Annotated in this window: 42 protein-coding genes and 1 tRNA gene (2 of these 43 only partly in view); 21 read left to right on the forward strand and 22 right to left on the reverse strand. The window is 65.2% G+C overall.

Annotation, left to right across the window (positions count from 1 at the left end; genetic code table 11):
- Positions 1 to 4 carry the 3' portion of a rhamnogalacturonan acetylesterase gene (locus tag IG178_RS20555; protein ID WP_226895637.1) on the forward strand. The gene continues 833 nt to the left of window position 1, outside the view, so 4 of the gene's 837 nt are visible here — the last part of the coding sequence; its start codon lies off the left edge, out of view; it ends in the stop codon at positions 2 to 4.
- Between the two features lies 1 nt (position 5).
- On the opposite strand, the gene IG178_RS20560 is transcribed toward IG178_RS20555, so the two are convergent.
- Positions 6 to 953 carry a DUF6528 family protein gene (locus IG178_RS20560; RefSeq protein WP_193214467.1) on the reverse strand — a complete coding sequence of 316 codons (948 nt, stop codon included), beginning with the start codon at positions 951 to 953 and terminating at the stop codon, positions 6 to 8.
- On the opposite strand from IG178_RS20560, the gene IG178_RS20565 reads away from it, so the two are divergent.
- The gene (locus tag IG178_RS20565) at positions 952 to 1,518 is read left to right on the forward strand and encodes a DUF1287 domain-containing protein (RefSeq protein ID WP_193214468.1); all 567 of its coding nucleotides are present in this window, start codon (positions 952 to 954) and stop codon (positions 1,516 to 1,518) included. The genes IG178_RS20560 and IG178_RS20565 overlap by 2 nt on opposite strands.
- Here IG178_RS20565 and IG178_RS25665 read toward each other — a convergent pair.
- Positions 1,481 to 2,062 (reverse strand): hypothetical protein, encoded by a 582-nt coding sequence (locus IG178_RS25665; protein ID WP_226895638.1) that lies wholly within the window; start codon positions 2,060 to 2,062, stop codon positions 1,481 to 1,483. The genes IG178_RS20565 and IG178_RS25665 overlap by 38 nt on opposite strands.
- Positions 2,063 to 2,148: 86 nt before the next feature.
- On the reverse strand, positions 2,149 to 2,430 hold the full coding sequence (locus IG178_RS20575; RefSeq protein WP_193214470.1) for a hypothetical protein: 282 nt from the start codon (positions 2,428 to 2,430) through the stop codon (positions 2,149 to 2,151).
- Between the two features lie 227 nt (positions 2,431 to 2,657).
- Between IG178_RS20575 and IG178_RS20580 the strand changes: the two genes are divergently transcribed.
- From IG178_RS20580 to IG178_RS20595, 4 genes are all read left to right on the forward strand, one after another.
- The gene (locus IG178_RS20580) at positions 2,658 to 8,231 is read left to right on the forward strand and encodes a hypothetical protein (protein ID WP_193214471.1); all 5,574 of its coding nucleotides are present in this window, start codon (positions 2,658 to 2,660) and stop codon (positions 8,229 to 8,231) included.
- A gap of 13 nt (positions 8,232 to 8,244) precedes the next feature.
- On the forward strand, positions 8,245 to 11,667 hold the full coding sequence (locus tag IG178_RS20585; protein WP_193214472.1) for a fibronectin type III domain-containing protein: 3,423 nt from the start codon (positions 8,245 to 8,247) through the stop codon (positions 11,665 to 11,667).
- A gap of 22 nt (positions 11,668 to 11,689) precedes the next feature.
- Entirely contained in the window at positions 11,690 to 15,070 is a 3,381-nt protein-coding gene (locus IG178_RS20590; RefSeq protein ID WP_193214473.1) for a thrombospondin type 3 repeat-containing protein, read from the forward strand.
- Positions 15,071 to 15,151: 81 nt separating this feature from the next.
- Complete coding sequence (locus tag IG178_RS20595) at positions 15,152 to 16,105, forward strand: DnaJ C-terminal domain-containing protein (protein WP_193214474.1); 954 nt, start codon at positions 15,152 to 15,154, stop codon at positions 16,103 to 16,105.
- A gap of 6 nt (positions 16,106 to 16,111) precedes the next feature.
- On the opposite strand, the gene IG178_RS20600 is transcribed toward IG178_RS20595, so the two are convergent.
- The 4 genes from IG178_RS20600 to hemL form a co-directional block, all read right to left on the reverse strand.
- The gene (locus tag IG178_RS20600; protein WP_193214475.1) at positions 16,112 to 20,224 is read right to left on the reverse strand and encodes an FG-GAP repeat protein; all 4,113 of its coding nucleotides are present in this window, start codon (positions 20,222 to 20,224) and stop codon (positions 16,112 to 16,114) included.
- Between the two features lie 23 nt (positions 20,225 to 20,247).
- Positions 20,248 to 25,905, reverse strand: a complete 5,658-nt coding sequence (locus tag IG178_RS20605) for a LamG-like jellyroll fold domain-containing protein (RefSeq protein ID WP_193214476.1) — start codon at positions 25,903 to 25,905, stop codon at positions 20,248 to 20,250.
- A 294-nt stretch (positions 25,906 to 26,199) separates the two neighbouring features.
- Positions 26,200 to 27,327, reverse strand: coding sequence for a hypothetical protein (locus tag IG178_RS20610; RefSeq protein ID WP_193214477.1), 1,128 nt, complete (start codon positions 27,325 to 27,327; stop codon positions 26,200 to 26,202).
- 3 nt (positions 27,328 to 27,330) lie between these two features.
- Positions 27,331 to 28,614, reverse strand: a complete 1,284-nt coding sequence (gene hemL / locus IG178_RS20615; protein ID WP_193214478.1) for a glutamate-1-semialdehyde 2,1-aminomutase — start codon at positions 28,612 to 28,614, stop codon at positions 27,331 to 27,333.
- 160 nt (positions 28,615 to 28,774) lie between these two features.
- On the opposite strand from hemL, the gene IG178_RS20620 reads away from it, so the two are divergent.
- On the forward strand, positions 28,775 to 29,494 hold the full coding sequence (locus IG178_RS20620) for a hypothetical protein (RefSeq protein WP_193214479.1): 720 nt from the start codon (positions 28,775 to 28,777) through the stop codon (positions 29,492 to 29,494).
- 149 nt (positions 29,495 to 29,643) lie between these two features.
- Entirely contained in the window at positions 29,644 to 30,294 is a 651-nt protein-coding gene (locus tag IG178_RS20625) for a type II secretion system protein (RefSeq protein ID WP_193214480.1), read from the forward strand.
- A 16-nt stretch (positions 30,295 to 30,310) separates the two neighbouring features.
- On the opposite strand, the gene tmk is transcribed toward IG178_RS20625, so the two are convergent.
- Positions 30,311 to 30,970 carry a dTMP kinase gene (tmk, locus tag IG178_RS20630; protein WP_193214481.1) on the reverse strand — a complete coding sequence of 220 codons (660 nt, stop codon included), beginning with the start codon at positions 30,968 to 30,970 and terminating at the stop codon, positions 30,311 to 30,313.
- A 186-nt stretch (positions 30,971 to 31,156) separates the two neighbouring features.
- Between tmk and IG178_RS20635 the strand changes: the two genes are divergently transcribed.
- A complete protein-coding gene (locus IG178_RS20635; protein ID WP_193214482.1) occupies positions 31,157 to 32,101 on the forward strand; it encodes a pepsin/retropepsin-like aspartic protease family protein in 945 nt (314 codons plus the stop codon).
- A 215-nt stretch (positions 32,102 to 32,316) separates the two neighbouring features.
- The gene (locus IG178_RS20640) at positions 32,317 to 35,829 is read left to right on the forward strand and encodes a beta strand repeat-containing protein (RefSeq protein ID WP_193214483.1); all 3,513 of its coding nucleotides are present in this window, start codon (positions 32,317 to 32,319) and stop codon (positions 35,827 to 35,829) included.
- A gap of 191 nt (positions 35,830 to 36,020) precedes the next feature.
- Here the strand turns inward: IG178_RS20640 and IG178_RS20645 are convergent.
- Positions 36,021 to 36,097, reverse strand: a tRNA-Arg gene (locus IG178_RS20645).
- Between the two features lie 284 nt (positions 36,098 to 36,381).
- Here IG178_RS20645 and IG178_RS20650 point away from each other — a divergent pair.
- From IG178_RS20650 to IG178_RS20660, 3 genes are all read left to right on the forward strand, one after another.
- Complete coding sequence (locus IG178_RS20650) at positions 36,382 to 36,591, forward strand: hypothetical protein (protein ID WP_193211451.1); 210 nt, start codon at positions 36,382 to 36,384, stop codon at positions 36,589 to 36,591.
- Between the two features lie 151 nt (positions 36,592 to 36,742).
- On the forward strand, positions 36,743 to 37,246 hold the full coding sequence (locus IG178_RS20655; protein WP_193214484.1) for a hypothetical protein: 504 nt from the start codon (positions 36,743 to 36,745) through the stop codon (positions 37,244 to 37,246).
- A 141-nt stretch (positions 37,247 to 37,387) separates the two neighbouring features.
- Positions 37,388 to 38,110: a hypothetical protein gene (locus IG178_RS20660; protein WP_193214485.1), complete on the forward strand. Its 723-nt coding sequence runs from the start codon at positions 37,388 to 37,390 to the stop codon at positions 38,108 to 38,110.
- A 296-nt stretch (positions 38,111 to 38,406) separates the two neighbouring features.
- On the opposite strand, the gene IG178_RS20665 is transcribed toward IG178_RS20660, so the two are convergent.
- A complete protein-coding gene (locus IG178_RS20665; protein WP_193214486.1) occupies positions 38,407 to 38,694 on the reverse strand; it encodes a hypothetical protein in 288 nt (95 codons plus the stop codon).
- A 336-nt stretch (positions 38,695 to 39,030) separates the two neighbouring features.
- On the opposite strand from IG178_RS20665, the gene IG178_RS20670 reads away from it, so the two are divergent.
- Positions 39,031 to 39,573 (forward strand): hypothetical protein, encoded by a 543-nt coding sequence (locus IG178_RS20670; protein ID WP_226895639.1) that lies wholly within the window; start codon positions 39,031 to 39,033, stop codon positions 39,571 to 39,573.
- Between the two features lie 1,125 nt (positions 39,574 to 40,698).
- Here IG178_RS20670 and IG178_RS20675 read toward each other — a convergent pair.
- Entirely contained in the window at positions 40,699 to 41,052 is a 354-nt protein-coding gene (locus IG178_RS20675; RefSeq protein WP_193214488.1) for a hypothetical protein, read from the reverse strand.
- Between the two features lie 90 nt (positions 41,053 to 41,142).
- Positions 41,143 to 41,400 (reverse strand): hypothetical protein, encoded by a 258-nt coding sequence (locus IG178_RS20680; RefSeq protein WP_193214489.1) that lies wholly within the window; start codon positions 41,398 to 41,400, stop codon positions 41,143 to 41,145.
- 372 nt (positions 41,401 to 41,772) lie between these two features.
- On the opposite strand from IG178_RS20680, the gene IG178_RS20685 reads away from it, so the two are divergent.
- Positions 41,773 to 42,189 (forward strand): hypothetical protein, encoded by a 417-nt coding sequence (locus IG178_RS20685; protein WP_193214490.1) that lies wholly within the window; start codon positions 41,773 to 41,775, stop codon positions 42,187 to 42,189.
- On the opposite strand, the gene IG178_RS20690 is transcribed toward IG178_RS20685, so the two are convergent.
- Together IG178_RS20690 and IG178_RS20695 are read right to left on the reverse strand one after the other, a co-directional pair.
- The gene (locus IG178_RS20690; protein WP_226895640.1) at positions 42,174 to 42,908 is read right to left on the reverse strand and encodes a L,D-transpeptidase family protein; all 735 of its coding nucleotides are present in this window, start codon (positions 42,906 to 42,908) and stop codon (positions 42,174 to 42,176) included. The genes IG178_RS20685 and IG178_RS20690 overlap by 16 nt on opposite strands.
- Complete coding sequence (locus IG178_RS20695) at positions 42,893 to 44,665, reverse strand: VanW family protein (protein ID WP_193214491.1); 1,773 nt, start codon at positions 44,663 to 44,665, stop codon at positions 42,893 to 42,895. The genes IG178_RS20690 and IG178_RS20695 overlap by 16 nt, the downstream gene beginning before the upstream one ends.
- Before the next feature lie 130 nt (positions 44,666 to 44,795).
- Between IG178_RS20695 and mtnP the strand changes: the two genes are divergently transcribed.
- The 3 genes from mtnP to IG178_RS20710 all read left to right on the forward strand — a co-directional run bounded on the left by mtnP (position 44,796) and on the right by IG178_RS20710 (position 48,401).
- Entirely contained in the window at positions 44,796 to 45,656 is an 861-nt protein-coding gene (gene mtnP, locus IG178_RS20700; protein ID WP_193214492.1) for an S-methyl-5'-thioadenosine phosphorylase, read from the forward strand.
- Positions 45,657 to 45,737: 81 nt separating this feature from the next.
- On the forward strand, positions 45,738 to 46,676 hold the full coding sequence (locus IG178_RS20705) for a polysaccharide deacetylase family protein (protein ID WP_226895641.1): 939 nt from the start codon (positions 45,738 to 45,740) through the stop codon (positions 46,674 to 46,676).
- 24 nt (positions 46,677 to 46,700) lie between these two features.
- On the forward strand, positions 46,701 to 48,401 hold the full coding sequence (locus tag IG178_RS20710) for a dynamin family protein (protein WP_193214493.1): 1,701 nt from the start codon (positions 46,701 to 46,703) through the stop codon (positions 48,399 to 48,401).
- Positions 48,402 to 48,468: 67 nt separating this feature from the next.
- Here IG178_RS20710 and IG178_RS20715 read toward each other — a convergent pair whose 3' ends face one another.
- The 5 genes from IG178_RS20715 to hisI all read right to left on the reverse strand — a co-directional run bounded on the left by IG178_RS20715 (position 48,469) and on the right by hisI (position 52,402).
- Entirely contained in the window at positions 48,469 to 49,623 is a 1,155-nt protein-coding gene (locus IG178_RS20715) for a prenyltransferase/squalene oxidase repeat-containing protein (RefSeq protein ID WP_193214494.1), read from the reverse strand.
- Positions 49,620 to 50,387, reverse strand: coding sequence for a YdjY domain-containing protein (locus tag IG178_RS20720; protein WP_193214495.1), 768 nt, complete (start codon positions 50,385 to 50,387; stop codon positions 49,620 to 49,622). The genes IG178_RS20715 and IG178_RS20720 overlap by 4 nt, the downstream gene beginning before the upstream one ends.
- Before the next feature lie 43 nt (positions 50,388 to 50,430).
- The gene (locus tag IG178_RS20725) at positions 50,431 to 51,354 is read right to left on the reverse strand and encodes a hypothetical protein (RefSeq protein WP_193214496.1); all 924 of its coding nucleotides are present in this window, start codon (positions 51,352 to 51,354) and stop codon (positions 50,431 to 50,433) included.
- A 119-nt stretch (positions 51,355 to 51,473) separates the two neighbouring features.
- Complete coding sequence (rplS, locus tag IG178_RS20730; protein WP_193214497.1) at positions 51,474 to 51,824, reverse strand: 50S ribosomal protein L19; 351 nt, start codon at positions 51,822 to 51,824, stop codon at positions 51,474 to 51,476.
- Positions 51,825 to 51,952: 128 nt separating this feature from the next.
- The gene (hisI, locus tag IG178_RS20735; RefSeq protein ID WP_193214498.1) at positions 51,953 to 52,402 is read right to left on the reverse strand and encodes a phosphoribosyl-AMP cyclohydrolase; all 450 of its coding nucleotides are present in this window, start codon (positions 52,400 to 52,402) and stop codon (positions 51,953 to 51,955) included.
- A gap of 108 nt (positions 52,403 to 52,510) precedes the next feature.
- Here hisI and proB point away from each other — a divergent pair, with 108 nt between their 5' ends.
- The 3 genes from proB (at position 52,511) to IG178_RS20750 (ending at position 55,879) form a co-directional block, all read left to right on the forward strand.
- Entirely contained in the window at positions 52,511 to 53,296 is a 786-nt protein-coding gene (proB, locus tag IG178_RS20740) for a glutamate 5-kinase (protein ID WP_193214499.1), read from the forward strand.
- 16 nt (positions 53,297 to 53,312) lie between these two features.
- Positions 53,313 to 54,575, forward strand: a complete 1,263-nt coding sequence (locus IG178_RS20745; protein WP_193214500.1) for a glutamate-5-semialdehyde dehydrogenase — start codon at positions 53,313 to 53,315, stop codon at positions 54,573 to 54,575.
- A gap of 71 nt (positions 54,576 to 54,646) precedes the next feature.
- Entirely contained in the window at positions 54,647 to 55,879 is a 1,233-nt protein-coding gene (locus tag IG178_RS20750) for an MFS transporter (RefSeq protein ID WP_193214501.1), read from the forward strand.
- On the opposite strand, the gene IG178_RS20755 is transcribed toward IG178_RS20750, so the two are convergent.
- The 3 genes in view from IG178_RS20755 to IG178_RS20765 are tightly spaced (at most 48 nt apart) and all read right to left on the reverse strand, a layout consistent with a single transcriptional unit that may run on beyond the window.
- Positions 55,843 to 56,727, reverse strand: a complete 885-nt coding sequence (locus tag IG178_RS20755; protein WP_193214502.1) for a hypothetical protein — start codon at positions 56,725 to 56,727, stop codon at positions 55,843 to 55,845. The two genes, IG178_RS20750 and IG178_RS20755, sit on opposite strands and share 37 nt — an antisense overlap.
- A gap of 47 nt (positions 56,728 to 56,774) precedes the next feature.
- Complete coding sequence (locus IG178_RS20760; protein ID WP_193214503.1) at positions 56,775 to 57,497, reverse strand: L,D-transpeptidase family protein; 723 nt, start codon at positions 57,495 to 57,497, stop codon at positions 56,775 to 56,777.
- Between the two features lie 48 nt (positions 57,498 to 57,545).
- Positions 57,546 to 57,671: the 3' end of an SAM-dependent methyltransferase gene (locus IG178_RS20765; protein WP_193214504.1), read on the reverse strand. 831 nt of this gene lie beyond the right edge of the window; 126 of the gene's 957 nt are visible here — the last part of the coding sequence; its start codon lies off the right edge, out of view; its stop codon occupies positions 57,546 to 57,548.

A 57,671-nucleotide genomic window follows, 5' to 3' on the forward strand; every position in this document is an offset into this window, starting at 1 on the left:
GTGATTCAATCGGATCCGGTTAGCCAGCGAGCCTTGTAGAGCCGTTCGTCCGGGAGTTGGAGCGTTGCGTCCGGACGGAGAAACCCGATGGTGTCGGTCCACCAGTTTCCTCCGGAGGCCTGCACGGTCACCGTTCTTCCGGACACCGGATGGACGTCGATGGATTTGATTTCGAGCCGATCCTTCAGCAAAGGATCGGCACGGAAGCCAGGCTTGTCGCGGTCAAAGCGCCAGACGCCGGCATGGGTGGACAGCACCAGTTCCGAGGACCCGGGGATGGCGCGGAGATCGTGACCGTCCTTATCCGGCAGGGCGTGCCGCGATTTCACCTCGAGGCGGTTTTCTTCCAGCGTGCAGGCGATCAATTCCTCGAAGCCCAGTGCCCACAGGCACTTCCGCTGGTCATCCCAAACCAGGCCGTGGGCCGACGGCAGCATGACTTCCGAGAGCGGTTTGCCGGGAGTCCTTCGATCGAAAAGCAGCACCTTGTTTCCGGCATTACCCACCGAGGAAGCGACCGCGATCAATCCGTCCGGAAGGGCTTCGATCGAGTGGGCATTCGGAACGCGGGCCCACCAGAGGGCCTTGCCGGCGGGGAGCTCGAGCAGGATGCAGCCGCCTCCTGATGAAGTCACGAGCAGCCGCTTGCCTCCGTCGACGGGTTTGCACTCGTCGGTGGTGTTGAAGGCGTTTGCGAGCTCCGCGGGCAGTTCTTCGCAGTTCTTCGCGGTCCATGACCAGCGCTTGGCCGGGGGATCTACGGAGGAGTCGAGTTGAAACACCTCGGCGCCGCCGCAAACCAAAAGGAAGTCTCCGGCGAGCGTGGGGCTGACCAGAAGCAGGGCGGACAGGCAGAGTTGGAGCATCTGCCGCGGATACGCCGGACTCCGGGTGTCGTCTTTCCATGGATCTTCTTGATAGGCCGTCGCAATCCGGCCGAGTATGAGCGGCATGCGTTGGTTGATCGGACTCGCGATGTTGGTGTTGCCCCTGGCGGCCGGGGATGAAGGCGGGAAGATCGTCGAGGCCGCCCGCAAGCAGGTGGGGGTCACCGTTTGGTACGATCCTGACTACGTGATTCTCGACTATCCCGGGGGTGACGTTCCGAGGGCGCTCGGAGTTTGCACCGACGTGATCATCCGCGCACTGCGCGACGGCATCGGGCAGGATTTGCAGAAGTTGGTCCACGAGGACATGAAGGCCAATTTCAAGGCTTATCCGAAGAACTGGGGACTGAGCCGGCCGGACAAGAACATCGACCACCGGCGCGTTCCGAACCTGCAGACCTTCTTCAAACGGCGCGGTTTCTCCCTGAAGCTTTCCAAGGAGCCGGACGACTTCAAGGCGGGGGATCTGGTGACATGCACCGTCCCGCCGCATCTCCCTCACGTGATGATCGTGAGTGACAAGAAGAACGCGGAAGGAGTTCCGCTGGTGATCCACAACATCGGCGGAGGCGCTCGTGAAGAGGACGTGCTCTTCACCTACCCGCTGACCGGACACTACCGCTGGAAGTAGACCGGCTTCCAGGAATTGCCGGCAGTTTGCCGGACTTGATGCGTGGAGGGGACGATGGAACCCCGAGAAGCTGGCGGGTCCAACGTTCCAGCGAGCTTTGCATCCGGACCGGCAGATGCCGCGATTTCCAACCCCGGGCGAGCAGGTCGCCGATGTGTTTCAATTCCTGGCCGGTTGTCCCGACGAAGGCCACGCCGGATTCGCCCCGCATCCATCGGGCAAAGGGCGTGTTTTTCGCTGCGGCAACAGCTGCAAAATTCCGGATCATGAAGTCGCGGGGAATCACCAGGATCTCGGCTTCATGATGGCCCGGAAAGCGGGTCCACTTCCAATCCTCGCCCTCCACGCCGCCGAAGTAACCGGACAGTTCGGGCCTCAGGAAGATCCGGTGTTCCTTCCCCCAAACGACGCCGTCGCCGGAAACATTGATCCACAGCCAGAGTTCGTCGGAAAGACGATGCTGCCAACGCCTTGACGCGCCCCGCAGGTCACCCCGCAAGTGCCAGGCTTCGAAGCCATCATTTTGCCACCAGCATTCAAACATGGCGGCAATTTATTGAGAATCGTTCGCAATAGCAAGCCCGGGATTTTACGGTGTCGGAAAGCAGTCCGAGGGCTCACCGCGGCGAGTTACTCGGACGGAAGGCCGACGAAGCTGCCTTTGACGTATTTGCAGCGGAAGGGCGGCAGGCGCTTCAGCGGGTCCCAGCCGTTGGCGCGGGCGTAGTCGATCGCCTTCGGCACCATCTCGTGATTCACCACCCTGGGCAGCTCGGCGATCACGAATTGACCGGCGGCCGAGGCGGTCATTTCGATCCACAGCTCATTCTTGCCGGCGCGGTTGCGGACAATCCAGCGGTAGTGGGTGTCGCGGTGGTTGATGGCCTTCAGGCCGCGGGATGGAAAAAGCATGAGAGAGGGAAGGTGCAGCGCAACCGGAGGCTGCCGCGGATTCTCAAGGAAAGTCGATGGGAATTTCACCGGTCGTGATGGGCTTGTTATCAATGACCGCGGACTTTCCTCCGGAGTTGCTGACATTTTGAACTCGACGCTTATCAAGACTACAATTTAGTCAACACTCGCCGTTTGTTTTACCGGTCCTGCCGGTAAGCAGCGTTCATTCCGCCCCCCTCCAGGATATGAAAACTCCACTCACCCGTTCCCGGGGGTTGCTGCGGATCTGTCTCCGCGTCGCCCGTAATCTGTTCACGGTCTGCTTGTTGGCAGCGTCCGCGAACGCCCAGAGCATCCTCGCGGAGATCCAATCGATCACGGCTCCAACCGGATCCGCCGCGAGCCCACGCTATGTGATCGACTCCGATGCGAACAACGGCGGTCTGGGCTATGAGCGCGATGCCATGACGGTCAGCGCCTCGGTGCAATTCACCAAGAACACGGCGGACTTTTCAACCTCCGGGGAATTCCGGCTCAGCGCCCAGCTCATCGACACCGCCACGGGGACTGCCGTCACGCTTGAGAGCGGTTCGACCTCAAGCACCGGTGCCAGTCAGACCGTTGCCCTCAACTCCTTGTCGCCGACAACAACCCTGTCGCTATCGGCCGTGGTGGACCCGGGGGTCGATCTCGGCGCGGGGAAAACCTATCGCATGCGGGTGACGGTGCAGCGGCTTGGCACGATCACCTTTCCCGGCGGCGGGACCTTTCCGGCTTGGTTGACCGCGGACGGGCCGGAAGACAGCGCTTCGTTCACGGTCGTGCATTTTGCCGATGGCACCCCGGGCAGCGAATACTGGGTCCGGGGATATCCGACGGGTGGCGCGACCTGGACCCGCAGCTACCGGGTGCAAACCGACGGGGCCAAGGACGAGTTCACCGCGACCCTGCCCTATTTCGTCAGCCGCTACGACGTCGGCGGTGCCACGGCGATCATTCCATTCCGGATCACGGCGATCCTTACCGACGACACCGGTGCCGACGTGCCGCTGGTCAATGGCGGGGTGACCACGAGCTACTTCTTCCTGAACTCCTCCCAGTTCGGGATTCCCTACCAGCCATCGACTGCGACGGGTACCTTGACCGCCTCGTTCCAGCCGGTGGCCCAGCTTGATTCTCCGGCGCGGACCTACAAGCTGCGCCTCAAGCTCGACCACCTCGAGAATTCTCCCTCGACCTACCACGAGGATGGCGAGACGCCGGACACAACCTTGCGGCGCTTGCTCGACTTCAACGGCAAGCTGCTCTTCGGCGGGGTCACGGCACAGATCGATGCGCTTTCCAACAACCCGGTGGCGGGCTCCGTTGGTGCCGGTTACGTCAACAGCACCCTGCAGGTCGACAGTGGCTCGATTCCCGGGGAACCCTATACCTTCGGCAGTGCGGCCGCGCTCGGGGTGCGGCTTCAGACCAACGGCGACGCCCTGGTCGTGTCTGGCAGCGAGGCGGTGCTGGAAAACGTCGAGGCGACCTATGGTGGCGTCACCGTGCGCTACCCGAGCACCACGCTATCATCCTCCGGGGCGGCGGCCGGCGATGCTGTTGTTTATTTGCCCCAGGGACTTGGCTTCACCGAGGACCGCGCCGCGGCGAGGGGACGCTACAAGTCGGGGATCGCGATGGGCTACCCGGTCTCGATGCAGCCCGACTTCACCCACGCCGGCGTGCTGACGACGGCATTCGGTGCCGATGCCTGGGTCTTCGACGAGGCGCGGCCGCTGCAGTATCAGGTGACGGACTTCACCTTTCTCACCAACGGCGAGATGCACTTTTCGGCGCAGGATGCCGAATGGATCCACGACGCGGCCTTTGCCCAGTTGGAGACCAACCAGTCGACCGGGCTCCATGAGTCGCCGTCCATGTCGTATCGCATGACCAACGACGGCTATCTGCGCTTCGTTGGAATGGATTCGCCGCGGGACGTGACGTTCGCCAAATCGGCGGATGGCAGCGTGCGGACCCGCGAGGCGGAGGTCGACTTCAAGCCGGGGACCTTCATCGCCCACCTGCCGCTGGAAACCGACCTCGCCTGGGAGGGGCAGGGGGTCGGGCGGATCATCGACGGTGAATTCGACGAAAATAGCGTCCTGTCCGCTGCCAAGCCGCTCAAGGTGACCTATGACGGGTCTTGTGCCGACGATCCCTGCGGCCCTGCCGGCGGTGCCCCGGACGAAGTGGAGGGGCAGTCACTCACCGGCGATTTCCGGATTACCCCCGAAGGCGGCCTGTTTGCCCCGGTTGCCATTCCCTCCAAGCAACTGCAGTGGGGGATCAAGGGTGACGGGGGTGGAGGGATCGGCTCCTACACCCATCGTACTGACATCTTCGACGACGGCGAGTTCTTCATGCCCGGTTTCCAGGTTTATGCGGCGCGAAATCCCCTGGTTTCCCATCCGGTGTTCAAGGAGAAGGCCGGCCTGCTCGCCCCGCCCGTGCTCCTGCTCGCCGGTTTCGAAGAAAACTCGAGCCAGCTGGTTTATCCGGAAACCGGGGACTACCGGGACGGGCTCGGTGCCTATGGCGGGATCACGGTGGATGTCGGCCCGTCGAACCAGGATGGCGCGAGCCGGATCGCCGACCTGGCTTCCGATTACGACTACCGCCTGCAGCAGGAAGTTTCGAAGTACTATGTTCGCAAGAGCGGGCTCTCGGGTCGCCATGTGGCGGAGAAGGATGGCTTCAATTCCTCGGTGGCCCTATATGGCTATCCCTTCGAGTTGACCAGGTTCCAGCTGACATTCCTGTCCAACGAGAACGAGGAATCCTGGATCAACGGCGCGGTCTCGGTGCCCTATCCCTCGGACTTCGGGCTCAAGTTCAGCAACCTGATGCTGTCCTGCACCGGGGCCCTCGAGGGTGCCGAACTTGATCCCGAGGACACCTCGACCAAGCCGCTGGCGTACTGGAACGGCTCCTTCGACCCGATGGCGATGGAGTTCCGGCCCGAAGCCGGTGCGAGCTGCTATGCCGACCGATTCCTGACCCTCGGGCTGGTTTCCGGCGCCGCCAACATTTCCACCCCGCTGGCCGGGACCCTCGCCTTCCGGCCGAACGGCAACATCGCCACGCTCAACGACAACATCGAGGGCGCCGACGGGCGGCTGGGCCTTCCGGCGACCCTCCTGATGGACGGTCCGGGCGACGAGTCCTACCCGCTCTATCCGGTCAACAAGCTCTACTTCAACAATCCCTTCGCCAGCGGCGCGCCGGGCAGCGGCAACGTCAACTTCGCGGCGACCTGCAACATTCCCTTCTTCGAGGACCTGAAGGTGCATTGCATGACCAGTGCCCAGGCGGGCATTCCGGCTGCGCTTTACCTCGCCGCCGGCTGGACCGCCAGCGGGAACACCTTCTTCTCGAACGGCAACTTCGACGGCGATCACCGCGGTTTCCCGACCTCAGGCGTCACCGTCGCTGACTACCAGAACCCGTCGGCGGAGAATGCCTTCGTGGTCCACGCGACCCAGTCGATCTTCGGCCTTGTGCCGCTCGACTACCCGCTGAAGTGGAACCCGACCTCGCGCTTTTTCACCTCCTGGGAGGCGGAAAAAAACGACCTGCTGGTGCTCAACGTCGAACACCAGGTCGACTACCTCAGTGCCGAGAACGCCGAGCTTTCCTTCGGCGCGCAGTACGAGGGCTTGCCCCAGATCAACCTGGTCAGCACCGCCTATGACGCCGTCGAGGAGCGCCTCGGCGCCGCCCGCGCGCTGACGGAGGCGGCCAGCCAGTTCGTCACCGACACCCTCAACAAAGGCGTCGACGAGATCGGGGATCTGGCCTCGGACAACATCGAGAAGCTGCTCGACGAGGCGCTGGACGGGATCGAGGACGAGGTCATCGACCCGCTCTACGGCGCGGTGGTCACTTCCTACAATGACGCGATCGCCGCCAACGAAGCCTACGGCGACTGGGTCGACGGCAGCACCGGGGATCTCAAGGTGGTCTTCGACCGCTACCTCGACGGCACGATCGGGACGCCGGCCGACAGCGTGAAGGGTCGTCTTGACGACCTCGCGGATGCCGCCAGCTCGGCGGCCAACCTGGTGACCCGGGTCGACGACGCGCTGCGGCGCGGGATCCTGGCGATCGATGCGGTGACCGGGGAAATCCAGACCTTCCGCGATGGCGACGATGTGATCGTCGATCTAACCGCACCGCCCGGCTACTCGCCGGACGTGGTGATCAACGGCATCCTCCGCGAGGTGCCGGCCGCGGGCGGCGGGACCGAGCGGCAGATCGTCCAAGCGCTGGTACGCTCGTTGATCGCGGAACTTGCACCGCAAGATCTGGCCGCAGTGCTCGATCCCTTGCTCAGCAACTTGAGCTCCGAGCTGAACAGCCAGCTCAACGAACTGCTGACGGAGTTCGACCCGACGCTGGACCGGGTGACCGAGACCCTCGAGGAAGCCCGGGGCTACCTGGTCGGGATGCGGACCAAGCTGCAGGCCGGTCAGGAGCTGATCACCAACTTCCAGCAGATCATCGCCAACGCCTCGGCCGAGATCGACGCGATCGTGACGGGGATCCGCGCGACCGCCTACGACTTCATCGACCAGATGGCGGATGCCGCGACCTACGTGCCGGGGACGGTGCTCGGCACGGCGGGCAACCTGATCGCGGAATTCGACAAGGAGGAGTTCGTCGCGATGATCCGCGCCGACCTGCGCGACCGACTGTTGGGGGCCGGCTTCATCCAGCAGATCCAGTACACCCTGCGGCAGTACATTTCGGAACTCGACCTGGCGATGAAGTCGGCGATCGATTCGGCCTTCGGCGAGGTCAACCGCCTGTGCAAGGAGTTGATCAAGGAGGCGCTGGGACCGATCGACGAGGCGATCAATGGCCTGATCGGTGACGTCAACGACTACCTCGGCGCGGGTTCGGTGGACGGCTACGCGCACATTCAGAACGACACCCTGCGCAAGCTGCGGCTGGATGCCGAGGTGCAGTTCAAGATTCCGGAGGAAATGACGCTGCACGCGTACTTCGAGATGAACTGCTACGACTCGGAGAGCGATGTCGGAGGCTGCGTCGGGCCCGGCCAAGTGGCGGTCGAGGTGAAGGTCGGGGCACTTGACGTGCCGCTCGACTGGATCAGCCCGGACGTGCGCGCGGACCTCGAGGTAAAGTTCACGATGCAAACGGCGCCGACCGTCAAGCCGCTCGGCGTCGGTGGCTCGCTGGTGATGACCTCGGGCGAGGTCGACTTCCAAAGCCTCAAGATCACCGGCTTCGGTGCGGCGGTCGGGGTCGGCTTGCAGGAGTGCTACCTGGCCGCGACCGCGCGGGTCGTGGTTTCCAGCTACGAGGCTGCCGGCGGGATCTTCTTCGGCCGGACCTGCACCATCGACCCGCTGATGATGGTCGATCCCGAGGTCGGCGACCTGCTCGGCACGCCACCGTTCACCGGCGCCTACGTTTATGGCGAGGTGTGGATCCCGATTTCCGAGGTGCTGCTCGGCATCCCGTCGAGCTGCCTGTTCCGGATCTCCGCCGGGGTGGGGGCGGGGGCCTTCTACTTCGTCGAAGGACCGACCTTCGGCGGCAAGATGTTGCTGGGTGTCAGCGGCGAGGCGCTGTGCGTGGTGTCGATCCGGGGCGAGCTCTCGATGATCGGCGTCATGAACGGCGGTAGCCTGCGCTTCAAGGGCAAGGGGACGCTGACCGGCAAGGCCGGGTGGTGCCCCTTCTGTCTCAAGTTCAAGGAAAGTGCCTCGGTCACCTATCAGGACGGCTCGTGGTCGGTCGATTTCTAACCATTTCCATCCAATGATCCGGAAACTCTTCATCGCGCTGGCAGTCGCCGGCTTTGCATTTGCCGGCCGGCTGCCGGCCCAGGGCAGCGACCAGCTCCTGACCACGGTCGGGACCACGGTCGACTCGGACGGCAGGAACTTCGCCTACATCCTGTGGCAACCCGGGGAAGCCGGTAGCACCCTCGGCAAACGCTTTGCCATCTACTCGCGGGCCGGGGCGATCGGGGCCGCGGGTTCCTTCAGCCGGCTGGGCATCCAGACCTTGCAAACCTCGCCCACGACCATCCGCGCCCTGCTGGCGCTCGGGGCGAAAGTCGATGTCAGCGGGGAACACGCACCGGAGCGGATCGACGGCATCTACCGCGAGGTCACCCTCGATCCCGCCGCGGCGCCGGCGGTGGCGGAGGACCCGACGCTCGACGCGGCCGGCAAGTTGTTCCAGTTGATCCAGTCGGCGGTCGACGATCCGCGCTTGATGAGCCGCCTGTTCTTCCTCGGCCGCGCTCATCCCGGGGTGATGATGTGCCTCGGGCATGCCTTCTGCATCGAGGTGCCGGCCGGAGTGGCGACCTACGAGATCCGTGAGATCGACGGCACCGACAACGACCTGCAGGTGATCGGCCGGGTGGAGCTGGATCCGGCGTCCCCGGTGGTACTCGATGCCCCGGCCTCCCCGGTCCAGGTGCCCCACGAGGTGGCAGCCGGCTCGCAATTCCCGATCAACCCGAAGGATCACCTGAACGCCCGTTTCCGCTGGGGCGTTGGTCCCGGGCTCAAGGCCAAGATGCCCTATTCCTTCGGCTTCGACGTGTTCCGCGTGAAGGAATCGGTTGCGGTGAATCTCGGTTGGGATGCCGCGGCTCCCTCGGGGCACGACCTGCTGACCGCGGTGGAGGCCGAGTCGGAGGACGATCCCGATCCGGACTTCGGGCGGGTCAACCAACTGCCCTTGCTGGTCGGCGACCTGCTCGATCCCGCCGCAGCGGCGGATCTCTTGGACAAGAAGAGGTTCGACGTCGCCGACGATGGCGTGTGGTACCGCGGTGCCGACGGCAAACCGGTGCGCCGGCCCTTCGTCGACGGCGAGTCGTTCTACTACTTCGTGGCCGCCCGCGGGATCACCGGGATGCCCGGCCAGGTGTCGCCGGGGACCCTGGTCCAGATGTGCGACCGCTTGCCGCCGGCGCCGCCGTCGATCATTTCGGTGACGAGCACCTTCACGCCGCCCGCCAATCCGGCAGACTGGGCGGACCAGGGCGGGAAGCAGTTCCTGCGGGTGAAGTTCCGCCAGGCGCCAAGCGACGACAGCAGCGAGACGGCGACCGGCTACTATATTTATCGTTGGGCGGCCTCGCAGGACTACCTGGGAAGCGTCGGCAACCCGGTGGTCGGCCGCGTCGGCTACGTGGCGCATGTTCCCGGCGAGGCTTTCGGGACCTTCGATGACAATGGCTCGGGAGCGCCGTCGGTGACGACCCACCTCGACAAGACGGTGTGGTACACGCTCCGTGCGGTCGGGGAATCCGCCTGTGCCGGCGAAACCCTGAGCGGGCATGGGGCCCCGGGATCGGGCGTGTTGCGGGACTTCAAGGCGCCGGATGCACCGGGCGGCAGCTTCCTGGTTTGCCGGACCATCCCTTCGCTCGAGTTCATCCAGCGGGTGACCACCAAGCCGAAGGACGGCGAGGTGCCGCTCGACTACAACGGGATCACGGTGGAGGTGCAGCGTGACCATCCGGGCGTGATTGCGGCTAGCGTGCAGGTGTATTCCGGCAAGTCGGAAGCGGCCCTGACCACCCTGTATACACAACGGATCTATTTCCAGCAGGGCGACACGCTGCGGGTGAACTTGCCCTTCCAGGAGCCTTTCGGGACTTCCGAGCAACTCTTCATCCGGGTCCGAGCGGTGGGCGTGAGCGGACGGGTTTCGGCCCCCGCCCAGACCGCCTCGCCGCAGGGTGAAGGGGCTCCCTACGCCCGTTACCAGTTCCGGGCCTTCGCCGGGCGCGATTGCCGGCCGATCGAGTCGGTGACGGACAACCCGCCCATGCACGAGGCGCGCAATCCGGACGGCTCGGTGAATGTCATCCAGGGAGTGATCGAGGTTCCTCCGGCCCAAGGCGTGCACGAATGGCGGATTTACCGCCGGGTTGGGCCCGAGGGGACGCTGTCGCTGATTGCCAAGCAGGAGGGCGTTATCCCGGCGTCCTCGGTTTGGGAAGACGACGCGCTGCCGGCAGCCAACGGTACGTCAGTCTGCTACTTTGCGCAGGTCTTCGACCAGAACGCCAACCCGAGCCCCCTGTATCCGCTCGGTTGCGTGATGCTGGTGAATCCCGACCTGCCGACCCCGATGTTGGCGCCGGTGGAACTGCTCGAGGAGTCGGGCGGCGTCGCCCAGGGGCGGCTCGAGTGGTTCTGTGATCCGGTCGGGGTCGATCGCTTCGAGATCCTGGTGGCGCAGGATGGTGGTGGCATTCCCGAGATCGAAGGGCTTTCCGAGGTGCTCGGCGAGTCGCCGGTCGCCGGGGTGGCCGGGGACGATCCGGATCTTTCGTTCTATCCCTTCCAGACGCCGCGGGTGACCAGCATCTTCGGTCCGGGACCCGGGTTCGCGCTCCAGGTCGGGCTGCCGGCCGACAAGGTGCTCCATTTCGCCGTGCGGGCCTGCGGGCCGGGGCCCTTCCCGCGGACCGGCGGTTCGGCCAGCAACGTGGTTTCCGCCCGCTGGCAGTTGCCGCCGGACGAGAGCCAGCCGGTAATCCCGTGGCCGGCGCGGCCGCTGCCCGGAAGCTACGACATGCGTCGTACGATTGAAACCTACGCCCCGGGCGAGGGTCCGCTGTGGACGCTCAAGATGCCGATCGAATACGACATCCCGACGACCTTCCTGGTCGGCCTGGTGACCGGTCAGATCGAGGCATCGGGCCAGGGGAAGGGCTCGCAGATCCAGGGCGACATCCCGCCGGAGGAACTGCTGTTCAAGCTCCGCACCTCGGCGGAGGACCCGGGTTCGGTCGAGGCGCTGATGCCCTTCATGATCTACCGCTACCAGATGCCGAGCACCCTGTTCCCGGATGCCCGGCCCAACCTGGTCCAGTGCACACCCTTGCTCGACCGCATGTCCTGGGTGCGAGCGCCCTTCGGCAAGGATCCCGGCTTCCAGCTCAGCGATCCCTTCTTCCGGGTGCGGCCCTTCGACGGGACCCTGCCGATCCCGCTGAGCGGTGACTGGACCGACGCGGTGCTGCCGGTGACGGGCAATCCTGCCTCGGCTGCGACCAAGCCGCCATACCTGGGCTCGGCGACCGGGATGATCCTGGTCGAGGACCCGCTGCCGGTGATCAAGGGCGCCAAGTACCGCCACCTCTTCGTCCGCTACACGGAACGGGGGGAGATCCGCCACGTCATTCCGCTCGAACCCGTCCAGCACTGAACTTCAACCGGAACCTGAAGCCATGAGAATGAAGATCATCCTGACCGCCGCCTGCCTTGTGATCGGGCGGGCGGGTGCTGAACCGGTATCGCGGCTGGCCGCCGAGTGGTTCGTGCCGGGCGCGGCTTCGCCCAAGGAATTCGCCCTCGTCGACCGGGTCAGCGGCACCATCCGCCTCGGCTCGATGGATTCGTCGGGCGCGGCGGTTTTCCGGCCCCCCTTGAGTTCGGGCATTTCCGCGGTGAGCGACGTCGCGGGAGGACTCGATTCCGGCAGTGAGGTGCTGGCCATTGCCGGTCCGGACGCCAACCGGATCGCCCTGCTGGAGCCCGGTGACCCGGTTCCGGTGGCGAGGACCCTGACGGGCTCATCCGGCATCGGTCCGGCGGCTATCGGGGAGTTTGACAGCGGAGCGGGCACCGAATGGATGTTGGGTTCGATTTACAACGGTGGATCCTCCGGCGGCGGCAACGAAGTGATGGATCAACTGGCCGGAACGCCGGGAGTCCTGGCGGCGGGCAATGCGACCACGCTGATGACGCGGATCGAGCCCTTCCATGACGATTCCACCGGCCAGACCGCGGCCTTGTTCGCAGGGCCCAGCGGGGTGAACACCGCGATGGGCCTGGTGGCACGGAGTGGTGGCAGCGTCGTGAGGTCGACCCGGATGGTGTTCGCGGGCACGGGACATCCGGTGGCGGATGTGAGCACCTCGGCGGCCGAGAAGATCCTGGTGGTTTACCGCGAAAATTCGGTGCAGGCGCACTTGGTGAGGATTGCGACGCCGATCATCGTGACCTCGATCTTTTCAAACACGACGGTCAGCCTGCCCTATCAGGTCTCGGCAATCCTGCCGGTGCTCGACGGCGGGGCCGGCAACATCACCGACGGGATGATCCTGATCGCCGCCGACGGTTCGAAGGCGGAGTGGTACCGGGTCAACGCCTCGGCCAATGCCCTGGTCGCGACGGGTGTCGTCTTCACGCCGGAACCCGGGATGGCGCTGACCGGACTGCTGCCCTTGCCCGGGGTCGGCCTGATGAAGCTTTCCGGTCCCTCTGCCACGGGGCCGGCGAGCGAATACGAGACTCTGCTCTGGAATGGCAGCGCCTGGGAGAAAACGGAGTCCGGGTCCTTGCCCGAGATCCCCTCGGGCAACGCGAACTTCGCCACCTTGCTCTTTTACTCGGATGACCCGCAGGCCGATGAGTCGGCCCGCCTGCTCGGAATCCAGAACGCCCCCGACTGGACCCGGCGCAGCGTCAGCCCGGATCCGGTCCCGGTGTCGGTGTTGAAGGAATCCTTCCTGTCCAGCGTCGGGGGACTCGGCAGTGCGGTCAGCCAGGCGGTGAACCCGCCGGCGGGCACCCAGTATGTCGTCACCAACCAGGTCGAGCCGGCGCTGAGCATCGCCGCCGTCGGCAATCTTCCGAGCGGACTTTACACGCCGTCGCTCGACGTCCAGCCGGTCTCGGGAGCCTACGAAGCGGCTTTCCAGGTGAGTGCGACTTTTGACGAGCTGCGCTACGAGTTGCTCTGGCGCTACAGCCCGTCGGGATCCTGGGTTTCCTGGAGCGGACCGGTCGGCGTCGGTTACAGCGCCGACATGCAGTTCCGGCTGAGGGATCTGGCCAGCGGAGAGAGCGGGGCAATCGTCAGCCGCAGCTATCAGATCGATGCCGGGCTGCTGGGTGACCAGGATTCCGATGGCGACGGGGTGCCGGATTACGTGGAGCTCGGGCTCGGGCTCAATCCATTCGGAGGTGCCGACAGCGACGGCGACGGGGTCTCGGACTTGGCGGAAATCATCGATGGCACCGATCCCGGCGATCCGGGGGATTTCCCGGCGACGCCGTCGGACATCGCGGCCGGCGGGGGCGTCGACCTGGTGGCCGTGGCCCGCGACAGCGGGGCTGTCGAAGCCGCCGATGCCGAGGAAATGGAGCTGCGCCGGCTGGACGGCAGCCTGGTGGCGATGGCCCCGGTGGCCGGATTCTCGCCGGCATTGGCCGACGGTGGCAGTCGCGGGGCGCGATTGCGTTCGGACACCGCCATCCCGCAGGACGAGCTGCTAGTACTAGGTTCGCCGTTCTATTTCGACCTGACCAACAGCCTTCGCAACGGACGCGAGATCCTGAGCTTGCTCACGGTCGAGGCTCCCGAGGCCTTTGATCCGTCGTTCTCGCCGGTTGGCAACGACCTGGCGGCGGACACCGCCGGTTGGGTCAGCGCGGCCCAGGCCGAAGCGGCAAGCTACGAGCGGGTGGCGGCGCGGACCATTTCGGATCCGGCCGACAGTGCGGTGAGCGTGCTGGTCGAGACCCTGGTCCAACTGGGCCTGCAGTCGCAGCGGCCGCCGGAGGATCCGGCGCCGCAGCTGGTGGATTTCACCCTCTTCCCCGACCGTTCGCCGGACTCTGCGAAAAACGCCCTGTTGCCAGCCGACCTGGTCTTGCTGCGAGGGGCGGGCTTCGATCTGGGGACGGCGCTGGAGATGGCCGGCGATGCCAGCTCGGCGATGAGCCAGTTGGCGAACGCGATCTACGACCGTCACGTGGCGGATTCCGAGAGCACCCCGGGGATGCTGCTGCCCTTCGATGCGCTGCGTCTGGTGCTGCGGGGCGGGGACTACCCGTCCGGATATGAGAGTGCCACCAGCACCAGCAACCTCGACGCAGCCCGGGCGGCCTTCGATGCGGTCGTCGCGGAAGTCGCCTCGGTCTTCCGGCCGGTGGAAAGCTGGACCGTGGAGATTCCCGAGACCTCACCGGGACTGGCGATCTACGACCGGATGCCCGACTTTGGCGAGGTGGTGCTGCTGACCCCTACCGGGGAACGTTTCCCACTGGAACAGGGCCTCGGCCTCAGCCCGGGGACGCGCTTCGTGGTGACCGGCTTCACCGATACGGAGCCCTTCAACGGCCGGCCGACCATCGCGGTTACTTCTGTTGCCTTGGCCTTGCTGCCGACGCCCAGCGACCGCGATGAAGATGGCAATCTGCTCGACGACGAATGGGAGCGCTTCTTTTTTGGTAGCACCGGCCAGGATCCCTTCAGCGAGCCGCAGGCCGGCTACAGTCTGCTGCAGTACTTCCTCGACGGGCTCGATCCCCGCGGCGGCGACCTTCCTGACGGCGAACCCGTCTCGTTCCAGCCGGAAGCGGTGGCCTTCAGTCCCGGCGGCGGTGGCGGATACAGCTTCGATTTCGAATTTCCGGCCGCCTATCAGGGTCGCTTCCAATTCACGGTCGAGGCCAGCGGGACGCTGGGCGGTGGGAGTTTCCTGCCGGCGGGCGGGGTCGTTTTCGAGTCGCTGGGAGGCGACCTGGTGCGGGCTCATGTGCCGCCCTCCGCGGCGACCGCTCCGTCGACCTTCTACCGGGTCCGGGTTTCCCTGAAGTGAACCGGCACCCGGGCCGCCTCCGGACGTGGGGTGGACAAGGGCCGTCCGACGGTCCAGAATCGCCTCCACGAACCACGAGCGATGTCGGCCGGATACAAGGACTATTACAAGACACTCGGCGTCAGCCGTGAGGCGACGGATGCCGAAGTGAAGAAGGCGTTCCGCAAGTTGGCACGCAAGCATCATCCTGACGTCGCCGAGGACAAGACGGGTTCCGAGGCGAAGTTCAAGGAGATCAACGAAGCCTACGAGGTGCTCGGCGATCCGGAGAAGCGGAAGCGCTACGATGCGATGGGGCCGAATTGGAACCCGCAGGCCGATCCGGGTTTCGGGGGATGGTCGGGCGGTGGTGCGGGCGGCGACTACGAATTCGAGTTCGGCGGCACCGGCTTCAGCGACTTTTTCGAGCGCTTCTTCGGCGGCGGCGGCCGGCCGCGGCGCGGCAGTGGATTCGGCGGGGCCTATCCGGGGCAAGACCGGACCAGCCGTGGCAGCGACATCGAGGGCGACATCATGGTGACGCTCGTCGAGGCGATGGAGGGGTCGCTGCGGACCATCTCACTCCGTCACACCGACCCGGCCACCGGCAAGGCGACGACCCAGGAGGTGCAGGTCCGGATCCCCGCGGGGATCGGCGAAGGCCAGCGCTTGAAGGTGGCCGGTCACGGCAGTCCGGGTGCGGGCGGCGGTGCGGCGGGCGACCTGTTCTTGCGGGTCCGGCTGGCGGCCCATCCTGACTTCCGGGTGAAAGGGCACGATCTCTACCGCGACCTGCTGGTCGCGCCGTGGGAAGCAGTGTTGGGGGCGACCATCGAGGTCGGCCTGCTGGCGGGGAAGTCGGTGCAAATGAAGATTCCCGCCGGGACCCAATCCGGCGACCAGCTCCGGCTCGGCGGCTACGGGCTGCCGAAGAAAGGCGGCGCGGGCGACCTTTATGTGGTCGTTTCGATCCAAGTCCCGGAGCAACCAAGCGCCAAAGAGCGCGAGCTGTGGGAGAAGCTGCGCGACGGCTCGCACTTCAATCCCCGCGTGTGACCCGGCTCACCGGTCGACGGCGCGGTGGAGGATGTAGAGTTCGATGTCGTCCATCTCGTCGATGACGAGCCGGGTGTTCGAGTTGATGCCGCTGCTGGGGAAGAGGACCAGGGTCCAGGAGGAAGTGGCGACCGAGCGCTCGCGGAAGGACGTGATGGGGACGGGATCGGCGAGGGGCTCGAGGAGTGAGCGCGAGCGGCCGGGGAGGATTTTCAGGGCTTCGGCGGTGTTGGCACTGAGGCCTTCGGTGTAGGCGTAGCCGCTGTCCAGAGGGTCCCCGATGGGACGCGGGACAAAGCGGTAGAAGCGGTTCGGGTAGGAAGTGAACTCGTTGGCAACGCGGTCGGGGCGCAGCGGATTGATGGGCAAGCCGGGGCTCTGGTTGCGGATGACGCTGGTGCCGAGGTAGGCGAGCCGGGCCGTGATGGTGTTGTCGCCATCGACCGCTCCGAGGAACTGGTGCGGGCCGCGGACGAAGATGCGCAGGGTATCGAGGCGGTCGAGGTAGAGGTTGGGGTGGAAGAAGTTGGTCTGGTAGCCGCCGGCGCCGCCGTTGGCGGTGGTGTCGTAGCCGGCCTGACGGATGGTGTCGAAGCGCACGCAGATGTCGTCGAAGCCGTCGCCGTTGCAGTCCTCCATCGAGCGGCGCAGAGAGTAGCGGAAGGCGGTGACGGCATTGACGTTCTCGATGAGCCCGGTGTCCGGGTTCACGACATCGTAGAAAAGTTCGGCGGCGGTTTGGTCGTCGAATTGTTTGAAGCCGTAGTAGTCCTCGCGCAGGGAAAACCAATCGTCCCTGTTGCCGTAGGTGCGGTTCTGTTCGACGAGGTCGTCCCAGTCGTCGAGCGCGGTGAAGAAGCGGTCGAGTTCGTGGGCGTTGCGGAGTTTGAAAAGATCAGCGGTGGTCCAGGCGCGGCCGTCGGAAGACTCATTGGCAGGGAGGTTGAGGGGGGTATTCCATTTGTACTCCAGGGCGCGGGCGGCGAAGAACAGCCACTTGCGGGCATTGCGGAAGCTGATGGTGGCCAGCTCGGTGGCGTTCTGCGCGCGGAGGCGGTGCACGGGGTCGGCGAAATAGCGGGCGCTCAGTTCCTGGTCGACCTCGTCGAGACGGCGCTCGAGGTCGGCCTTCTCGCCGAGCAGCCCGGTGAGACCGCCGACTTCCTGGCGCAGGAGGATGGTGGCTTCCTGCGAGTCGATCAGCAGGGTGTTCATCTCCAGGAACATCGTTTTCACCAGGGCCTGGGAGTTGTTTTCGAGGATGTCGTCGTCGGCATCGCGGATGGCGGCGTCCTGGCCGGCGGCGAGGCGCTCCTTGGAGGCCTGGAGGTTGGCTTTCCCGATTTCGCCCCCGGCTTGCACCGCGGCGTTGGCCACGCCGATGCCGGTGATCAGCTTGGTGATGTTCTCGACCTCGCAAAGTTCGGAGAGGGCGTCGGCGGCCTTCTGGGTGGCTTCGATGCGGCCGATTTCCTCGGTCATGGACGCCTGCTGGTTGCCGTAGTCGATGATCAGGGCACTGAGGGTGGCGTTGATGCCGGCCTCGGTGGCGCGGCGCTCCTGTTCGATGGCGATCTTGCGATGGAGATTGGAGATTTCGGCGCTGTTGCGACGGATGCGGAGGTTGGCGGCCTCGATGGACTGGAGCTGCTGCCAGATCTCCGAGCCTTCGTTGTCCTGCGGGTTCTGGTAGGCCGGAGTGGGCGGGTCGGAGTAGGGGACGCCGACGATCTGGGTAAGTCGGTTGCCGATGGAGCCCTCGGAATTGGAAACGAGGATGCTGAACTCGTTTTCGAGCGCGTCCTGGTTGTTGCCGTAGGAGGCAATGGCGTCGAGCGCGAGCTGGCGGTTGGTCTTGGCAACTTCGAGGGGCGAGTTGCTGTCGTTCAGGAGGCTCTCGAAGGAGTCGTAGGAATCGAAGAGCCCGCCCTGGTTCTGGATGAGCATCAGGAACTCGGGCTCGTAGCCGAGGAGGTTGATGGTGCCATCGAGATTCTGGGAGAAGCCGGTGAGGTCGCTGAGGGCGGCATCCAGACCTCGGTCGAGCTGGGCGATGCCAAGCTCGTCGCGGCGGACGGGGGTGAGGTCGGCGGGGTCGAAGAGAGCGTTGAGCAGGGAGCGCTGCTCGAAGACAAGCCGCTGGGTGTCGCCGATCAGCTGCCTCGCCTCGGTGCGGTCGGCGGGGGTGTCACGGGCGGTCAGCAGGTCGACGAGGTCCGAGGCGGTACGGGTGTGCTGGAGCAGGAGGTCGAGGAGCAGGACGTAGTCCTTGTAGCCGTCGAGCAACGGGGTGGCGGGGTCGAGCAGGACGGGGGGATCAACCGTGGTGTCATACGCGACGGAGTCGCCGTTGATGTCGGTCGCGGGGAACAGCTGGCGGGACGGGACCTGGCGTTTGAAGAGGGCGCGGCCCGCGGGGTTGCCGCCGTCGGGGGCGACGCCGAGCGGGTCGGCAAGCAGGTCGAGGTAGGCGTTGAGGCCGGCACGGGTGTGCTGGAGGGAAGTGCGGACGGTGGTGATCTCGGTGTCGAGGAAGAGATTGGTGCGGATTTCGAGTCGCTCCGCATCGAGGTTCGCCGTGGAGTTGCGCGCGCGGATGAGTTCCGCGGCGGCGCGGCCGTAGGCGAGGTCGAGGAAGAGGTTCTCGTAGTCATCCCTGACCGATCCGGTGGTGTCGGGGTACGAGAGATGTAGGATTTCGTCGGCCTCGCCGGCGTGGTCGCGGTTGACCTGGGCGTAGAGGGTCTCGATCTCGTCGTGGCGGGTGGAGAAGGAACCGGGCGCGGCCTCGTCGTAGAGGAGCTTCTGATAGGCGAAGGCGGCTTCCCCGGGTGCGGCCGGGTCCGCGTCCTCGTAGAAAAGCAGCGAGCGGGCCTTCGCGAGCAGGCCGACCTCATTGGCGACCATGGCGGAGACCTGGCGGTAGGAGCTGCCGACCGGCGGGATGATGAACTCGGTGAAGAGCACCGTGTGGTCGTCGGCATCGATGGCGGTCGCGCGTCCGTGGTCGGCGGTGTCGGCCGAGCCGAGGGGCGTGGTGGCGCTTTCCCCGATGAGGTGGAATTCGAGCACGGGCGCGGGGTTGACCGTTTCGCCGGCACCGAAGTTCGCGACGATGAGGGAGGAGTTGATGGCGGCGGAGAGCACCGGGCGGGTGCCGGAGCCCGCGCTGACGGCCGTGGAGGTGTCGATGTTGATCCACGGGCCGCCGGGTCCGGCAGCCTTGCGGAGGGCGAGTTGGCCGCTGTTGTTCCGGTGGCTGAGGATGCCCGCCGTGCTGGCGTCCTGGATGGGGAAGGCCGTGCTGGGTGCGACGCCGAAGGAGGAGTTGGCTAACCAGAGGTTGCTCAGCGGGTCGCGGCGGTAGATGTTGATGACGGCTCCGTCGCTGAAGTCATTGAAGTAGGAGACGACATCGCCGCGGATCGTGAACGTGCCGGGATTGCCCAGCGGTTCGAAAAAGCTGTTGCCGAAGGATTGTCTCTCTTGCCAGGCGGCGGCGGCTTCGTCCCATTGGAAGAGGGTGAGTTCTCCCTGGCCCGAGCTTTCCCCGGGCGAACCGACGACGATCCAATCGCCGCTGATGCCCACACCTTGGCCGGACAGGTCGCGCAAGGCATTGTCCGCGGGGACGAGCTTCTGGACGAAGTGGAACTTGCCGGTGGCGGGATTGAGACGGTGGACATAGGCCCCGCTGGCAACGCCGTTGTTGCCGGTGGACGAGGTGTCGCGATCGTTCGAACCGACGACGAGGATGGTGCCGTCCTCGTTGAAGGCGACGTCATCGCCGAAGCGGTGGCGCTCGGTGGCATCGGGCGGGACGAGTTTCTGGATCTGCGCCCAGCCGGAGGGACCGCGGCGGTAGAGATAGACGGCACCGGGGTTTCCCTCGCCGGCATCCCGGTTGACGGGTGCGCCCACCGCGGCGAGGTCGCCATGGAGGGCGATGGCGTCGCCGAATTCGGAGACATCGAATCCTTCTTCGCTCGGAAGGTCCGTGGGCGTCGGCAGGATTTCCTGGTGGAGGCCGTTGACCGGGTCCGCGAGCAGGACTTCCTCCAGAGTGGGGCGCGCCAAGAGGAGAACGGGGAGGAAAGTGAGAAACGCGATGGCTTTCATGGGGGTCATGTGCGGCCGGAGATTCACGGGGAGGGGGCGAGGTGAAGGTCGGTGGAGGGTGGCGGCGGGGGCTGCAACTGGAGATGGAAGGTTCCAATCACCTCCGCGGGGGTGCCCTTGGGCGGGGCGAGCATCAGGGTGGCGACGCCGGTGATGGTGGCGGGCGTGACCTCCTGGCCAGGCAGTGCGTCGTCGGAGGCCAGTTGCAGGGCGGCAAGGGTCGACGGGGACGCGGTGATGCCGGGCAGCTCGCGCAGCAGCGGGATGTTCGCGGCGCTGGCCGAGAAAGTGGTGGGACCGAAGGCGGCGGAGACCGGGAAGGTGCCGCGCGGGAACAGTCCTGAGGCCTCCGTCGCCGTCAGGTGCTGGCGGGTGGTGGTGCCGTCGGTGAGGGATTCAAAGACAAAGCCGAGCTGCTCGGTGGCGGTGCCGAAGGTGCCGCTCCAGATGGCGTCGTCGTCGGTCACCGCGACGGTGAAGCTCGCGTTCAGCCCGGGAACGAGGCCGGGATTGCCGGTGAGGGTGACGGTGTAGCGGGTGGCGGCCCCGGCGAGCAGGTCGTTGAAGAAGGTGAGCGGAATCTCGGCCGAGGTCGCGCCGGTCAGGGCGAGGCCGGCCGACACGGCGGGCAGGAGCTTGCCGTTCGGCATGATGCCTCTGACAGTATAGCTGAGGTAGCCGGTGAAGGGTGAGGAGAAGAGGACGGTGCGGGTGAAGGTGTCACCCTCGGGAGCATCGAAGATGGTGACCGGGCTGCCTTCGGTGTCCAAGGGCAGGTCGAGATCGGCGGTGAGGGTGCTCACGGTGCCGCCGCCGGCATCGTCACCGGCCGCGCGGAAGAAGCGGTGACCGGAGGGAGGGGTGGCGGTGAAGGCATAGCGTCCGCCGCCGAGGTCATTGAGCGTGGCGTCGAGATCGGGGAAGCTGGTGAGGTCGCCGGAAGACTGGAGGCGCAGATTCTGGGCGGCGCCCTGGACGCGGAAGGTCAGGGTGATGTTGCCGTTTTCCAGCAGTGAGAAGCTCTGCGTTGTCAGGATGGCGGAGCCCGGGACGGAGGCGGCGGAATTGGGATCGGAGCCGGAGTTGACCTCGGCATGGTCCGAATAGGTGTCGTCGTCGGAGTCGGCCAGGTTGGGGTCGGTGCCGAGGGCTGATTCCTGGGCTTCGGTCAGACCGTCCCCGTCGGTATCGGTGATGCCGGGATGGGAGTCGGGATCGAGCTGATTGGTGCCGAGCAGGATCTCGACGAAGTCCGAGAAGGTGTCGGTATCGGTGTCGATGAGGCCGGGATCGGTGCCGAGGGTGGCTTCCGCGGCATCGCTGAGACCGTCGCCGTCGGAGTCCGGTGAGGTGGTGTCGAGGAATGACGTGGGGTCCAGCGGGTCGGTGGCGGCGCCTTCATCGGAAACGGCGCGGAAGAAACGCTGGCCGGCGGGCGGGGTGGCGGTGGCGGTGTGGAGGCCGCCGCCGGTGTGAACGATCGTGACCCCCGGGAGCGTGGAGAAAGCGTTTAGCTCGCCGGACGATTCGAGGCGGAGGTTGGTGACGGTGCCATAGGCCTGGAAGATAAGGGTGATGGAGCCGTCGGGGGCCCGGTCGAAGCTGCGGGCGACGAGGCGGGGCGCGAGGGTTTCGTCGCTGTCGCTGAAACCGTCGCCATCCGAGTCCGCGAGGAGCGGGTTGGTGCCGTTGGCGATTTCCTCATTGTCGGGGATGCCGTCGCCGTCGCTGTCGCGGCTGGCGGGATTGGTGCCGAGGACGATTTCCTCGGCGTCGGTCAGTCCATCGCCATCGGAGTCGGGCGAGCCGTCGCTGGTGGCGAGCGAGGCTTCCTCGAGGGAATTGATGCCGTCCTTGTCCTGATCCTCGCTGAGCGGCGCGCCGAGGTAGCCGAGGCGGTGGAGGGCGGCGATTTCCTCGTCGGACAGGTCGCGGTTCCAGATGGCGACCTCGTCGAGGCCGCCGCGGTAGTGGGAGCGGTTGCCAACGACGTGCATCCAGCTTCCGATCTCGAAGGTGTCGAGGCCGCTCAGGGCGCTGGTGAATGCCGTGGGATTTCCCCCGGGGGCGGAGATGGCGGTACGGCCATCGTAGTAGATGACGGCGCGGGTCGGGGAAATCACCGCCGCGACGTGGTGCCAGCGGCCGTCGGTGATGTCGGGCACGGGGACGGCCATGTTTTCCCCGAAATCCGTGCCGCCGCTGCGGGTCCGCAGCCAGAGGTTCGGGATGCTGCTGAAGGAGGTGACGCGGAACTGGCTTTCGATGCTGGCCTGATCGCTTTTGTAGAAGTGGAACAGGGCGGTGGCGTTGCTGTGGGGCTTGACCCAGGCGCTGAGCGTGACGGAGTCGAGGCCGAGCAGCGGGGGGAGTGCCGCGGAGGCATCGAGGTGGCGCGCGGGGGTGGAATTTGGGACATTGATCGAGTGTCCGATGCCGCCGATAAGCTCTGAAGGGAAGAGGCCGGGGCCGGAGGGAATGATGGCGGGCTTGCTACCGGGGGCCTGCGATTTCTCGACCAGGGTGTCGTTGCCCTCGGGGCCGGGTTCGAAGGGAAGGTAGAAGACGAGGCCCTCGGTGGAGGGGCGGGCGGCGGGCGGCGCGGTGACGAGGGAGACGTGTTTCCAGTTGGTGATCCCGTCGGAGGGGACCTGGCGGCCGGAGCCGAAGGCGAGGACGTTCTCGGTGAGGCCGCCGATGTTGGCGGTGGAGAAGTCGAGGGTTCCCTGGCTGATGCCGTCGATGAACCATTCATAAACCGTGCTGCGTGGCGGGCAGACGGCGGTGATGGTGTGGTAGTCGTCGCCGGTGCCGGCAGGGAGGTTCAGTTGGGGCTGGTTCGCGGGAATGACGTAGAAGCTGTTGTCGGCGGCGGTCCGTCCGATTCCAAATCCGACGCGGGCCGCGGCGTTTGCCCCGATGTCCCAGCCGGGGTTTTGCCCGGCGGTGAAACCCCAGCCGGCATAGCCGGCGTAGTTCGGCGAGGCGTGGTCGGACAGGGCGCGGACGGTGGCGGTGAAGGTCCAGCCGAGGTCGTAGAGCTGGAGCAGTTCGTCGGGATCGAGCAGGTTGCGGTTCCAAGGGTTGTCCAGGGTGGTGCTGGTGAGCTGGTCGCGGATCTGCCAGACCGTTTCGTAGCCGTCGGTGACGATGCCGACGTTGCTGCCGCTGTCGAGGAAGCCGTCGAACGGGCTGTAGTCGTTGGCGATCGCGGTTTCCGTGTCGTACCAGAGCTGCGCGACCGGATTGGGATCGGCGCGGCGGGAGTCGTAGGTGGCGGAGAACGAGGTGGCCACGGGAACGGGGGCGATCTTCTCCCCGAAGACGCGCAGTTCGGCGAACTCGAGGAAGCCGGCTTCGTCATCGATGGGCACCCCCCGGCCGCCGGAGCCGGAGAGGTCGGGGTCGGGGGTGCGTATCACGCGGACGATGCGGGCGGGCGTGGCCGAGTGGAAGGCGTGCTCGAGGGTGCGCGGTCCGTTCGGGAAGTTGTAGCCGGCGTTCTCGGGATTGAGGAGGGGGGAGCTGTCGAGGACGGTGCCGGAGGCGTCGCGGAGTTCGATGGTGATGTCCCGCAGGCGGGCGAAGCAGCAGGTGTTGCTGAGGGTGTTGGTGAGATTGGCGATTTCCACCCGCTCGACCAGGGCGTCTTCGGGAAGTTCGACCTCGACCCATGGGCTGGGGTTCTCCGTGGTCGGGGCGGCGGCGTTGCGGTTTCCAGAGGCGGTGGAACCGTCGATGACGATTCCCGGGTCGGTCCGGTCCGGGTTATCCACGGGGATGACCCGGGACTGGCGGACGGTCGAGCCGCGGGCGAGGTTGGTTTCTCCCGAAGGAGGAACTACCAGATCTTCCGTAGGTCCTGTCGCGTGGAGGGCGGCGATCGCGCCTGCATCGAGGGCGGTGTTGTAGACGCGGGCCTCGTCAATGAGCCCGGCGAAGAAGCGGTTGGTGCTGGTGGTGTTCGGATGGCGCTGCCCGAGGTGGAAGCGGCCGGTGCCGACCGGGTAGCCGACCAGGCTGCCCTGGGTTGCGCCCGCCGTGCTGTAGAGCGAGCCGTTGCGATAGAGGGTGATGGTGTTTCCGGGGCCGTAGACGATGGCGATCATCACCTGTCCGGGGGGAGTGACGGTTTCGGCGGCGCCGCCATTGTTCAGCACGCTGCGGGTGAGGCTGTTGCTGCCGTTCATCCACTGGCCGCTGGTCCTCTCCGCGTAGACGATGCCGTCGAAGGTGTCGCTGCCGGAAACGGTGCGGACGAGGGTCAGCACGCCGCCTCCGGATTGATCGAGGACGGACGGGGATACCCAGGCGACCAGCGTTCGCTCGCCGAGGTAAACGGGGGCACCGGCGGGGGTGGAGGCATAGGCGTCGTTTCCGTTGAGGACGAGGGCGCCGTTGCGGATCTCCGCCTCGCCGCCGAGGGCGAGCTCGAGGTCGCCGACCGAGTCGCGGGTGTCGCCATCGAAGGTCCAGCGGTGGATTTCCCCGGTCGGTAGAGCGGTGGGGGATGGACTCTCGAAGGGACCAATGTCGATGGTCGGGCTGCCATACAGGTCGCCGTTGATCACCCTCGGGTTGCCGGCAAGGTCGGTGGGCAGGCTGTTGGCGGCGTTGTCACCGTAGTCGATGGCGGGGGAGTCGGGAAGCAGGCTCAGGTCGCCGTAGTGGTTGTCGCCGGGCGTCGTCCAGTCTCCGTCGTTGGAAAACGGCTGGCTGCGGAAGCGGGGATCGCTGTTGGAATGAATGGTGGAGCCGTTGGGGGTCTGGCCCTGAATGAGATTGGCGACGGAGCCACCGCCGAAGGTGACGGCGTTGTAGGGGCCGGGGGTGTTGCCCCAGATGATGGTGTTCCGCAGCGTGGTCGAGCCGCCGGCGTCGTTGTAGAGCGCCCCGCCATTGCTGGCCGAGTGGTTGTGGGCGAAGGCGCAGCTGATGAAGGTGGGGTTGGAACTGAAGGAACGGATGGCCCCCCCGATGGGCGATTCGTTTCCGGTAAAAGTGACGTGGGTCAGGGAGGGCGAGGCGGCGTTGGTCAGGTAGATGGCGCCTCCGGAGTTGCTGGCGGTGTTTCCTTCGAAGCGGCAGGCGATCATCTGGAAAGACGTGCTCCCATTGGCATGCAGCCCGCCGCCGTAGACCGCGCGGTTTTCGCGGATCAGGAGATTCGCGAGAACGGGCGAGCGGTCGCCGAGCGTGATGGCGCCTCCTCGGTCGCTGGGCTCCCCCGGGTTGTCCGCGTTGCCGCCGATCAGTGTGAAGCCGTCGAACCGGGAAGCGGCATCGGCGGCCAGCGCGTTGATGAGATTGTAGCTGTTGCCAGCCAGGGTGCCGTCGTCATCGATGTCACCGGAGATGACGGTGGCGTTGCTGAGCGGGTCGGCATTGCGGGCGGTGAAGCTGCCGTCGCCGCCGCCGGTGGGGAAGCCGCCGTAAATCTTGACCCCTGGATTCAGGTTGAAGCTGTCGGTTCGTGCAGCGCCGGCCTTGTAGGTGCCTTGGGCGACCCAGATCTCGTCGCCGGACGCGGCGGCGGAAATGGCCGCCTGAAGGTCATCCATCGCGGTAACCCAGGTGGAGCCGTCCCCGGCACTGGCGACCGCCGGATCAACCCGGATGACATCGGCATGCAGCGGCACGGTCGCGAGGGCCGGGGCGAGGGAGAGGAAAAGTCGTTTCATGGTGAGCCGGGGGCGGGGCGCGGCGGCCTCCCGTTCCGAGTCGTCCATGAAATTGCGGAAAATACGGTCAGCGGAACTTTTGGAAACCGATGACCAAGGTGAAGCCCGCCCGACAGTCCTGTCGAGCAGCAACGGGTAAATACGTATCTCCGAATGATCGGGGATCCCGTGAATCTAACAACTTGGGTGATGCGGGGTCGGCCATGTCGTTGCATGGACAACGCTGATATCCGCGCCGGAATGGGCGGGATGGAGGATTTCCCGGCGAGCGTGTCTGGACGGTTAGCCCGCGAATTACTCGAACAACGGCAAGCTTTGGCGTCGCGAATCGAGGAAATCGAGGCGGGTATCGGCGGGCATGCCGGCCTTCCGGGCTGCGTTTTGCACGATCTCGATGCTTCTCCTTCCGTCGAAGATCAAAAAATCGAGGTAACTGGATTTCTCGCCGATCGCTCCGCCGAGCGGGATGCCATGGCGGCCCATGGCCAAAGATGAATGGATGATCTCCGCCATCTCTTCGCGGGACTCCACCAAGCGATCCTCCGGCAGGGAGCTGGTCGGGACGGTCAGGTAGATCCAACTGGCTCCCAACTCCCGGAACGGATCCTCGAAGTCCGCAGGATCCCGCAGGTAGGCGCTGAGCACGGGCCAACAGCCGCAAGTCCCGGCTATGGTGTCCAGCCGGTGCCGGCCCTTGTTCCGCTTTTCCGGGGAAATGGAATACGATCCCCAGGTATCCACGGGAGAGCGCATCTTCCAGCCGCGCGCCGCGCTCGTTTCCGCGACGAAATCCTTCAGCTCCGCGATCGGCATCGATTCGGCGAGGCGCTTCTTGCTGAACTCGATCTTGCCGATCCAGCGGGAGGTGCCGAATTCGCCGAAGATCTCATCGAGCACGAGGAACAGCGCTTGCATGCACAAGCCATCCTCCGATTTCTCGATCAAGGGGTGCCACAGCACCAGGTCGACTTCCTCGTTTTCCTCGTCGATCTCGGGCGTGACCCAGAATTCGATCGGGCGGAAGGTCAGGTCACGGGCATTCAGGGTGAAGTGGCCCAGGGTTTCCGCCGCCTGGCGGGAAGCGTGGAAGGTCCAGTTCGCGACTCCGGGCGATCGCTTGAGCCATTGGTCGGCCAGGATCTGCCGGCACATCACGCCTTCCCCGGAGAGCGTGAACGAGTGGAAACCTTCGCCGGTTCCCGGGCCGAGGACCCAGGCCATGCCCGGCAGGAGCTCGTTGACCTTGGGGGAAAGAACTTCCTGCAGCTGCCGGCCGTCCCCGCGGTTCTGGACGGCCCGCATTTCCTCGGCGGATGTGGAGAACCAATCCCAGAAGGCCTTGGCGCGCTGGTTGAAGGTGAACTCGCCGCCAGATCCGGGAGCTTCTTTTTTCCTTCCGAAGGCTCTGCGGAGGAACGACATGGGTCAGAGGGAGGCGAGCACTTCCCCGATAACCCCGAGCGTGTCGTCTAGGTCGGCCTCGGTGTGGGCGAGGGAAAGGAAGCCGGTTTCGTAGGGGCTGGGGGCGAGGTAGATGCCCTTGTCGAGGCAGCCCCAGAAGAGCTTTTTGAACAGCTCCAGGTCCTGCTTCATGACGTCGTCGACGTTGACGATCTCGCGGTCGGTGAAGAACAGGCAGAACATCGAGCCGACCCGGTTGAGGCGGTAGGGGATCCCTTTCGCGTCCATCAGCGAGCGCAGCCCTGCCTCGAAATGGGCACCGAGCTGCTCGAGGCGCGGGAAGCCGGAAGGCTTGGACAATTCCTTGAGCTGGGCCAGCCCGGCGGCCATCGCGAGCGGGTTTCCCGAAAGTGTGCCGGCCTGGTAAACCGGGCCGATCGGGGCGAGCAGGTCCATCACTTCGGCGCGGCCGCCGAATGCGCCCACCGGCAGGCCGCCGCCGATGACCTTGCCGAAGCAGCTCAGGTCGGGCGTCAGGTTTTCGAGGCCCTGCACACCGGCCTTGCCGAGGCGGAAGCCGGTCATGACCTCGTCGAAAATCAGCAGCGCGCCGTGCTTTTTCGTGATCGACGACAGTAGCTCGAGGTAACCGGGCCGGGGGAAAACCAGGCCGGCGTTGGCGGGGTAGGACTCGACGATGATCGCGGCGATCTCCTCGCCGCGGGCCGCGAAGAGTGCCTCGAGGGCTTCGGGATCGTTGTAGGAAAGGACGATGGTCTTTTCCGCGAAGGACTTCGGCACGCCGGCGGAATCCGGCTCGCCGTGGGTCAGGGCGCCGGAGCCGGCGGCGACCAGCAAGGAGTCGCTGTGGCCGTGGTAGCAGCCATCGAACTTGACGATGTAGTCGCGCTTGGTGAAGCCGCGGGCCAGGCGGATGGCCGACATCGTCGCCTCGGTGCCGGACGAGCACATGCGGACCTTTTCCACCGAGGGCACCCAGTCGCAGATGGTGCGCGCCATTTCGACCTCGAAGGGATTGGGGATCCCGAAGGAGATGCCGTCCTTGGCGACCTCGTGGATGGTATTGGTGATGACCGTCGGCGCGTGGCCGAGGATGTTGGGACCCCACGACCCGATGTAGTCGATGTAGGTCTTGCCATCGACATCGGTGATCCGGCTGCCCTTGGCCCGTCGGACGAAGAAAGGCTCGCCGCCGACATTGCGGAAGGCGCGGACGGGCGAATTGACGCCGCCGGGAATCAGTTCCTTGGCGGTGGCGAAGAGTTTCTGCGAAAGCGGGCCGGACATGCCGGGAACTTGAACGCCGGGCCCGCAACGTCCAACACCGAAGTGGCGGCGGCAGGAAGGGGGAGAACCGGACCGGGGCTTTTCCTGAATAGGGAGCGCCCCTTTGCGTCTCAGGAAAGCGGTGCTTTTGTTTGGCTCCGGGCACGTTATATTCCTCCTTATGAAAACCATCCTGGTTTCGGCCCTCTTGCTTTCCTTGTTCCTGCCGGCTTCGGCGCAGTCCCGGCGGCCGGACCGCAAGACGCTCATCGACCGGGACCCCGATGTGATCCATCTGGCGGAGCATGTGAAGAATCCCATCCAGCTCCGCGTGATCAAGGAGGCACCGGTCTATTCCGACAAGAACGGCAACCGCAAGCTGGGCACCCTGAAGGCGGACCAGACGGTGGTCCTGGAGGCAATGACCGACAAGGCCTACAAGGTGCGCGGCGAGGGGACCAAGAACGGCGTGTCGGGCTGGGTCGGACCCCATGCCTTTGCGTCGAAGGACCCGGATTTCGTCGAGAACCTGAAGAAACTCCACGCCCGGCAGCTCGAGGTGCAGGCCTTGATCGAGGAGAACCAGCTGGCGATCGGCATGACCATGGAGGAGGCCGGCAAATCGCGCGGCAAGCCCAACAAGACGACGATCAAGCAGACCGGCAAGGGCCAGACGGGGCGCTGGGAGTTCGTCGACTACGAGGAAGTCCGCCATTACAACTACGTCCGCGAGCCGGTGTCCGGCCAGGTGTTCAAGCAGCTTTCCCACGTGACCCAGGAGGAAAAGGGCAAGACGGTGATCGAGTTCGAGAACGGCGTGATCACCTCCATTGAGGAAAGCGAGCAGACGCCGGGATCGAGCGTGAAGATCGTGGTTCCGCCGGTGGTTTTCATCTGGTGAGGCCGGCGGACGGCGGGGAATCGGCCGCTAATTCGCCCCTCGGGAGGATTTCGGGTTGAATCGATGCCCGGAAGTGATGCCTTTGGGGAAGCCGTGGTGAGCGGTGGCGCAAGCAGGCGCGCCGGATTCACCGCGGGAAGATCTCAGTCATGAAAAAACCAAAGAGCGGATTGCGGACCAAGGGCTTCACCTTGGTGGAGTTGTTGGTCGTCATTGTCATCATCGCGGCACTCGCCGCCCTGGTGTTTTCGATGGCCAAGAAGGCGATGGACAAGTCCCGCCTCGCCAACAGCCTGACCAAGGTGCGCGACCTCGGCGTCCGCGTGCAGGGATACACCCAGGACAATGCCGGCCAGCTGCCGGTGTGGAAGGACCAGTCCGCCGACCTCTACTGGTGGGGCATGCTGATCGACGATCCGGAGAACGAGAGCCAGCTGGAGATCTTCCACAGCCCCGCCCACAAGGAATTCAGCGCCAAGCGCGGCCGGCCGAACCTTTCCTACGGCTGGAACGCCACCGTCGTCGGCCGGTTCGAAACCGCCGAGGGGGACGATGGTCCGAAGCGGATGGTCAACTTCAAGGATCCCGCCCGGATCCTGGTGCTTGCCGACGGCGAGGCCACCGGTGGCGATGCCCTGATCGACCGCACCCACCTGCCCGATGAAAAGCGCTACAACGGCCGCGCCGCGGGCCTGCTGCTCGATGGTTCCGGCAAGGAATTGCTCATCGAGCGCGATTTCAAGAGCGGTGCTTCCCCTTGGTTCATGACCGAGGAAGAGCGCGAGATGCGCGGCGAGTAAGCCGCGGCGCGGGGAATCAAGCGTGGTTCCCCGCGATCTCCCGGATGCGGTCTTGAACCGCATCCGGCCCGGCGTCGGTCGGGACCACGTGGACGAACGGTTCGTCCGCCAGCGAGAGGAACACCTCCCGGCATCGGGCGAGCGAGTCGGCCTTTTCGAACTCGTTCGCGGTGTCGCCGCGTCCGCCGATCCGGGTCAGCGCGGTGTCCACATCGAGGTCAAGGATGACCAGCAGGTCGGGCACCGGCGCAAATTCTTCGTTCAGGCGCCGGATTTCCGCGGGGTCGACGCCTCGCGAGCCTTGGTAGGCCATCGTTGAAAAGTAGTAGCGGTCGAGGATGACCACCTTCCCTGCCGCCAAGGCCGGAGCAATCAACTGCTCGACGTGCTCGCGGCGGTCCTTGAGGAAATAGTCGAGTTCCTCCTCCGGCGACAAGCGGCCGGTGGCCGCGGTGGCCCGGATCTTCTGGCCCCAGGGCCCGTCGGTGGGTTCCCGGCTGGCGACCACCTCGCGACCGCGTGAGCGGAACCATTCGGCGAGCCGCTGGGTTTGGGTCGATTTGCCGGTTCCGTCGATGCCTTCGAGGACGATGAAGAGGCCGTTTGCTTTGGTCACAACGGCGCCGACGCTTCCAGACCCGGCAGGGATCGGCAAGGTCGGATGGCGTATTCCCATCGCGGCGATGGAAGCGGGCGGCGGGGAGCAGGGGACTGCCGTCGCCGATGGGCGCGATCCGGTCCCGGCGGGGGGGCGGAGGAAGGGCCGGCGGGGTGCTGGGGCGGGCGCTTGGACGGGGCCAGCTTGCCGCTGCCGATCGATCCGCCGGGTTACCGCGCCGGACGGCCAGACCTAACGAAATCCATGAACAAACTGACGATCACCGCGCTCGCCTTGGCTGGTACTTTGACAACCTGTCCGGGCCTCGACCTGGAGGAGATCCCCTTGACCCGGACCGATGGCTCCCACCACTACCTGGTGGATGCCAGGGTGGAAGGCCGCGACCTCCGGTTGTTGGTCGACTCCGGGGCTGGCATGCTGCTGGTGCTGTCGGAAGAGACCACCCGGAGCATCGGCATGACAGGGGAGGCCAGCGGCCAGGCGAAGGGGATCGGCGGAGACGCCGGGCTGAAGCGGTTCGAGGTGGGCGGCTTCCAACTGGGGGACCGGCGCTTCTCCCAAATGACCACCTACTCGGTGGATCTTCAACACGCCTCGCTCTTGCTCGACGGAAAGCTCTTTCCTCCCGAGGGCCTGGTCGGGGTGAGGCTTCTCAAGCGCCTGAACGCGGTGGTCGACACGCGGCGCCGCGAGCTGCTGTTGCCGCCCCGGAAGGCCGCCCCGGATGCCTACCTCAAGTCGATTTCGGACCCGACGCTCCAGGCGATCGCGATGCACGAAGGCGCCCATGGCCTGGCCTACGTGGACATCCGGCTGGCGGACGAGACCTATGCCTTCCTGGTGGATACCGGTGCCGGCACGAATTCGCTGGAGCCGGCGGTCGCGGAAGAACTCGGCCTCGTGCTCGGCGGACCGGGCCGGGACATCGGCGGGGCCGGTGCGGCCAAGGTCACCGGCGCCCGCAGGGCAGAGATCAGGAATCCGGTCATCGGGGGCAAGGTGACGCTGCCGGTGATGAGCTTCGACGTTCATCCGCTGCAAGGAGTCGTTCCGCCCGGCGAGCAGCGACTCGGTGGCATCCTCGGGTCGCGGACGCTCGGAGCCTTGGGAGCCCGCGTTGACTTCGGCAGCTACCGGATCTTCGTGCCGCCGGTGGTCCAGCTCGGGGAGCTGAAGAAGATCCGCTAGCTGCCGCGACCGCTGGGCGGCGTGCCCGGGCAAGGGATGTCCAGGGGCGAGCTCGCCTCCATCCCAACCGGCCTGTTTTCGGGGCCGGTTCAAACGGCCCCGGCCCGTTTGTCTCGCACCCGTCATCTCGGGAATGTTGCGGCAATCGTTCCCGGCCTCCGTGAGTCCCGCGGTCCGACCCGAACTCCCCCGGTTCCACCTCACCAAAAACATCCATGACAAAAACACCATTGCTCGCGTCCGGTGCCTTGCTCGCCGGATCCACCTTGGCCTTCGCCGCCGCCGCTCCCTACGCGTGGACCGGTGCCGCGGCGGACGGCGATTTCTTCAACGAGGCGAACTGGACCGCCAGCGGCAGTCCGATCGTCGACGACATCTTCACGACGACGGACGGCATGCTCGGCGGTGCCGGATCCTATGTCATCGACAGCCAGGACTTCTCCGCGACCGGTGCCGGAGAGATCGCCGGCGGCGTGCTCTGGGACGCCGGCGCGAATATCAGCTTCGCCAACACCAACGGCCGCTTCCTGGGGATCTTCCGCAGCCGAGCGACCACGATGCTGACCTTCGACAACTCCGATCTGGTCATCAACGGGATCGCCGAATGGAACATCGCCGGTGATTTCACCAGCCCGGTCGGGGCCTTCGCCCCCCAGTGGACGGCGAGCCTGTCCAATGGCTCGGACATCGTTTCCTCCAGCAACGGCACGACTCCCAACGGCGGGGTCTGGTTCGGCGATCTGACGATCTCCGACACTTCCACCCTTGCCGTCCAGTCCCTTTCCAGCACCCAGGTCACGCTGCAAGGGGCGGGCAGCCAGCTCACGCTCAACGGCGGTGGAAACCCGATCAACAACTCGATCGTCGACCTGGTCGCGGTGGGCTCAAGCGTGCACTTCCTTGCCGAAAGCGTGTCCACCGTCCTTGCCGAGCACCTTTTCGGCAACAGCAGCGACCAGCGCCAGAGCGGGATGTTGATCGGAGGCGGCTTGATCGGCTTCCCGGGCATCCTGGCCGTCGATCTCGATGGCAGCGGCGCCTACACGGGTGACAACGGCGCGAGCTTCACGCTGGTGAGCGATGGCGGCGCGGGCTCGATCCTCACCGTGACCGCATTGCCATCGGCGCCCGCCCCGCGGACACTGACCTACACCAACTCCTCGGGCGATGCCTTCTGGGACGTCAACTTCGCCGATGACTGGGACAATGGCGGCGTCGCCGATTTCTACCACAACGGCGACCATGTGATCTTCGACGGTTCGGCCAACGGCTTGCCGGGGACCTTGAGCATCGACTTCGACGAGCAGAACGGCGTCATCTTCCCCGGCAGCGTCACCGTCGACAACCCGGCGGGCAACGACTACGCCTTCACCGGCGAACTCTACGGCAACGGGCCGCTGGTCAAGTCGGGCAGCGGCACGCTGACCCTGGATGCTCCGGACAATGACATGCCCTACGCCGGGGAGATCTCGGTCGATGGCGGCGTGCTGGAGCTCGCGGGTGGATTCAATTCGTCGCTCCGCTACGCCCCCGTGACCGTCAATCCCGGCGCCACCTTCCGCTACGCCTCCGGCAATGCGGGCAACAGCACCTACACCCCGTTCACGCTCGCCGGAGGAACGCTCGAGACGACCAACAACTACCTCTACATCTGGCCCGCCGCCGCCACGATTGTCCTGGCGCCGGGCACCGACAGCACGGTTCTCGTCTCCAATGTCCTGCGCACCAACGGCGCCACGATCAGCGGCGGCGGCAACCTGATCAAGGATGGCAGCGGCACGCTGATGGTGTGGGACACCCACGCGACCTACACCGGCTCGACCACCGTCAGGGACGGCTTGCTGACGATCAAGGAGAACACCACCTCGGCCTCGGACCACTGGCTAATCGAAGGCGGGGTGATGCGTCTCGTCGGCGACAGCGCTGCTCCCATCGGGAACCTGCCGGATGCCTCGATCATTGAAATGACAGGCGGGGAATTCGACGTGACCGGCAACGTCGAGACGATCGGCACCCTGTCGATGGATTCGACCACCTCGTCCACGACCCTCGCACTCGCCAACCAGGGAGCCGGTACGACCCCGGCGCTGTTGACGGTCGACACCCTCGATCTCACCGGCACCGCGAACCTGGTCGCCTTCGACGTGGCTCCCGGATTCGGCACCTTCGAGATCATGAACGCCACCACGGTGAACGGTGTCTTGGGAACCAACCTGCTGGTGGCAGGGGTGCCGGCGTCATCGCAGTCGTGGAGTTTCACCGGTGGCGTTATCAGCGTGACCATCGCCTACACTCCCAATGCCATCACCTACACCAACCAGTCGGGGAGCGCGACCTGGTCGCTGGCCGCGGACACCGATTGGTCCGACGGCAGCGCGATCGGCTACTTCGACACCGACAACGTCACCTTCGGCGACGGTGCGAGCGGGCTCCCTGGCAGCTTGTCGGTGGCCATTGCCAATCCCGTGACCCCGGGATCCGTGACGTTCTCCAACACCACGGGCAATGATTACACCTTCACCGGATCCGCGATCACCGGGCCTGCCGGCCTGGCCAAGAACGGTGGCGGCAGCGTGACCCTCTCCCAGAAGAACACGTTCACCGGCGACACCGTCATCAACGCCGGGACCCTCGTGCTGGATGCCGACACGCGAACGCTGGCCGATGAATCGGAAATCACCGTGAACGCCGGTGCCACCCTCCAGCTCAACCGGACCAACGCCCTCCAGCGCGACTTCGCGGACGCCGGAATCACGATCGACGGAGGAACGCTGGAGTTCACCGAAAGCGGTGTGACCGGGGTCAACACCCACGCGCATCTCCCCGCGCTCACCTTGCTCGACGGCGCGCTCGTGACCGGCACCTCCGGCGGCGGATTCGCGGAAGTCAATTCCGACCTCGACGGTGACATCACCGTCGGTGGCTCCGTGCCGTCCACCATCGGGCCGTTCAACCGGGGCATCCGCTTCGCCAGCTACGGCCCCTTCATCGACGTGGCGGACGTGACGTCGGACGCGGCGGTCGACCTGACCGTGGATGCGCGGATGCGCGGAGGCCTGGGCTTCACCAAGGTCGGTGCGGGCACGATGTTCATCGCCGCCAATCCGGGCAACAACACCGACTACAACTACACCGTCGTCTCCGAAGGCTGCCTGCGGATCGCCAACCTCAGTTCGATCCCCGCCGACCTGACCAAGGTCTCCGTGGACGACGGCGCCTGCTTCGGAGGGATCGTCGGAGATGCCCCGAACCTGGTTGAAGCGGACCTGCTGGCGATTGCCGCCAACGTGACGTGGAGCGCCGGCGGCGATGCCCGCCTGTTGATCGATACCGCCGGCCAGACGGTGGACATTGCCGCGACGATTGCCGGCAATTTCAAGATCATCGCCACCGGCAACGGCACCCTCAACCTGAACGGCGGGGCGAACGTCAATGACATCCTCGTCGAGGGCAGCACCACGGTGAATGCCGCCAGTGTCGGGGCGACGGCGATCTCGATCGATGGCATCGCCACGACCGCCGGCACCACGCCCGGTACGTTGAAAGCCGTCATCTCCTTCAACGCCGACGGGCCGGTCGATGTCTATGCATCGGGCGATCTCGTCACCTGGGGCGCACCGGTGGCCACCGGTGTTTCCGGGACCAGCGTCGAGGTCGATAACCTGTCCTCGACCAAGCAGTTCTTCGTGCTCGTCTCGGCCGGCCAGACCTTCCCGCTGGCGCCTTGACCCGGGGCTCCTCAAGGCCCGTCGGCACCCGATGCCGGCGGGCCGTTTTGCGTCTTGGGCATGGGTTCGCTTGCTGCCGGCGAAGTTCCGCCACCCGTTGGCTCGGCGTTTCTCCCAAGCGTGGGATGGAGAATCACCGGGCGTGGATCCTTGCCAGCAAGCCGCTGCGAGGCTGGAGGGATTGAAAAAGATGGCACACCCGACTGGATTCGAACCAGTGACCATCCGCTTAGAAGGCGGGTGCTCTATCCAACTGAGCTACGGGTGCAGGGATTGATTGGAGGTGAGTTGCCGAGGTCTGGTTGAGGAATCCTGCTCGGATTCAGGTTCCTCAGCGCCCGGGCAATTACTACCTGAGTGCGAAAGCGGGTGGGAAGAAAATCCGGTTCGGGTTGGAAACAGTTCGGCTCACAACGGCGGGACGTTGATCGTGGGGCCGTAGATCTGCAGTGGTTTTTGATGAGCCTGAGGGCGTGAAGTTGATTGGGGATGCCCTTGGTCCAGTTGTCGGGGTTTCGAGGCGATCTCAAAGGTTCTCCTCACTTGCACGGCATGAACGAGCTCGTCTCCATCCCCATCGGCTGGATCCTGTCCTGCATCGGCGGGCTTGGCGCCATCATCGCCACCCTGGCGGGGATCATCTACTCGTCCCTGAATGCCCGGCTGGCGGCGCAGGACCGGATCATCGAGCGGCTCCAAGGGGACATCGACCGCATGTCGAAGGGCTGCGGTGTGAAGGAGTGCCTGTGGCGGGAGAGGTGAGGGGGGCTGCCGGGACGTTTCGCCAGGTCATTTCCACTCGTTCCATTCCTGAAGGCTTCCTGATCTTTTGGAACTCGAAAGCAGGCGTAACAGCTTCTCTCACCTTTGCGGATGATCCTCAGAGTCTTACAAGCTTTCACCGTCAAGACAGGTGGAAAGGATCGCGGATCTCGTTGACAGCCACTCCCTTGCGATCCAGCCTCCCGGTAAAACAGCCGTTGGCATATCGGATCTCGCCGATATGCTCACCGGGTTAACAAACACTGTTCTCCAGAAAATGGCCCGTTACATCCGCTTTATCGTGCGATCGGACCATCAAAGCAGGACTCGTTGCACTGGAGTGGTTGCCAGCCTGCGAATTCTTGGTGAGGAAGGCCGCTTGCCCGACTACCACGTCGAATATTCGCAACAGCTCTTCGCGAAGCTTAATGCGGGTCTTCCGTGTCCTCCATTTGGAGAACGCCGATGGAGTACGGATTGCGTCTCGTGGTTCAAGGATACAGCACCCGCTCAGGAGTGGATTTCAGTCTTTCGTGACCTCATTGCTATCCTCGAAGACTCGGACATCGACGTCGGGACACTCGTGACAGATCGGCCGGGGATGATTGTCTACGAGGATGATTTCCAGGTCGTTGCGCAAAGCCAAAAATACTAGGAGAACAAGCCGCTGGTGGACGACCCCTATCAGCGGCTTTGTTGCGTTCTTGCCGCCAGCTTCGGGAGCTGATTGATTGCTCGCAGCTTCTCCGGTGGGTTACCGGGGTCGCCACAGCTTTTACGTTCGACCAAAGAATACATGATCGGTAGACGCCAATTCCTTGAATTGCTCAGCGGGTTGGTGGGCCAGTCCTTCCTCGACGGTGGGCCTTCCCGATTCGTGAAGGACGAGCGGTTTGTCAGCGTTGATCTTGGGCTGACTTTCTGCAAGCCGTCAGGATGGATCTTCATTGCCCCTGAGCAGTTGGCGAGAGAGGCGGAGGACATTGGTAGGGCTCGTGGACGATCCGCCCTTTCCCCGTCGGTGATGAACATCTCCAAGGAGCCATGGGGCGGCACCCCGAAGCGATTCACCCCGGGGATCAATGTTTGGTCCTACGATGACTCGAGATTCGACTCACTCGATTCGATGGTCGACGCGACGCTTTGCTCCCATGGATTCTACCAGGATTTCCGCGTTACTGCTGATCCGAAGCCAACGACGATTGGTGGCTGCGCCTCTTTTGATTTTGTGACTGAGTTCACCTTCGACACAGTCGGCATCGATCGCCCGACAGATGTCCGTGATCGGTTCATTTGCATCAGGCACGGTCGACGCTTTCTCCAGATCGCTCTGTGCGACTCCCCATCGACGGGGAAGGCCGAGGACGCCGCCTTCAAATCATTCTTGAGTTCGCTAGTCATCGCTGAACCAACGCAAAATGTCGAACAAGGCAGCGCTGGACAACCCGCTACCCGTTCCGAGTCGGATCCGGAGGGTGGCGACAAACCTCAACCAGAATCGGAGGTGCGCTCCCGGTAGCGGATGTGTGGACTTCGACGTTGGGCCGAGAAAAGATGCGTCTATTCGTTGCAGCTCTAATCTGCCTGGTCACGGGGTGTGAGCAGCATCCTGTGTCGACCGAGGCTATTGCCGATGAGGGCAACTTGATCGCTCTAGCCCTTGTTGAGATTTCACCGTCAGATGCCCGCAAGTTCGTAGTCCTGGGGAGCACCCGGTGCTCATGGCTAGACGCGGCTCTTTCAGAGGATCAGGGCCATGATCCGTTTGCTCCTGCTGCCAATCCCGATGAAGAGCCGGAAGCGCGGGCACGGCGTCTACTCGCGGATCTGTTGGACAGCGTTGGTGAGCACGTCGATGACTCGCTCGTTCGTCGATTCGTTGACCTTAATCTCGTCGAGCATGACCTGAGCAGCATCAGGTTTCCCCAAGACGTTCAGGTCACACTCGCAGATTGGGAAGAATTGGACCGACTCGCACCACCGGATCCAGCGGACGCTGAGACTGAGTGGCGGAGGTTTCAGGCCGCACACCCAGATTCTTACGGCTTCACGGTTTTTTCCCGGTTGGTTCTCTCGGACGACGAGACGGTTGCCGTACTTCATTACAGCCAAGTTTCGGGGCACCTCGCAGGCGGTTCTGGCTTCCTCGTCTTTCGAAGGGTTGGGGACCACTGGGTGAGTCGGTCGATCCCCGTTGGTGTCTCGTAACAAATGAGCCCAACAAGATGTGGGAGATCGACGCTTCATCGCCGCCTTGTTGCGTTCCGCTGCGTGGGTTCGTAGCGCATTCCTTTTTCCGACGTGCGGCCTTGAGTTCGTGCGTCTCCACTGAGACGTTCCGCAAGAATCCTAATGACCAATCGAGCGCACATATTGGCTTGTCTCCTTGCGGCCTGTTTCGCGAATAGCGGCTGCATGCTCTTGGTCCTTGGTCCCGCGATGGCGCTACCATCGACTCGGGTCACGTTTGCGCAGCGAATCCCAATCACTTCGGATCAGCTGCGTGCCGATCAGGCGAAGCTCATGGGAGAGATCGTGGCGGTTCGGGGTAAGATCACGGCTGTGACTGATGATTCGTATGTGATCGATGGCGACATCGAAACGAGCATCCGAGGAGTGAATTGGCCCCTCCGGACCGGCGACCGGGTGGCCGTCCAGGGATACCTGAGGCACTCAGGACGCCCATACGCACGATTCGAGCTGAAGCACCCCTTCCTGTCGGGTTCGCCACGAAGAACCGCTCGCGAAGTTCACGACAACCTCGATGCGTACAAGCTTCAATCCGTAACGGTTGTCGGGCAAGTGACCGCGAGTGATAGTGATCACGTCATCCTTGATGAGTGCCTTGTGCTGGAGAATTTCTCCAAGTTTGATCCCATGCCGTCGGTGGGCGACACCGTGATTTACTCCGGGCAGGTGCTTGCACCGCGGTTTGGGAAGAGCCTCCCGCGCATCGATCTTCCAAGCCGGGTCGAAGAATAGAGAATCCAAGCTGAACAGGATGCTGCGCTGACCAGCCCGCTGCACGCTTCGAACTGAAGCTGGTTCGGGAAGGCCAGGACCGAGAGGCAAAGGAAATCGGGGAATCGCTTTGGGCTCGTCCCGGCCACCATCACGGGATTACTTCACTCACCTTCACACCGATGCCGCCGCGACCGTTCTACCGATGGAAGAGCTTTTGGTTTGGCCTGCTGGTGCTGGTGTTTCTCGGGTGGGCTTGGTCGGATTCTTACCACGCCTATTCCAGCCTGCATCTCACGAGCCCGATATCAAGGACTGGTCTCAGCCAAGGGAATGGATCCGTTAGTTTCAGCGTAGGGAAGTTCCCTGGAGGGTGGTGGCATATATCTGCGTATCGCAACCCAATCGGAGCTCGCCAGAAAGGACGTGTTTTTCCCGCGTGGATGACCCGTGAATGGACCCGAGATCATCGGGGTTACCAGGATCATACATACATTTCCTTCTGGTTTCTCATCATTTTCCTCGGTGCCGCTTGGCTTGGTTGGCTCTTTTGGCATGGCTGGCGAATCCGGCGGGCGATGGATTTGCCGGCCCCGGGGACCAATGAGGCGGCGGGAGGGTGAGGTGACTTGGCTGCACTCTCGCCCGCATGGCACACGGCTTTGCTCCTGTCGGCTCCTTGCTTCCCCCGCGGCGTGAATCCTTGATCGAGGCTGCGGGGGCGGCCCCGGCTCCCGGGGCGCCGGCGGGCGGGTGGGGGGATTCCATCAGCGTGCCGCGGGCGCGGGACCGGATGCTCGAGTTCTTCGTGCGCGAGCAGCTGCCGGGGGATGGAGGCCGCTGCCGGCGCGCTACTACGGCTATCCCTTCGAGGAAGCACTGCAGGACGATCCGGAGGACCGGCTGATGCTGGACCCGGAGGGCGGGACGGGCTCGCGGAACTTCGTCGACTTCTCGCCTCCGCTAGCAGTCTTCTTGTTGTGAGTGGTTTCCCAATCTGGAACCTTCGCTGCGTTTCTGATCACGAGGTTCTTCACCCTTTCCCAAGCGATCCTCGCATCCCGGGGTACGTTCCAGGGTAATTCGTCACGAGCCGATTCAAGCAGTCTCGTTGCTTCGGCATAATTCGGCACCTTGGATGTCATCTCAGTTTGTTGGTGCCTGCCGTGTGGAGTCGGCTCCACATGAAGCGCAGAATGACGCCTGTGGCGAGCGGAAGAGCTGGCCGCAATCCATGCACTCGCCGCCCCAGTCCGCAAGGCGATGGTGGTAGAGCTTGCCGGGGTCCCTTTCGAGGTAGCCCGTCCATCGTTCGACCAGCCGGATCGAATCGAAGGGCAAGCGCTCGATCGCTTCATCAAGAGAACCATGGGTTGCCTCCCGGTATGCCTTGATGACGGCAATGTCGGCGTCGAGAAGCGGGCGGAGCTGTTGCCACTCCGCCTCGGTGAAGAAGGGTGCGCTACGTTTGCACCTCCAGCAGTCGTAGTTGTGGGGCATGGGGGAAGTGAGGGGCTTCAACGGATGCCGCGCCTTTTGCGGTGTCTGATGGCGGGATTTCGTAGGTGGTTCGTGAGTCGGGAACGAGATTCATGGAAGCAGGTCCCGGTTCCGATGGAGTAGCATGACGATCAGCCAGAGCCAACCGACGAGGCGCACGATCCGGTCGGCATTGCTTGGCGTCAGCCAGCCCCCGCTCGCGTCGATGGCTTTTTCCGCCAGCTCTTCCGCGAGCCAGATCAACACGAGGGGAAAGATCAGCCCGGCATGGCCACGGACGCTGAAGCCGGTGCCGTGCGTCATGGCGTACCTCGCGAGGGATCCCGCCACCAGGGCGAGCGAGGTCATGCGGTGTATCCACAGGAAGCGGGACCGGGCGTAATCTTCTCCATTCATGACAAGCTGATAAGGTTCCCGGCGATGCTGGCAGTGGTCGGTTGGAACGGGTGACGGCAATGAGGGCAGGGATTCGAGGGCAGGGGAAGCCCGGACCGCTCGCGGGCCCCGAGGTGGAAGGGATTACTCGATCTCATGCCGACCGGAAGAAACCTGGAATTCACCGGGGCGATCATTCGCAAGCGGCTTGCTGTCACCTCGACCCGGCGGATGGACCAGTGGTGCTTTGGGGGATGAGATCAGTAGATTCCGGCTGGTGCCGAGTTCAAAGGACCGCTTGAGTGGGGCATGCAATCATCGGGGCCGCCGCCGTCACCGCAGGTCATGGAAGACGCGGAACATCTCAAGTTGCTGTCGATCTTTCACTATGTGATGACCGGCTTGTGCGCACTCGGCGGGTTCTTCCCGGGGATCTACATCTTCATGGGCGGATTGATCGTTTCGGGGGCGATGGACCCGGCGAAGGGCTCGCCACCGCCGCCGGGGATCGGCTGGCTGTTCGTCGCCATCGGCGCCGGCCTGATGCTGTTGATCTGGGGTTTCGCCGTGGCCCAATTCCTGGCAGCCCGATGGATCGGCGAGCGGAAGAACCGCGTCTTTTGCTTCGTGATCGCGGGTCTGAATTGCGCGCTTTTCCCGCTGGGCACGGCGCTTGGCGTGTTCACCATTCTCGTTTTGCAGCGGGCCAGCGTCGCGGCGCTCTTTGATCGTCCCGATTCCGGCGGCTACTTGAACCGGTAGCGGCCGTTCTCAACCTGGACATCGGGCGGAACCCGCAGCCGTTCGAAGTGGTCGTAGCCTTCCTTGAGGTTCATCCAGAAGTCGTGCCATTCCGACTCGCGGGCCAGGTTTTCCGATGTCATCCGGAAGGGGAACAGGTGGACCCGGAAGAAAGGCTGTCCACCTTTCAAGGCGGCGTCGCAGAGGGTGTAGATCTCCTCGATCTTCGGGTCGGTCATCGCCAGGCAGCCGATCGAGACGCGGTTGCCGTGGATCATGATGAAGGTGCCGGTGCGGCCGTGGTGGCGGTCGTAGGTATTCGGGTAACCGATGTTGAAAGCGAGATGGAAGACGCTGTCCGGCTTCATGCCTGAGGGTGGCACGAAATAGAACCCCTCCGGGACCTGCTGGTCGCCTTCGGCGAGCTTCGGTCCAAGCTTTCCCGATTGCGCGGCGATCTTCCAAGTACGGAAGAGTTCGTATTTCCCACTGTCCCGCCGGCGGATCCAGAGCTCGAGCTCTCCCTCTTCCTTGAATGCCCGGAGGAAGACCGGATCACCGAAGTGGAGACCTTTCGCGGCGAGGTCGCGCTCGAGTTCCGGCCGGACCCGTGCGGCGGCGGCCTTGGCTCGCTCGGGACCGGGAAGGGGGGTGGCGGGCACGACTTCATCCTGCACCTGGCCGGGAGCCCGGGAACAAGCGGAAAAGGCGATCAACCCGGCGATCAAGAGGCGGCGCATGTCGCGGGGGCGGGATGAAGGACCGCGCGGATGACGGCTGCCAGCGCGGCCGGGTCATGGGCGGGCACCTCATGGAGCAGCGGGTGGGGTGGCAAGCCGCATTCGCGGGTGGCGACGACCGGGATGCCACTGGCCAAGGCAAGCAGGGCGAGCCGGGGTTGATGCTCGATCCAGGCAGGCAGCACCAGGGCGCGGGCCGAGGCGAGGTCGGCGGCGGTGCCCGGCGACGCCTGCAGGCCTGCGAACGGATCGGCGTCGCCTTCGGTGGCGCGTCCGAGGTGCTTCAAGCCGGCGCCGAGGCCCTCCTGCAGGGCAGCGGCGAGCTCGAAGGCTCCCTTGCGGCCGAGGCGCGACGCGGGGAGGAAGATGAAGGGGGGATCGGCGGGCTGGGTCGCCAGGGGCTCCGGCATCTCCCAGTCGACCCGCCAGGCCCGGTCCCCGAAGTGCGCGGCGATCGCGCGGTGCGGGGTGATCAGCCGGCCGGCCGCGGCGAGGGCTTCGGTTTCCTCGCGGATCAGGGAGCGGTCGGCACGGAAGTCGCCGAGGGTCGTCGATCGCGGGTGGGCCTGCTTGGCGAGGTCCAGCCGGCGCTGCAGTTCTTCGATCGGCCAGCGTTGCATCAGGACGTCGAAGGTCCGGCCGCCCAGGACCCCGGTTCGCCACAGGTGGGGCAGGAGGTTCTGGGCGATCACGAGGTGCCGGCAGCGCGGGTCGACCATCGCGGCATACGCTTCGGCCAGATCGCGGTCGCCCTGGAGGAGGGCACGTTGGCGAATCGCGCCTTGTTGGGGCAGGCGCCGTTGACGGAAGGACCGGAAGAGGGTGGGGATGGTGGCATGCAGGACCCGGGCGCCGGGGGGCGGAGACCATTGGTAGGCCGGCTTTTTCCAGCGGCGGCCGTCGAGCGGAATGAACCAGCGGTCGTTCTCCCGCGAGTGCTGGCGGCACCAGCGGTCGAATTCGGGCCACCGCGCGTCGAGGAGGAAGGTCGAATGACCCATGGCCGGGGCATGGGCCGCAGTCGCGGCGGGGTGGCGGAAGCATTCGGTCATCCCGCAACTCAGGCAGTCTCCGGATGGCGCCGGGCGATTGGCCGGTGTGGCGGCAACCGGAGCGGGGGCGGGGGCCGCATCGCCGGCGGATCGGATCCGGACGACCAGGTCTGCGGCGGTGAGCTCGACTTCCAGGCGCCAGGCGTCCCGGGAGCGCAGCCTGAGATCGACGTAGTTCCAGAACACCGTGGCATCGAGGTCCTGCTCGGCGCTCGATCCCGGGACGATCCGCGAGTGGGCATGGCGTTCGACGATTTCGAGCCCAGCCTCCACCGCGGCTTGGTAAATCAATCCACTGAGCTGGCAGAGCCCGCCGCCGATGGCCGGGACCATGCAGCCCTCGCGCAATTCCCTGCCGGACGTGAAGCCTTTCCGGCGGGTCGTGCGACCGAGTTGGCGCCAGAAGCTGAAGACCTGGCCGGCGGGAACCTCCACCCCGTGGAAAGCACGGGCGGCCCGCCGCAGGTTTTCGACCTTGCCGGCGGTGAGGGGGAACTCGACCGGAGAAATGTCACGCCACAGCGGAGCCTGCCGGACGGCGACCACCGGGTCCGGGCCGGGATGCGGGCTCGCCGGGTGGCGCGGGGGGCGGGTGCTGCGGTCGGCGATGGCCCGGCGCAGTTGCAGGATGCGCGTCTTGACCAGAAACAACCCTGCCTGCCAGCGCTGCGGCGAGTCGCGATCGGGTTGGGAACGGCTGGGCATGTCAGAACGGATGCACCCGATGAAACGCGGGCTTCCGCACGGAATCATCATTCATTTGATGAAATCCGCGTGAAGCGCCCGGATCCGGCTATGGGCTCGACGGGCGGCGCCCGGGGCACTAGACCCCGCCATGGCAGCAGCGATCGGGATCATCGGAGGAAGCGGGCTTTACGAAATCGAAGGCTTCGAGAAGTCGGAAGAGCGGGTGATCGAGACGCCGTTCGGGAATCCGTCGGATGCCCTGGTCGGCGGCATGCTCGGGGGGCGCGAGGTTTGGTTCCTGCCCCGTCACGGCCGCGGGCATCGCTTGCTGCCGACCGAGATCAATCACCGCGCCAATCTCTGGGCCCTGCGCAGCGTGGGGGTGCGCTTCATCATCTGCGTCACCGCGGTGGGGAGCCTAAAGGAGGAGTATGAGCCGCGGGACATCGTGCTGCCGGACCAGTTTTTCGACCGCACCAGCCGCCGGACCGAGCACACCTTCTTCGGTGGCGGGATCGTCGGGCACGTCTCCTTCGGGGACCCGGTGAGCGCTCCGTTGCGGTCGATCCTGCGCGAGGCGGCGCAGGCTGAAGGCGCCCGCGTCCACGACGGCGGGACCTACGTCAACATGGACGGACCGGCGTTTTCGACCCGCGCCGAGAGCGAAACCAACCGCAAGCTGGGCTTCGACGTGATCGGGATGACCAACCTGGCGGAGGCCAAGCTGGCACGGGAAGCGGAAATCGCGCTGGCGACGCTGGCGATGATCACCGACTACGACTGCTGGAAAGTCGAGGAAGAGCCGGTGACCGCGGAGGCCGTCATGGGCCACCTGCAGGCCAATGTTTCCGCGGCCAAGAAGATCATCGCCCGGGCGATCGCGATGATTCCAGAATCCGCGGACTGGGCGGATCACACGGCGCTTGACGGGGCGATCATGACTCCCCGGAACCTGTGGCCGGAAGAGCGGGTTCATGCATTACGCCCGATGCTAAAGCGCTTCTTGTGATCAACCTGTTGGAAATGTAGGCGTGACATCGGATCCGCCTCCGGTAAATTGACGCGAGTTTTCCGCCATTGTCGCCATCTCATGAAGAACCCCATCGAAGCCCTCGGATATAAGATTCTAACAACTTCCATGGGGGGCGAGGCGGCCGGGGACGGCAAGCCGAAGCTTTCGCGGCGGGGATTCATGGTGCTGAGCACGGCGCTTGGCAGCAGCTGTTCTCTGGCCTCATCGGCCAAGCCGGATGGCTCCGGCAGCCTCGCGGACGTGCCTCCGGACTCCGCTCCGGCAAGGACTTCCGCCAACACCACCTACCGGACGCCGAAGCCGAAGGGGCCGGTGCCGCGGAACCCGGACAACAATTTCCCCGCATCCGGATCGACGTCCGGGATCACCTTTTCGCGGGTGTCGATGTCACAACCGTACATCGCGATCACTTTTGACGACGGGCCGCATCCGAAGAACACGCCGCGGCTCCTCGACATGCTGCGCGAGCGCAACATCAAGGCGACCTTCTACGTGATCGGCCGCAACGTGGACCTGTATCCGAACGTGCTGCGCCGGACGGTTTCCGAGGGCCACGAAATCGGCAACCACACCTACACCCACCCGATCCTCAGCAAGCTGAGCGATTCCGCCGTCCGCGCGGAGTTGACCAAATGCCGGGACGCCGTGGCCCGGGCCGCGGGGGTGAAGCCGCGCACCATGCGCCCGCCCTACGGGGCCTTGCTCCAGCGCCAGCGCGAATGGATCCATTCCGACCTGAACTATCCCACCATCATGTGGTCGGTCGATCCCCTCGACTGGAAGCGCCCGGGTCCCTCGGTCGTGACGTCGCGGATTCTCAGCGGCACCACGCCGGGAGCGATCGTGCTGGCCCACGACCTTCATTCGCAGACCGTGGACGCCATGCCGGCCACGCTCGATGGTTTGCTGAACAAGGGTTTCAAGTTCGTGACGGTTTCCCAGTTGCTCGCGATGGGCGCCCAGTCGGGCCCCGGTCAGGTCGCCTCGGGACAGTGAAGGCCGTCCGGCTGAGTACCCGCAATGCCCGGCGAGCGCTATTTTGCTGTTCGTGATCGCCTTTCCGAGTTGCTCGGCTGGATCGGCGACCTCGCGGACGAGGTTGGCTTGGAAGAGGAGGCGGATCATCCCGCGCCGACGCTTTCCCAGCCGATCCTGATTGCCGCGATCGGCGAGGTGAACGCGGGCAAGTCATCGCTCCTCAACGCGCTGGCCGGTGCCGAGATTTGCCCGGCCGGCAGCCTGCCGATGACGTCGGAGGTGCGGCTTTATCGTCACGGTGCCGACAGCGACCAGGAGCGGCAAGCGCTGCTCTACGAATGCCGTCGCCCGCACGATTACCTGCGGAACTTCGATCTTCTCGACACGCCGGGAACCAATTCCAAGACCAACGGGCATGCCGAGGTGGCCGAGCCCTTCGTGGAGCATGCCGATCTGGTGCTGGTGGTCTTCACCGCGGAGAATCCGTGGACCGCGGCGACCTGGGACGCCGTCTCGAGATTGTCGCCCGAGGCTCTGGCAAGGACGGCGCTGGTGGTGCAACGCATCGACCTCAAGCAGCCGCAGGACATCCCGATCATCCTCGGTCACATGCGCGACCTGTCGTTGAAGCGGGTGGGTCAGGTGCTGCCGATTTTCCCGGTCGCCGCGCGTCCGGCCCTGGAAGCGAAGCTTGCGGAAAGCGGGAGCCCGGAGCTCCGGTCGGCCAGCCGTTTTTCGGACTTCGAGCATTTCATTTCCGAGCGGATCTGCGAATCGATGGACCGCCGCCAGCTGCTCCACGACGCGTGGCACCACGCGTCGCGGACCCTGCGCCGGCTGGAATCCCGCTTCGACGTCCAGCGCCGCGGGATGGAGGACGACTCCTACTTCCTGGCCGGCATCGAGCATGAGATGGAAGAGCTGCGCGATTCGGTGCTGGGCTCCGCCCCGAAGTCCTTGGTCGCGGCGCTCGGGCGCTTCCGGATCGAGGTGGATGTCGTGGTTCGCTCGTTGCGATCGCGCCTCGGCTGGTGGCGCTCGCTTGCCCGTTTGTTCACCGGCGACGGCACGGCGGCGGAAATCGAGGCGACTTTCGCCGCGCGGATGCAGGAAGTCGCCATCGGATTCGGGATGGACGACGCCGCCCGGCTGGTCGACGCCTGCATGGAGCATTGGGAAGGCGTGCGGCCGCGGGTGAAGGAGCGGATGGGCTTCGAGCCCGGGATTTGTTCAGTGGCTGGCGAGGAACGTGACGGCGTGATCGAGCGCTTCGTCGCGCGCCTTGAGAAGGCCGTGCCGCGGGCGCTGTCCAGCCTCCGGGTCCGCGGGGTGCTTGATCCGGAATTGCGGCGGCGGAACGCCTCGTTGAAGGGCTTCACTGCGATCGGCCTGCTCTTTGCCATCGGGGCGGGAGCCTGTGGCACCTTCGGGATGCAGGACCTCGCGCTGATGTTGTTGGCGGTCGCCGGCCTGGTGTTCGTGCTGGCGACGGTCACCGGCTGGATCACCCGGGCACGGATCGTCGCAGGCTACCGCGAACGCCTGCTCGCCGGCGCGACGACCTTCGCCGACGGGCTCAAGGCGGATCATGGCGAGGCAATCCGGCTCTTGTTCCAGGAATACTCGCACAGCCTGATCGAAGTCCGCCGCCAGCTGGCCTCCGAAAAGGCCGCGCTGCAGCCGCGGATGGAGCGCTCGAACTCGCTCTACATCGCGCTGAAGTCGGTGGAGCTCGACCTCTGACCGCAAAAAAAATCCCGGAGGCGAGAACCTCCGGGACCGGGTCGGTGGGATTGACGGGGCGGGCAAATCAGGGCTCGCCCGGGATCGAATGGTAGATCTGCTCCAACGACATCACCGAGTAGGCGGTGACGAGCACCGGGTTCGACTCCATCCAGCGGCCGTTGGCATTGGCCCAGGATCCGTCCTCGCGCTGCTTGCTGAGGAGCGCGCCGGCGAGGTCCTTGCGCCAGTCGGCTTGCTTGCCGTCGGCGAGTTCAAGCTTGTTGATGTTGGCGGCGGAGAGCGCCTTCGACATCGTCTGGTAGTAGTAGTAGAGCCCCTCGGCACCCATGCCCGGGTTTTCCGAAAGGGTGTAGTTCTTGCCGAGCCACTCCTTGACCGCCTTCACGCGCGGATCGTCCGGACCGAGTTTGGCGTAGATCAGCGACAGCAGGCCGGCGTAGGAGATCGATCCATAGGACCGGAGCGCGGTGCGGCCGTCGGGGAGCTTGTCCTCGCCCGCCTTGCTTTCGTCCGGGCTGTAGGTGAAGCCGCCCTTGTTCTGTTCGGACTCGGCGGTGAAATCCTTGTCGTTGGTTTCCTCGAGGTTCTGGCAACGGGAAAGGAACGTGATGGCGGCGTCCCAGTCGAGATCCGGCTGCTGGCCGTGCTTGCCGTCCTCGATCACCTTTTTCGAAAGCGCGAGTGCCTCGATGGCGAGGTAGGTGTTCGACATGTCGGCGCGGTCATTGTGGGAGCCGTAGCCGATGCCGCCGTCGTTCTTGTGGTCGGCTTCGCCCTTTTCGCCGATGTCCCACTGCTCGCCGATCAGGTGCTTGCGGCCCTTGACGATGGCCGGCTCGAAGATTTCCCGGTTGGCCGCGGTCAGTGCCGTGACCGAGGTGGCGGTGTTGTAGACCGACAGGCCCTTGTTGTAGATGCCGCCGTCTTCCTTCTGCTGGTCGAGCAGCCACTTGAAGCCCTTGGCCACGGGCGCGGGCAGGTCGGCCTTGGTGTCGAGACCCGGGTCCCGCACGGCGGCGGTCAGCGCGAGCGCGGTGAAGGCGGGCAGCTCGGCATTGTCCCAGTGGCCGTCCTCCTGCTGTTGCTTGGCCAGCCACGCGTTGCCGCGGGCGATGGCTTGTTTCATTTCAACCTGCAGGGACAGGTAGGGGTTCTTGGCGTCCTGGGCCGGGGCGATGGCCAAGGACGATCCGAGGGCGAGGCAAATGGCGGTTTTCATGGTTTCGCGGCTGGTGTCGGGAAAGGAGCGATGATGACGGTGACTTTCGTTCCCACCGGGGGAACGCGCTTGGGGTAGGGCAACCACACCTCGTCGGAGTTGTTGTCCTTGCCGGAGAAATTGATCAGCGCGGTGTTGCTCAGGAAAATTGCGGCGACGTCGCCGGAAGTCTCGGCCATGAACTTTCCTTCATAGATCTCCGAGCCGCCGTAGACCCAGGGATCGGCGGCCATCGATTCGCCGGTGGAGCCGTGGGCGATCCACTCCCGCAGCTTGGCCTTGCGGTCCTTGCCGTCCTGTTTCCATTCGACGGAAAGGTCGACGCGGGCCGCGGCCTTCACGTCGGCCATCACCTCGGGGAACTTGCTGGTGACGGTGCCGTCCTCGTCGAGCAGGGGGTAGAATTCCGGCGAGGCCTGGTAGCGGAGCAGCTTGAAGGCGAGGTTCAGGTGGGTCGGGGAGACCTCGGTCAGCAGCAGGGACTCGTGAATCTTGCCCTTGGAGTGGACGATCGCGAACTCCAGCAGTTCGTCGCCCGCCATGTTGACGGCCGCGGGGAAGCGGATCTCGCGGGTCTTGCGGTTGAAGATCACCTCGCCGATCTGCAAGCGGTCGGCGTCGAGTTCCTTGATCGCCGGTTTCGCCTCCGTAACGGGCTGGTCGGGGGCCGGCAGGGTGCGGGGTTCAACCGGAGCACGGTCGGTCGATGGATCGGCGCACAGCAGGCGGGTGCCGGCGAGGAAAAGAACGACGGGACGGAACATGGGGCGAAGCTTCCCCGGGGAAACGGAGCCGTCCAGCGTTCTCTTAGGGACGATCTGCCGCGCGGAGGGATTTTCCGAACTCCTTCCAGCAGAGCCGGGTGATGCTGAAGCCCAACGCCGCTGCCGGGTCGTCGCCGGCGTCCAGCGGCGCGGGCGGAGTGAAATCGGTCGCGGCGGCCAGCTGCGATGCCACCAGCTTGTAGGCGGCGGCGAGCAGCTCGCGGCGGGTTCGTTCGGGGTCGGTGGCCAAGGGCAGCTCGATGAGGCCGGTCGAGGTAGCGCTCGGGCCGTCGTCGAGGATTTGCAAGGACAGCAGTGGCGGCGTGGCGGCCTTGGTTTCCAGCTTTTCGATCCGGCTGGTGAGGGTGAGCAGTCCCGACGACTTTTTGGTCAGGATGCCGGCGCATCCGGCAAGCAGCTCGTCGAGTCCCTCCGCAGGGGTGCCTTTCGACAGCGAAACTTCGAGGATCAGGGGGATGCCGGCCGCGGGATCGATGTTCCACGCCGCGACCAGGGGACGCAGGCGCTTGATGCCGGCGAGGGCGGCCGCCTGCTGGGATTCGTCGGCCTGACAGGAATCGAGCACCCGCTCCCAGGCCAGCAGGGCGCGCGGGTTCGCGCTCTGCTCTTCCAGGTGGACCGCCAGTTCGATCAGTGCCGCGGCGCCTTCCCCGGCGTGTTCGCGGTAGGCGTCGATTTCGGCCGGGGCATGAATGTCACCGGGATGGATGACCGGCGGGGCCTTGATCGGTGACTGAAAGGCCTTGGCTTGCTTGGCCTTGGATTCCGCGGAAAACAACGAGGCCTGCTTGGGCAGTTTCGCCGACGCCTGGTAGCGGACCAACTCCAACCGGAGGTCGCTCGGCGGCGTCATGAAGTCCATGTCCTTCGTGCCTTGCCACCAGGGCACGCCGATGGCGGCGGCGCCGAGCAGGAGGACGACAGGAATGGGGACGCGGCGGGCCATGGCGGGAGCATCCGTCATCGTATCGACGCCGCCAAGAGGCAAGTGGCGGGGGGCGGAACGAAAAAAACGCGCTTCCGGCGAATCCGGAAGCGCGTTTGGAAATCCTTTCGGAGAGCCGCTTACTTCTTGGGAGCGGCCTTGACGAGCATGGCCTTCTTGCCGACGCGCTGGCGCAAGTAGTGCAGCTTGGCACGGCGGACCTTGCCGCGGTTGATGACCTCGATCTTGGAGATGCGCGGGGTGTGCAGCGGGAACACGCGCTCGACGCCTTCGCCGTAGGAGATCTTCCGGACGGTGAAGGAAGCGTTCACGCTGGTGCCGCGGCGGGCGATCACGATGCCCTGGAAGATCTGGATGCGCTCCTTGCCACCTTCGACGACGCGGGTGTGAACCTTGATGGTGTCGCCCACGTTGAAGTCGGTGACATCGGTTTTCAGCTGCTCCTGCTCGATCTTTTCGATGATGGTCATGGCGGTCCTCCTTGCGTTAAAAAAGTGATTCCTGGCACCTGCGCGGCGCGAGGGGCGGGAGAACTAGGGGAATGGCCCGCCGAATGCAACCGCGAAGTTCGCGAAAATCGGCCGGATCCCCCGACTTTTCAAGATTTCCCGTAGACGGCCTCCGGATCGAAGGTTTTGCCTTCGCCGGTGAAGGCCAGCGCGGTGGGCTCACCGGCGGTGGTTCCGGCGACTTTCCGGTAAAAGCATTCGCCGCGTCCGGTGTGGCAGCAGCCGGCGCCCGCCTGCTCGACGTAGACGACGAGGGCGTCCTGATCGCAGTCGGTGCGGATCTCCACCACCCGCTGGACGTGGCCGGAGGTCTTGCCCTTGTGCCAGATTTCCTTGCGGCTGCGCGACCAGTAGACCGCCTCACCGAGCTCGATGGTCATCCGGAGCGACTCCGCGTTCATGTAGGCGAGCATCAGCGGCTCCTTGGTGGTGGCATCGATCGCCATCGCCGGGACCAGGCCGTCGGCGTCGAACTTCGGGGTGAAAACGAGGCCTTCCTCGAGCTGCTTCTTGTCGCCGGGCGGCGGGAACGCATTCATGGCCTGCCCTTTAATGGCCCCCGGCGGGCCGGGCAAGGCCGGCGTTGCCGCGATTTGCGATGGCCTCCGGCGCGATTTCCGGCCATAGCCGCGGCCGCATTTCCCGCCATGGAATCCCTCACCGTCATCAAGGCCGGCACCGGCGTCCTCACCCGTGCGAGCGACGGGACCCTCGACGGCGCCGCACTGGTCCGTCTGGTCACCGCCATCGCCGGGCTGGTTGAAAACGGCCACCGCTGCCTGCTGGTCAGCTCGGGAGCGGTCGGCGCGGGCGTCTCCGCCTTCGGCCTGGAGGGCTATCCCAGCGACCTCAGCACCAAGCAGGCCTGCGCCGCCGTCGGCCAGGCGCGGCTGATGCACACCTACGAGAACCTTTTCCGCAACTTCGACCTCGCTGTCGCCCAGGTGCTGCTGACCGGGGGCGACCTCCAGACGCCGGAGCGGCGGAACTACGTTTCGAACACCCTGCAGCGCCTGCTCGCCGAGCCGAAGATCGTCCCGATCATCAACGAGAACGATTCGGTTGCCGTCGAGGAACTCCGCGTCGGCGACAACGACATGCTATCGTCGCGGGTGGCCAGCCTGCTCGGCGCCCGCCGCCTGATCCTGCTGACCTCGGTGGACGGCTTGCTGTCGCCGGAGACCAGTGAGCTGGTGGAGGACGTGCCGGACGTGGATGCCGTGCTCGGCTTCGCCAAGGACGAACGCGGGCGTTTTTCCATCGGCGGCATGGCGTCGAAACTCCAGGCGGTGAAATACTCCGTCGATGCCGGCATCACCGTCCACATCGCCCACGGCCGCAAGCCCGAGCGCCTCGCCGGCATCCTGGCGGGGGAGAAGGGGCTTTCGACCCGCTTTGCCGCCCGGGAAGCCGGATGCGCCCCGACCGATTGAAGCTAGATTCCGCCCCATGACCGAAGCCGAAGTGTTCACCGCCGTCGAGGAACTCGCCCGCAATGCGCGCGCGGCGTCCTATCAGCTTGCCCAGCTTTCCACCGACACCAAGAACGCGATCCTGCGGTCGATGGCCGCCGGTCTGCGTGCCGCGACTCCGGAAATCCTCGCGGCCAACGCGCTCGACATCGAGGCGGGCGAGGCCAAGGGGCTGTCGAAGCCGATGCTCGACCGCCTCCGGCTCGACGAAAAGAAGGTCGATGCCATCGCCGGCGGAATCGAGCAGGTCGCGGCACTGCCGGACCCGGTCGGACAGGTGATGGAAAAGTGGACCCGCCCCAACGGGATCCACCTCGAGCAGGTGCGGGTGCCGATCGGCACCATCGGCATCATTTTCGAAAGCCGGCCGAACGTCACCAGCGACGCCGCCGTGCTGTGTTTCAAGACCGGCAACGCGACGATCCTGCGCGGCGGCTCGGAGGCCATCCACAGCAACCGGGCGATTGCCGCGGCCTTGCAGGCAGCCGGTGAGGCGGCCGGCCTGCCGGCGAACGCGATCCAGCTGGTGCCTTTCACCGACCGTTCCAGTGTCACCGCGCTGTGCCAGATGGACAAATGGCTCGACCTGATCATCCCGCGCGGTGGCAAGGGGCTGATCGAAACGGTCGTCTCGCAGGCCCGCATGCCGGTGATCAAGCACTACGACGGCATCTGCCACCTCTTCGTCGATGCCGCCGCCGATCCCGACATGGCGGTGAAATTGACCGTCAACTCGAAGACCCAGAAGCCCGGCGTGTGCAATGCGCTGGAGACCCTGCTGGTCCACGCGTCGGTTGCCGAGAGCCACCTTCCCGCGATCGCCGCCGGGCTGCGGGAAAAGGGGGTCGAGCTCCGTGGCTGTGAGCGCACCCGTGCGATCATCGATGCCGTGCCCGCCACCGAAGAGGATTGGGAGACGGAGTACCTCGACCTGATCCTGTCGGTGAAGGTCGTCGATTCGCTCGAGGACGCGATCGGCCACATCAATACCCACGGCTCGCATCACACCGAGTGCATTGTCACCGCGGACGACGCGGCGGCGAACGCCTTCCTGGCGGGCTGCGATTCGGCCTGTGTCTTCCACAATGTCTCGACCCGCTTCGCCGATGGCGAGGAGTTTGGCTTCGGGGCCGAGATCGGGATTTCCACCGACAAGCTCCACGCCCGCGGACCGATGGGCCTACGCGAGCTGACCAGCTACAAGTACCAGGTGCGCGGGGACGGCCAGGTGAAGCGGTGACCTGCGGCCGGGCCGGCTGCTTTCGCCTGCGCCGATCTTGCACGCGGGCGCCGTCCCGCTAGCGTCCGCCCGTGCCCCTGCCTCCGCCATCCCGCACCCAGCCGTCCGTGATCGTGGGGCTGTTCACGGTGTTCTTTTTGGTGGGGATGTCGCCCGGCTACTACACCCCTGCGTTGTCGAATATTCTCACCGCGAAGGGGCTCGGCAGCGAGTGGATCGAGCGGGCTTTCCTGGCGGGGCCGGTGGCTTCGTTGATCTCGCCGCTGATCATCGGGGCGCTGGCCGACAACCGCTTCTCGGGGCAGAAGGTCTTCGGCTGGATCGGCATCATCAGCGCGGTGCTGCTCGCGGCGGCGTTCCACAGCCTGGAAACCCCGAGGTCGCCCTGGTGGTTCATCGGCTTGCTGGCGGCCAGCTCGGTGGTGGCGGCACCGATGTGGAGCATGCTGACCGGCATCTCGATGACCCACCTGAAGTGGGGCGAGCAGGAATTCCCCGTGGTCCGGCTCGGCGGCACGCTCGGCTGGATGGCGGCCGGATTCCTGACCAGCTACGTCCTGCTCGCCGACCGTTCGCCGGTGGCGGGCTATGCCGGAGCGGTGACGCGATTGATCGGCGGCTTCACCGCGTTTTTCCTTCCCGACACCCCGCCGGTCGGCAAGTCGCGGTCGCTGCGGACCTTGCTCGGTCTCGATGCCTTCCGGCTGCTGCGCGAGCGGGATCACCTGGTGTTTTTCACCGTGACCATGCTGCTTAGCATCCCGCTGGCGGCCTTTTTCATGCACACGCCCCAGCACCTGGAGGCGCTGGGCAACCTCACCGCGGCGGCGACCATGACGATCGGCCAGATCAGCGAGATCGCGGCGATGCTGGTGATGGCGATGGTGATGACCCGCTTCCGGGTCAAGACGGTGCTGATGGTGGCGCTCGGGCTCTCGACGCTGCGTTACATCCTGTTCGCCTTGGCGGGGGTCAGCGGCCACAGCCAGTGGCTCATCGCCGGCATCGCGCTGCACGGGTTGTGCTACACGCTGTATTTCATCACCGGCCAGTTGTTCCTCGACCGGCGGGTCGATGCCAGCCTGCGGACCCAGGCGCAGGGGTTGTTGACGCTGGCCAGCAACGGCGTGGGCTCGCTGGCGGGCACGGTTTTGGCGCGGATGATCTTTGACGCCACCGTCCATGCCGGTCACGGCGGCTGGTCGGCTTATTGGTGGATCCAGGCCGGCTGCGTGGCGGTCTGCGTGCCGGTGCTGGCGGTGTTCTATCAGGGCGTGCCGGCGCCGCGTCGGGACGGGAGGTAAGGAACGAGACTCGCGCAGGCGACCGAAATGGCGGAGGCCAGGATCGAAAGGTGGCTCCAAGTGAGGATTCGATCGAAGCCGATGCAGTTGTCGAAGAGCTGGTGAGAGATGTCGTGAGCGTGGCCAACGCTAAAAAAGAAGCGGGAACACGCGGCCACCAAGGTGATGCCTCCGATCGCGAGCGGAATCCGGTGTTTGCCCGCCAGGACGATCATGATCATGACCCCGCATGCGACCGGGAAGAGCGTGGCCGCGAAGTCGGGGAATAACAGGCTGCGGAAAACCGGCATGACCGGCATGGCGAGGTTTTCGGCGACCCGGTGGATCCCCGTGAGCTGAATCGCGAGCGTCCACAGCGGAAGCACCATCAGGCAGAAAGTGCCGATACGCACGAACCGTGCAGTGATTCGGACAGCGGCTTGGACGCCGAGCCACAGGGTGGTGAGCCATTTTTTCCGCCGCTCCCGGATCGCGTCCCGGTAGGCGACCTCGCGGTCCTGGGCTCCGAGCCACCGGTAGTGCCAGCCGGGAAGAACGAAAACCGCGGCGTCGGTCTCCCAGAGGAGCAGGGTGCCGGGGGCGAGCGGCCCGCCGCCGGTCAGGAATTCAACGGGAGCTTCGAAGTGTCGCCGGGCGAGGTCGCGGCGGTGCAATGGCTCCAGGCGCTTGATGCCATCGTAGGGAAGATCGGCCCGCTTCAAGAATCCGAAGCTGCGGATCGCCAGTCCCCGCGGCTGCGGGCGGTAGACATAGGAAAGCGGGTGGATGACGAAACGCAGCACGACATATCCCAGAAGGATGGCGATCGCGGTGGAGAGCCACACCACGGGATGTTCGAGGTACATCATCAACTGGGAGGATCCGGCAATGTCCGCGATCCTTCAAGTCGGCAATTTCACGGCAACTTCCACTCCGCCTTCTTCGCCGCGTATTCCGCCTGGGGCAGCAGCACATAGAGCGGCTGCTTGCCGGGATCGATCCAGGCGATCAGCTCGCGGAGCTTGTCTTCCTTCATGGTGGTGCAGCCGGCGGTCGGCTTCGAGCCACCGCCGCGCCAGATGTGGAAGAAGATCGCGCTGCCGGCGCCCGGGACGACCTGCGGCGGGGCATTGTGGGCGATGAACATCTTCAGCGAGTGCGGGTAGTCGTCCTGCTTCATCTGCTGCTTCTTTTCCCAGGCGGTCGCCGGTTCGTGGTCGAGGATGACGTGCTGGTTGTAACTGGGGGATTTCGGGTCTTCCACCCACAGGTCGCGGGTGGTGACCTGGCGGTAGAACTGCTTGCGGTGTTTTTGGATGTTGTCGTGGGCACCCCAGGCGCCGCCGATGCGGAACACGCCGGCCGGGGCCCGCCAGTCGCCCTCGCGCTTGGTCTTCGCGCCGGCTGGAACCGGGTGCAGCCCGGCACCCCAAACCAGGCCGCTGCGACCGAGCCGGCCCTGCCACGGTCCGCTGGTTTTCACCCACTGGCCGCCGCGCTTTTCGTAGGCGTTGAGGGTGACGGTCGAGCTGTCCCAGTCCTTGGCGACGCCGACGACGCACTGGGATGACTTTGCGGGGAGTTCGAAGGCCGCGAGCGGGAGCGCCAGCGAGACGAGGATAGCGAGGGTGCGCAGCATCCGGTGAAGATGGCGCGATCGGGTGAATGCGCAACGTCTCAGATGGCGTCAGCGCACCTGTTCCAGCACCCGGAAGGCTTCACCGGCACCGGCGGCATCCTGCAGCCTGGCGTCGGCCGGGGTCGCGTGGGACCGCATGAATTCCCGCTGGCTGACCAATCGGGCCGTCGTCAC

The organism is Neoluteolibacter marinus, from assembly GCF_014904755.1.
Classification (GTDB): domain Bacteria; phylum Verrucomicrobiota; class Verrucomicrobiia; order Verrucomicrobiales; family Akkermansiaceae; genus Haloferula; species Haloferula marina.

Coding starts and splice junctions, on each gene's coding strand:
- IG178_RS20675 (WP_193214488.1), bottom strand. CDS start 41,052: ATGCCCCACAACTACGACTGCTGGAGGTGCAAACGTAGCGCACCCTTC.
- IG178_RS20620 (WP_193214479.1), top strand. CDS start 28,775: ATGAAAACCATCCTGGTTTCGGCCCTCTTGCTTTCCTTGTTCCTGCCG.
- IG178_RS20755 (WP_193214502.1), bottom strand. CDS start 56,727: ATGATGTACCTCGAACATCCCGTGGTGTGGCTCTCCACCGCGATCGCC.
- IG178_RS20600 (WP_193214475.1), bottom strand. CDS start 20,224: ATGAAAGCCATCGCGTTTCTCACTTTCCTCCCCGTTCTCCTCTTGGCG.
- IG178_RS20710 (WP_193214493.1), top strand. CDS start 46,701: ATGCCCGGCGAGCGCTATTTTGCTGTTCGTGATCGCCTTTCCGAGTTG.
- IG178_RS20760 (WP_193214503.1), bottom strand. CDS start 57,497: ATGCTGCGCACCCTCGCTATCCTCGTCTCGCTGGCGCTCCCGCTCGCG.
- IG178_RS20715 (WP_193214494.1), bottom strand. CDS start 49,623: ATGAAAACCGCCATTTGCCTCGCCCTCGGATCGTCCTTGGCCATCGCC.
- IG178_RS20625 (WP_193214480.1), top strand. CDS start 29,644: ATGAAAAAACCAAAGAGCGGATTGCGGACCAAGGGCTTCACCTTGGTG.
- IG178_RS20720 (WP_193214495.1), bottom strand. CDS start 50,387: ATGTTCCGTCCCGTCGTTCTTTTCCTCGCCGGCACCCGCCTGCTGTGC.
- IG178_RS20580 (WP_193214471.1), top strand. CDS start 2,658: ATGAAAACTCCACTCACCCGTTCCCGGGGGTTGCTGCGGATCTGTCTC.
- IG178_RS20745 (WP_193214500.1), top strand. CDS start 53,313: ATGACCGAAGCCGAAGTGTTCACCGCCGTCGAGGAACTCGCCCGCAAT.
- IG178_RS20660 (WP_193214485.1), top strand. CDS start 37,388: ATGATCGGTAGACGCCAATTCCTTGAATTGCTCAGCGGGTTGGTGGGC.
- IG178_RS20635 (WP_193214482.1), top strand. CDS start 31,157: ATGAACAAACTGACGATCACCGCGCTCGCCTTGGCTGGTACTTTGACA.
- IG178_RS20585 (WP_193214472.1), top strand. CDS start 8,245: ATGATCCGGAAACTCTTCATCGCGCTGGCAGTCGCCGGCTTTGCATTT.
- IG178_RS20695 (WP_193214491.1), bottom strand. CDS start 44,665: ATGCCCAGCCGTTCCCAACCCGATCGCGACTCGCCGCAGCGCTGGCAG.
- mtnP (WP_193214492.1), top strand. CDS start 44,796: ATGGCAGCAGCGATCGGGATCATCGGAGGAAGCGGGCTTTACGAAATC.
- IG178_RS20575 (WP_193214470.1), bottom strand. CDS start 2,430: ATGCTTTTTCCATCCCGCGGCCTGAAGGCCATCAACCACCGCGACACC.
- IG178_RS20680 (WP_193214489.1), bottom strand. CDS start 41,400: ATGACCTCGCTCGCCCTGGTGGCGGGATCCCTCGCGAGGTACGCCATG.
- hisI (WP_193214498.1), bottom strand. CDS start 52,402: ATGAATGCGTTCCCGCCGCCCGGCGACAAGAAGCAGCTCGAGGAAGGC.
- proB (WP_193214499.1), top strand. CDS start 52,511: ATGGAATCCCTCACCGTCATCAAGGCCGGCACCGGCGTCCTCACCCGT.
- IG178_RS25665 (WP_226895638.1), bottom strand. CDS start 2,062: ATGTTTGAATGCTGGTGGCAAAATGATGGCTTCGAAGCCTGGCACTTG.
- IG178_RS20565 (WP_193214468.1), top strand. CDS start 952: ATGCGTTGGTTGATCGGACTCGCGATGTTGGTGTTGCCCCTGGCGGCC.
- IG178_RS20595 (WP_193214474.1), top strand. CDS start 15,152: ATGTCGGCCGGATACAAGGACTATTACAAGACACTCGGCGTCAGCCGT.
- hemL (WP_193214478.1), bottom strand. CDS start 28,614: ATGTCCGGCCCGCTTTCGCAGAAACTCTTCGCCACCGCCAAGGAACTG.
- IG178_RS20705 (WP_226895641.1), top strand. CDS start 45,738: ATGAAGAACCCCATCGAAGCCCTCGGATATAAGATTCTAACAACTTCC.
- IG178_RS20685 (WP_193214490.1), top strand. CDS start 41,773: ATGGAAGACGCGGAACATCTCAAGTTGCTGTCGATCTTTCACTATGTG.
- IG178_RS20560 (WP_193214467.1), bottom strand. CDS start 953: ATGCCGCTCATACTCGGCCGGATTGCGACGGCCTATCAAGAAGATCCA.
- IG178_RS20590 (WP_193214473.1), top strand. CDS start 11,690: ATGAGAATGAAGATCATCCTGACCGCCGCCTGCCTTGTGATCGGGCGG.
- IG178_RS20665 (WP_193214486.1), bottom strand. CDS start 38,694: ATGAAGTACGGCAACCGTCTCGTCGTCCGAGAGAACCAACCGGGAAAA.
- rplS (WP_193214497.1), bottom strand. CDS start 51,824: ATGACCATCATCGAAAAGATCGAGCAGGAGCAGCTGAAAACCGATGTC.
- IG178_RS20725 (WP_193214496.1), bottom strand. CDS start 51,354: ATGGCCCGCCGCGTCCCCATTCCTGTCGTCCTCCTGCTCGGCGCCGCC.
- IG178_RS20650 (WP_193211451.1), top strand. CDS start 36,382: ATGAACGAGCTCGTCTCCATCCCCATCGGCTGGATCCTGTCCTGCATC.
- IG178_RS20670 (WP_226895639.1), top strand. CDS start 39,031: ATGGCGCTACCATCGACTCGGGTCACGTTTGCGCAGCGAATCCCAATC.
- IG178_RS20605 (WP_193214476.1), bottom strand. CDS start 25,905: ATGAAACGACTTTTCCTCTCCCTCGCCCCGGCCCTCGCGACCGTGCCG.
- IG178_RS20640 (WP_193214483.1), top strand. CDS start 32,317: ATGACAAAAACACCATTGCTCGCGTCCGGTGCCTTGCTCGCCGGATCC.
- tmk (WP_193214481.1), bottom strand. CDS start 30,970: ATGGGAATACGCCATCCGACCTTGCCGATCCCTGCCGGGTCTGGAAGC.
- IG178_RS20690 (WP_226895640.1), bottom strand. CDS start 42,908: ATGCGCCGCCTCTTGATCGCCGGGTTGATCGCCTTTTCCGCTTGTTCC.
- IG178_RS20610 (WP_193214477.1), bottom strand. CDS start 27,327: ATGTCGTTCCTCCGCAGAGCCTTCGGAAGGAAAAAAGAAGCTCCCGGA.